General features: G+C 69.8%; 50 protein-coding genes and 7 pseudogenes (2 of these 57 cut by a window edge). 25 read left to right on the forward strand and 32 right to left on the reverse strand.

Annotated elements, in window-relative coordinates; translation table 11 throughout:
- Positions 1 to 1,075: the 3' portion of a putative Ig domain-containing protein gene (locus P2L57_RS05210; RefSeq protein ID WP_275808905.1), read on the forward strand. The gene continues 929 nt to the left of window position 1, outside the view; only the last 1,075 of its 2,004 coding nucleotides appear in the window; the start codon falls outside the window, past its left edge; the stop codon is at positions 1,073 to 1,075.
- A gap of 182 nt (positions 1,076 to 1,257) precedes the next feature.
- Positions 1,258 to 1,428, forward strand: a pseudogene (locus P2L57_RS05215) (4Fe-4S dicluster domain-containing protein); the annotation flags it as partial.
- Here the strand turns inward: P2L57_RS05215 and P2L57_RS05220 are convergent.
- Together P2L57_RS05220 and P2L57_RS05225 are read right to left on the reverse strand one after the other, a co-directional pair.
- Positions 1,415 to 1,615: a hypothetical protein gene (locus tag P2L57_RS05220; RefSeq protein WP_275809238.1), complete on the reverse strand. Its 201-nt coding sequence runs from the start codon at positions 1,613 to 1,615 to the stop codon at positions 1,415 to 1,417. The pseudogene P2L57_RS05215 and the gene P2L57_RS05220 overlap by 14 nt on opposite strands.
- 262 nt (positions 1,616 to 1,877) lie before the next feature.
- A complete protein-coding gene (locus P2L57_RS05225; protein ID WP_275809241.1) occupies positions 1,878 to 2,066 on the reverse strand; it encodes a hypothetical protein in 189 nt (62 codons plus the stop codon).
- A gap of 235 nt (positions 2,067 to 2,301) precedes the next feature.
- Between P2L57_RS05225 and P2L57_RS05230 the strand changes: the two genes are divergently transcribed.
- The 3 genes from P2L57_RS05230 to P2L57_RS05240 all read left to right on the forward strand — a co-directional run bounded on the left by P2L57_RS05230 (position 2,302) and on the right by P2L57_RS05240 (position 4,406).
- Entirely contained in the window at positions 2,302 to 3,438 is a 1,137-nt protein-coding gene (locus P2L57_RS05230; RefSeq protein ID WP_275808908.1) for a glutathione-independent formaldehyde dehydrogenase, read from the forward strand.
- 91 nt (positions 3,439 to 3,529) lie between these two features.
- The gene (locus P2L57_RS05235; RefSeq protein WP_275808911.1) at positions 3,530 to 3,985 is read left to right on the forward strand and encodes a helix-turn-helix transcriptional regulator; all 456 of its coding nucleotides are present in this window, start codon (positions 3,530 to 3,532) and stop codon (positions 3,983 to 3,985) included.
- Between the two features lie 10 nt (positions 3,986 to 3,995).
- Positions 3,996 to 4,406: a VOC family protein gene (locus tag P2L57_RS05240; RefSeq protein WP_275808915.1), complete on the forward strand. Its 411-nt coding sequence runs from the start codon at positions 3,996 to 3,998 to the stop codon at positions 4,404 to 4,406.
- 178 nt (positions 4,407 to 4,584) lie between these two features.
- On the opposite strand, the gene P2L57_RS05245 is transcribed toward P2L57_RS05240, so the two are convergent.
- On the reverse strand, positions 4,585 to 4,986 hold the full coding sequence (locus tag P2L57_RS05245) for a DUF6233 domain-containing protein (protein WP_275808918.1): 402 nt from the start codon (positions 4,984 to 4,986) through the stop codon (positions 4,585 to 4,587).
- A 416-nt stretch (positions 4,987 to 5,402) separates the two neighbouring features.
- Between P2L57_RS05245 and P2L57_RS05250 the strand changes: the two genes are divergently transcribed.
- Positions 5,403 to 6,551: a S53 family peptidase gene (locus P2L57_RS05250; RefSeq protein ID WP_275808921.1), complete on the forward strand. Its 1,149-nt coding sequence runs from the start codon at positions 5,403 to 5,405 to the stop codon at positions 6,549 to 6,551.
- Positions 6,552 to 6,612: 61 nt separating this feature from the next.
- Here the strand turns inward: P2L57_RS05250 and P2L57_RS05255 are convergent, their stop codons facing one another.
- Positions 6,613 to 7,122, reverse strand: coding sequence for a hypothetical protein (locus P2L57_RS05255; protein ID WP_275808924.1), 510 nt, complete (start codon positions 7,120 to 7,122; stop codon positions 6,613 to 6,615).
- A gap of 77 nt (positions 7,123 to 7,199) precedes the next feature.
- Positions 7,200 to 7,388, reverse strand: coding sequence for a PP2C family serine/threonine-protein phosphatase (locus tag P2L57_RS05260; RefSeq protein WP_275809244.1), 189 nt, complete (start codon positions 7,386 to 7,388; stop codon positions 7,200 to 7,202).
- A 264-nt stretch (positions 7,389 to 7,652) separates the two neighbouring features.
- Between P2L57_RS05260 and P2L57_RS05265 the strand changes: the two genes are divergently transcribed.
- Positions 7,653 to 8,870 carry an AI-2E family transporter gene (locus tag P2L57_RS05265; protein WP_275808926.1) on the forward strand — a complete coding sequence of 406 codons (1,218 nt, stop codon included), beginning with the start codon at positions 7,653 to 7,655 and terminating at the stop codon, positions 8,868 to 8,870.
- A 440-nt stretch (positions 8,871 to 9,310) separates the two neighbouring features.
- Here the strand turns inward: P2L57_RS05265 and P2L57_RS05270 are convergent, their stop codons facing one another.
- Positions 9,311 to 10,567, reverse strand: coding sequence for an MDR family MFS transporter (locus tag P2L57_RS05270; RefSeq protein WP_275808929.1), 1,257 nt, complete (start codon positions 10,565 to 10,567; stop codon positions 9,311 to 9,313).
- Positions 10,568 to 10,643: 76 nt separating this feature from the next.
- Here P2L57_RS05270 and P2L57_RS05275 point away from each other — a divergent pair, with 76 nt between their 5' ends.
- Both P2L57_RS05275 and P2L57_RS05280 read left to right on the forward strand, forming a co-directional pair.
- Positions 10,644 to 11,219 carry a CGNR zinc finger domain-containing protein gene (locus tag P2L57_RS05275; protein WP_275808932.1) on the forward strand — a complete coding sequence of 192 codons (576 nt, stop codon included), beginning with the start codon at positions 10,644 to 10,646 and terminating at the stop codon, positions 11,217 to 11,219.
- A 173-nt stretch (positions 11,220 to 11,392) separates the two neighbouring features.
- Positions 11,393 to 11,827, forward strand: coding sequence for a hypothetical protein (locus P2L57_RS05280; protein WP_275808935.1), 435 nt, complete (start codon positions 11,393 to 11,395; stop codon positions 11,825 to 11,827).
- A gap of 7 nt (positions 11,828 to 11,834) precedes the next feature.
- Here P2L57_RS05280 and P2L57_RS05285 read toward each other — a convergent pair whose 3' ends face one another.
- Complete coding sequence (locus P2L57_RS05285) at positions 11,835 to 12,653, reverse strand: alpha/beta fold hydrolase (RefSeq protein WP_275808938.1); 819 nt, start codon at positions 12,651 to 12,653, stop codon at positions 11,835 to 11,837.
- A gap of 280 nt (positions 12,654 to 12,933) precedes the next feature.
- Positions 12,934 to 13,362: pseudogene (locus tag P2L57_RS40555) on the reverse strand (transposase family protein); the annotation flags it as partial.
- A gap of 12 nt (positions 13,363 to 13,374) precedes the next feature.
- On the opposite strand from P2L57_RS40555, the pseudogene P2L57_RS40560 reads away from it, so the two are divergent.
- Positions 13,375 to 13,500 (forward strand): annotated as a pseudogene (locus tag P2L57_RS40560) (IS5/IS1182 family transposase); the annotation flags it as partial.
- Positions 13,501 to 13,535: 35 nt separating this feature from the next.
- Here the strand turns inward: P2L57_RS40560 and P2L57_RS05300 are convergent.
- Complete coding sequence (locus P2L57_RS05300) at positions 13,536 to 14,447, reverse strand: LysR family transcriptional regulator (RefSeq protein ID WP_275808941.1); 912 nt, start codon at positions 14,445 to 14,447, stop codon at positions 13,536 to 13,538.
- Positions 14,448 to 14,529: 82 nt separating this feature from the next.
- Between P2L57_RS05300 and P2L57_RS05305 the strand changes: the two genes are divergently transcribed.
- The 3 genes from P2L57_RS05305 to P2L57_RS05315 all read left to right on the forward strand — a co-directional run bounded on the left by P2L57_RS05305 (position 14,530) and on the right by P2L57_RS05315 (position 15,919).
- A complete protein-coding gene (locus P2L57_RS05305) occupies positions 14,530 to 15,159 on the forward strand; it encodes a carboxymuconolactone decarboxylase family protein (protein ID WP_275808944.1) in 630 nt (209 codons plus the stop codon).
- 72 nt (positions 15,160 to 15,231) lie between these two features.
- Entirely contained in the window at positions 15,232 to 15,663 is a 432-nt protein-coding gene (locus tag P2L57_RS05310) for a tautomerase family protein (RefSeq protein WP_275808947.1), read from the forward strand.
- Positions 15,664 to 15,772: 109 nt separating this feature from the next.
- Complete coding sequence (locus P2L57_RS05315) at positions 15,773 to 15,919, forward strand: N-acetyltransferase (RefSeq protein WP_275808950.1); 147 nt, start codon at positions 15,773 to 15,775, stop codon at positions 15,917 to 15,919.
- A 136-nt stretch (positions 15,920 to 16,055) separates the two neighbouring features.
- On the opposite strand, the gene P2L57_RS05320 is transcribed toward P2L57_RS05315, so the two are convergent.
- A complete protein-coding gene (locus tag P2L57_RS05320; RefSeq protein WP_275808953.1) occupies positions 16,056 to 16,286 on the reverse strand; it encodes a type A2 lantipeptide in 231 nt (76 codons plus the stop codon).
- A gap of 454 nt (positions 16,287 to 16,740) precedes the next feature.
- Positions 16,741 to 17,786 (reverse strand): annotated as a pseudogene (locus P2L57_RS05325) (S66 family peptidase).
- A 171-nt stretch (positions 17,787 to 17,957) separates the two neighbouring features.
- Here P2L57_RS05325 and P2L57_RS05330 point away from each other — a divergent pair.
- Positions 17,958 to 19,676: a hypothetical protein gene (locus tag P2L57_RS05330; protein WP_275808956.1), complete on the forward strand. Its 1,719-nt coding sequence runs from the start codon at positions 17,958 to 17,960 to the stop codon at positions 19,674 to 19,676.
- Between the two features lie 18 nt (positions 19,677 to 19,694).
- Here P2L57_RS05330 and P2L57_RS05335 read toward each other — a convergent pair whose 3' ends face one another.
- Positions 19,695 to 20,921 (reverse strand): DUF418 domain-containing protein, encoded by a 1,227-nt coding sequence (locus P2L57_RS05335; protein ID WP_275808959.1) that lies wholly within the window; start codon positions 20,919 to 20,921, stop codon positions 19,695 to 19,697.
- 263 nt (positions 20,922 to 21,184) lie between these two features.
- Here P2L57_RS05335 and P2L57_RS05340 point away from each other — a divergent pair, with 263 nt between their 5' ends.
- Positions 21,185 to 21,358 carry a hypothetical protein gene (locus tag P2L57_RS05340; protein WP_275809247.1) on the forward strand — a complete coding sequence of 58 codons (174 nt, stop codon included), beginning with the start codon at positions 21,185 to 21,187 and terminating at the stop codon, positions 21,356 to 21,358.
- Positions 21,359 to 21,569: 211 nt separating this feature from the next.
- Here P2L57_RS05340 and P2L57_RS05350 read toward each other — a convergent pair whose 3' ends face one another.
- Positions 21,570 to 22,433, reverse strand: a complete 864-nt coding sequence (locus P2L57_RS05350) for a class I SAM-dependent methyltransferase (protein WP_275808961.1) — start codon at positions 22,431 to 22,433, stop codon at positions 21,570 to 21,572.
- A 301-nt stretch (positions 22,434 to 22,734) separates the two neighbouring features.
- Here P2L57_RS05350 and P2L57_RS05355 point away from each other — a divergent pair, with 301 nt between their 5' ends.
- Positions 22,735 to 24,120, forward strand: coding sequence for an amidohydrolase family protein (locus P2L57_RS05355; protein ID WP_275808964.1), 1,386 nt, complete (start codon positions 22,735 to 22,737; stop codon positions 24,118 to 24,120).
- 358 nt (positions 24,121 to 24,478) lie between these two features.
- Here P2L57_RS05355 and P2L57_RS05360 read toward each other — a convergent pair.
- Positions 24,479 to 26,344, reverse strand: a pseudogene (locus P2L57_RS05360) (glycoside hydrolase family 3 protein); the annotation flags it as partial.
- A gap of 511 nt (positions 26,345 to 26,855) precedes the next feature.
- On the opposite strand from P2L57_RS05360, the gene P2L57_RS05365 reads away from it, so the two are divergent.
- Entirely contained in the window at positions 26,856 to 28,502 is a 1,647-nt protein-coding gene (locus tag P2L57_RS05365; protein WP_275809214.1) for a PucR family transcriptional regulator, read from the forward strand.
- A gap of 58 nt (positions 28,503 to 28,560) precedes the next feature.
- Here the strand turns inward: P2L57_RS05365 and P2L57_RS05370 are convergent, their stop codons facing one another.
- The 4 genes from P2L57_RS05370 to P2L57_RS05385 form a co-directional block, all read right to left on the reverse strand.
- Positions 28,561 to 30,147, reverse strand: a complete 1,587-nt coding sequence (locus P2L57_RS05370; protein ID WP_275808967.1) for an NCS1 family nucleobase:cation symporter-1 — start codon at positions 30,145 to 30,147, stop codon at positions 28,561 to 28,563.
- A 124-nt stretch (positions 30,148 to 30,271) separates the two neighbouring features.
- Positions 30,272 to 31,288, reverse strand: a complete 1,017-nt coding sequence (locus tag P2L57_RS05375; RefSeq protein ID WP_275808971.1) for a TIGR03842 family LLM class F420-dependent oxidoreductase — start codon at positions 31,286 to 31,288, stop codon at positions 30,272 to 30,274.
- A gap of 39 nt (positions 31,289 to 31,327) precedes the next feature.
- Positions 31,328 to 32,728: a dihydropyrimidinase gene (hydA, locus tag P2L57_RS05380; protein WP_275808973.1), complete on the reverse strand. Its 1,401-nt coding sequence runs from the start codon at positions 32,726 to 32,728 to the stop codon at positions 31,328 to 31,330.
- A gap of 31 nt (positions 32,729 to 32,759) precedes the next feature.
- Complete coding sequence (locus P2L57_RS05385) at positions 32,760 to 33,602, reverse strand: nitrilase-related carbon-nitrogen hydrolase (RefSeq protein WP_275808977.1); 843 nt, start codon at positions 33,600 to 33,602, stop codon at positions 32,760 to 32,762.
- Between the two features lie 194 nt (positions 33,603 to 33,796).
- Between P2L57_RS05385 and P2L57_RS05390 the strand changes: the two genes are divergently transcribed.
- Together P2L57_RS05390 and P2L57_RS40565 are read left to right on the forward strand one after the other, a co-directional pair.
- Positions 33,797 to 34,108 carry a sensor histidine kinase gene (locus tag P2L57_RS05390; protein ID WP_275808980.1) on the forward strand — a complete coding sequence of 104 codons (312 nt, stop codon included), beginning with the start codon at positions 33,797 to 33,799 and terminating at the stop codon, positions 34,106 to 34,108.
- A 138-nt stretch (positions 34,109 to 34,246) separates the two neighbouring features.
- Positions 34,247 to 34,612, forward strand: a pseudogene (locus P2L57_RS40565) (hypothetical protein); the annotation flags it as partial.
- Between the two features lie 333 nt (positions 34,613 to 34,945).
- Here the strand turns inward: P2L57_RS40565 and P2L57_RS40120 are convergent.
- The 7 genes and pseudogenes from P2L57_RS40120 to P2L57_RS05425 all read right to left on the reverse strand — a co-directional run bounded on the left by P2L57_RS40120 (position 34,946) and on the right by P2L57_RS05425 (position 44,051).
- Positions 34,946 to 35,476 (reverse strand): nitroreductase family protein, encoded by a 531-nt coding sequence (locus tag P2L57_RS40120; RefSeq protein ID WP_275808983.1) that lies wholly within the window; start codon positions 35,474 to 35,476, stop codon positions 34,946 to 34,948.
- Positions 35,473 to 35,796, reverse strand: coding sequence for a DUF6092 family protein (locus tag P2L57_RS05400; protein ID WP_275808987.1), 324 nt, complete (start codon positions 35,794 to 35,796; stop codon positions 35,473 to 35,475). Before P2L57_RS05400 ends, P2L57_RS40120 begins: the two co-directional genes overlap by 4 nt.
- Before the next feature lie 293 nt (positions 35,797 to 36,089).
- The gene (locus tag P2L57_RS05405) at positions 36,090 to 40,064 is read right to left on the reverse strand and encodes a Pls/PosA family non-ribosomal peptide synthetase (RefSeq protein ID WP_275808990.1); all 3,975 of its coding nucleotides are present in this window, start codon (positions 40,062 to 40,064) and stop codon (positions 36,090 to 36,092) included.
- A 225-nt stretch (positions 40,065 to 40,289) separates the two neighbouring features.
- Positions 40,290 to 40,673, reverse strand: coding sequence for a hypothetical protein (locus P2L57_RS05410; RefSeq protein ID WP_275808993.1), 384 nt, complete (start codon positions 40,671 to 40,673; stop codon positions 40,290 to 40,292).
- A 2-nt stretch (positions 40,674 to 40,675) separates the two neighbouring features.
- Positions 40,676 to 42,157: pseudogene (locus P2L57_RS05415) on the reverse strand (glycoside hydrolase family 30 protein); the annotation flags it as partial.
- A gap of 204 nt (positions 42,158 to 42,361) precedes the next feature.
- Positions 42,362 to 43,549, reverse strand: coding sequence for a VIT1/CCC1 transporter family protein (locus P2L57_RS05420; protein ID WP_275808999.1), 1,188 nt, complete (start codon positions 43,547 to 43,549; stop codon positions 42,362 to 42,364).
- Positions 43,509 to 44,051 (reverse strand): Fur family transcriptional regulator, encoded by a 543-nt coding sequence (locus P2L57_RS05425; protein WP_275809002.1) that lies wholly within the window; start codon positions 44,049 to 44,051, stop codon positions 43,509 to 43,511. The genes P2L57_RS05420 and P2L57_RS05425 overlap by 41 nt, the downstream gene beginning before the upstream one ends.
- A 322-nt stretch (positions 44,052 to 44,373) precedes the next feature.
- Between P2L57_RS05425 and P2L57_RS05430 the strand changes: the two genes are divergently transcribed.
- The 3 genes from P2L57_RS05430 to P2L57_RS05440 all read left to right on the forward strand — a co-directional run bounded on the left by P2L57_RS05430 (position 44,374) and on the right by P2L57_RS05440 (position 46,586).
- A complete protein-coding gene (locus P2L57_RS05430) occupies positions 44,374 to 45,207 on the forward strand; it encodes an SCO2400 family protein (RefSeq protein WP_303655928.1) in 834 nt (277 codons plus the stop codon).
- Between the two features lie 145 nt (positions 45,208 to 45,352).
- A complete protein-coding gene (locus P2L57_RS05435; RefSeq protein WP_275809008.1) occupies positions 45,353 to 45,841 on the forward strand; it encodes a DUF6069 family protein in 489 nt (162 codons plus the stop codon).
- Positions 45,842 to 45,992: 151 nt separating this feature from the next.
- Positions 45,993 to 46,586: a type II toxin-antitoxin system HicB family antitoxin gene (locus P2L57_RS05440; protein WP_275809011.1), complete on the forward strand. Its 594-nt coding sequence runs from the start codon at positions 45,993 to 45,995 to the stop codon at positions 46,584 to 46,586.
- A 134-nt stretch (positions 46,587 to 46,720) separates the two neighbouring features.
- Here the strand turns inward: P2L57_RS05440 and P2L57_RS05445 are convergent, their stop codons facing one another.
- From P2L57_RS05445 to P2L57_RS05470, 6 genes are all read right to left on the reverse strand, one after another.
- Entirely contained in the window at positions 46,721 to 47,305 is a 585-nt protein-coding gene (locus P2L57_RS05445) for a hypothetical protein (RefSeq protein ID WP_275809015.1), read from the reverse strand.
- Positions 47,306 to 47,593: 288 nt separating this feature from the next.
- Positions 47,594 to 48,040, reverse strand: coding sequence for a nitroreductase family deazaflavin-dependent oxidoreductase (locus tag P2L57_RS05450; RefSeq protein WP_275809020.1), 447 nt, complete (start codon positions 48,038 to 48,040; stop codon positions 47,594 to 47,596).
- Between the two features lie 139 nt (positions 48,041 to 48,179).
- A complete protein-coding gene (locus P2L57_RS05455; protein ID WP_275809023.1) occupies positions 48,180 to 49,436 on the reverse strand; it encodes a methyltransferase domain-containing protein in 1,257 nt (418 codons plus the stop codon).
- Positions 49,437 to 49,670: 234 nt separating this feature from the next.
- On the reverse strand, positions 49,671 to 51,326 hold the full coding sequence (locus P2L57_RS05460) for a transporter (protein ID WP_275809026.1): 1,656 nt from the start codon (positions 51,324 to 51,326) through the stop codon (positions 49,671 to 49,673).
- Complete coding sequence (locus P2L57_RS05465) at positions 51,323 to 52,111, reverse strand: ABC transporter ATP-binding protein (protein WP_275809029.1); 789 nt, start codon at positions 52,109 to 52,111, stop codon at positions 51,323 to 51,325. Before P2L57_RS05465 ends, P2L57_RS05460 begins: the two co-directional genes overlap by 4 nt.
- Positions 52,112 to 52,302: 191 nt before the next feature.
- Positions 52,303 to 53,151 carry a MurR/RpiR family transcriptional regulator gene (locus P2L57_RS05470; RefSeq protein ID WP_275809032.1) on the reverse strand — a complete coding sequence of 283 codons (849 nt, stop codon included), beginning with the start codon at positions 53,149 to 53,151 and terminating at the stop codon, positions 52,303 to 52,305.
- A 53-nt stretch (positions 53,152 to 53,204) separates the two neighbouring features.
- Between P2L57_RS05470 and P2L57_RS05475 the strand changes: the two genes are divergently transcribed.
- From P2L57_RS05475 to P2L57_RS05485, 3 genes are all read left to right on the forward strand, one after another.
- Positions 53,205 to 54,080, forward strand: coding sequence for an EamA family transporter (locus tag P2L57_RS05475; protein ID WP_275809035.1), 876 nt, complete (start codon positions 53,205 to 53,207; stop codon positions 54,078 to 54,080).
- Between the two features lie 247 nt (positions 54,081 to 54,327).
- Positions 54,328 to 54,531: a cold-shock protein gene (locus tag P2L57_RS05480; protein ID WP_275809039.1), complete on the forward strand. Its 204-nt coding sequence runs from the start codon at positions 54,328 to 54,330 to the stop codon at positions 54,529 to 54,531.
- Positions 54,532 to 54,621: 90 nt separating this feature from the next.
- Positions 54,622 to 56,220 (forward strand): DEAD/DEAH box helicase, encoded by a 1,599-nt coding sequence (locus tag P2L57_RS05485; RefSeq protein ID WP_275809042.1) that lies wholly within the window; start codon positions 54,622 to 54,624, stop codon positions 56,218 to 56,220.
- A 97-nt stretch (positions 56,221 to 56,317) separates the two neighbouring features.
- Here P2L57_RS05485 and P2L57_RS05490 read toward each other — a convergent pair whose 3' ends face one another.
- Positions 56,318 to 56,424 carry the 3' end of a class I SAM-dependent methyltransferase gene (locus P2L57_RS05490; RefSeq protein ID WP_275809045.1) on the reverse strand. It continues 1,021 nt past the right edge of the window, so only the last 107 of its 1,128 coding nucleotides appear in the window; its start codon lies beyond the right edge, outside the window; the stop codon is at positions 56,318 to 56,320.

The following is a 56,424-nucleotide window of genomic DNA, read 5'->3' on the forward strand; positions in this document are numbered from 1 at the left end:
GCTGAGCGGCATAGAGTCGACGTTCAACTCCGACTTCGGCCAGACCAGCAGTGGCAGCGTGAGCGTGACGAGCCCCGGGAACCAGACCGGTACCGTCGGCGCCGCCGCCAGCCTGCAGATCTCGGCGACCGACACCGCGGGCGGCACGCTCTCCTACGCGGCCACCGGACTGCCCGCCGGTCTGTCGATCGACGCCTCGACCGGCCTGATCTCCGGCACTCCGAGCGCCGCCGGCACGTCCACCGTCACCGTGACCGCCAGCGACTCCACCGGGCCGTCCGGGTCCACCTCCTTCACCTGGACCGTCAACCCGGCCGCAGGCAACACGGTGACGGTGGCGAGCCCGGGGAACCAGACCGGTACCGTCGGCACCGCGGCCAGCCTGCAGATCCACGCCGATGACTCGGCGTCCGGCCAGGCCCTCACCTACAGCGCGAGCGGACTGCCCGCCGGTCTGTCGATCGACGCCTCGACCGGCCTGATCTCCGGTACCCCGACTACCGCCGGCACGTCCACGGTCTCGGTGACGGCGACCGACACCAGCAACGCCAGCGGCAGCACCACCTTCACCTGGACGGTCAACCCGTCCTCCAGTGGGTGCACTCCTGCCCAGTTGCTGGGCAACCCCGGCTTCGAGACCGGCGGTTCGGCACCGTGGTCCGCGTCGTCCGGAGTGATCAACAACAGCAGCAGCGAGCCGCCGCACAGCGGATCCTGGGACGCCTGGCTGGACGGCTACGGCACCACGCACACCGACACCCTCTCCCAGACCGTCAGCATCCCGAGCGGTTGCGCCAGCTACCAGTTGAGCTTCTGGCTGCACATCGACACCGCCGAGACCTCCACGACCATCGCCTACGACACCCTCACCGTGCAGGTCCTGAACAGCTCCGGCACCGTGCTCGGGACACTGGCCGGCTATTCGAACCTCAACCACAACACCGGGTACGCCCAGCACACCTTCGACCTGTCGGCCTACGCGGGACAGAACGTCACGCTGAAGTTCACCGGCAGCGAGGACAAAGAGCTGCAGACCTCCTTCGTCATCGACGACACAGCCGTCAACGTCAGCTGAGCACCCCCACGCGCAGCTGATCCCGCGGCTCCCGTCTCGCAGGCGAGGCGGGAGCCGCACCGTTTCACCTGGCCCCGGCGGTGGTAATCGGGACATTCCCTCCTCGGTCCGGATGCTGCGGAACGGAGACAGTTCCTGTGACCGGCGCCGCCGAGAGATCCGAGACCGCGCACGGCAGTCCTGTGTTCGGGCCACAGCCAGACGTGGCCGGGGCAGCCGGTCACCGCGACCATCCGCCGCGGATGGGGTTCTTCACCAACACTTCCGTGTGCATCGGCTGCAAGGCGTGCGAGGTGGCGTGCAAGGAGTGGAACGCTGTTCCGGAGGACGGCCTGGTGTTCACCGGCATGTCGCGGCGTCGGCGACCGCGGTCGGGGGGATCTCGCCAGCCCGGGCCCGGCACTGGGCGGTGACGACAGCGGCCTTCACCACTCCTCGGCCGAGGCGCTGCGCCGCGTCGGTCAACCGGGGGTCGGCCAGCAGCACTTCCGTACGCGCGACCTGGCGCCGCGGGTCGGCGTTCTCGGGCGGTGTCGTCATGGCGTCGCGGTCCCACCGGTCCTGTCGCAGGCCTGAGGATGCTGTGCGGCGGTCAGAATAGCGGCGGAATCCCGCGCGGAGCGCACGCCACGGCAGTAATCCAAATAACCCGGAACGAAATGATGGTTATTCGTTTCCGCTCAATCGCTTTTCCGGCGAGCCGGCGCTCCGCGCTTTTCCGGCTCACCAGGAGGCGCGCTTGACGCGACCCGGTGCAGAACGCGACAGTGGCCGGCAACGGGGCTCCGCGGAGCGAAAGCGGTCAGCTTTCGGTGGTGTCCTCGGTGTGCCCCTCGGCGAACTCCCACCAGGCAAGCGGAAGCCAGTCACCGTGGACGAACGCGTCGACCGTCGCCCCGCGGCCGCGGATGGCGACCTTGGTTCCGGGCGGGTAAGTGGTGCCGGACAGGCCGGGCACGGGCACCATCAAGGTCCCGAAGCGCTGTGTCACTTTCCCGTCCTCCTTCTTGTCGGCACTACTCAGGACTACTCAGGAACTGGACATTTGCCCCCAGAGTAGCCAGGTTGTCGGACGCTTCACGCGGGTGGAGCATGAGGTGTGGGTCACATGAGGCGAGCGGTCACCGCCATCGCACACTCTCCGGTCGCGTGAGGCGACGTCCCCCTGGTGGTGTCGTTCGCCTCCGGGTGGCAAGTGGCACATCGCTGATCGGAGGTGGTGGGCAATGAAGGCTGTCGTTTACAAGGGACCGTTCGAAGTGGCGGTGGAGGAGGCCCCGAATCCCCGGATCCAGCACCCGAACGACGTGATCGTGAAGGTGACATCCACCGCGATCTGCGGCTCGGACCTTCATATGTACGAAGGGCGCACAGCGGCCGAGCCGGGCATCGTCTTCGGCCACGAGAACCTCGGCATCATCGAGGAAACCGGCCAGGGGGTCACGTCGCTCAAGCGGGGTGACCGGGTGGTCATGCCATTCAACGTCGCCTGCGGCTTCTGCAAGAACTGCGTCTCGGGCTACACGGGATTCTGCCTGACCGTTAACCCCGGCTTCGCCGGTGGCGCGTACGGCTATGTCGCCATGGGGCCATGGCCGGGCGGACAGGCCGAGTACCTGCGGGTCCCCTACGCCGACTTCAACTGCCTGAAGCTCCCCCCGGGAACCGAGAACGAAAGCGACTTCATCCTGCTCGCCGACATCTTCCCGACCGGCTACCACGGCAACGAACTCGCCCAGGTCTCCCCGGGCGAGAGCGTCGTGGTGTACGGCGGCGGCCCGGTCGGCCTCATGGCCGCCTACTCCGCCATGCTGCGCGGCGCCAAGAAGGTCTTCGTCGTGGACCGGGTGCTTGAGCGGCTGCAGAAGGCCGAGGAGATAGGAGCGATCCCGATCAACTTCGCCGAGGGCGATCCGGTGGAGCAGATCAAGGACCAGACCGGCGGCGAAGGCACGGACAAGGGCATCGACGCGGTCGGGTACCAGGCGCACGCGGTCACCGAGGACCGCGAGGAGCCCGCCACCGTCCTGAACTCGCTCGTCGAGTCGGTGCGGGCGACTGGCGCGCTCGGCGTACCGGGCCTGTACGTCCCGGCCGACCCCGGCGGCCCTGACGAGCAGTCGAAGCACGGCATGCTCCTCGTCGCCATCGGCAGGCTCTTCGAGAAGGGGTTGCGCATGGGCACCGGGCAGTGCAACGTCAAGCGCTACAACCGGCTGCTGCGCGACCTCATCATCGAGGGCCGCGCGAAGCCGAGCTTCGTCGTCTCCCACGAGCTGCCCCTTGACCAGGCACCTGCGGCGTACGAGAAGTTCGACAAGCGCGTAGAGGGGTACACCAAGGTCATCCTGCATCCCCGGTAGCAGCCCTTCCAGCTGACCGGAACGCTTCGCCATAGGTGCAATCCTTGCAGGTCAGCAGCGTTCTTCCGAGGGCTGATGGTAGCGTCGTGCCATGAACCCGCAAGAGCTCGCCAACCTCGCGCACCTGCGCCGGGCACGGGATCTGATCGACCGGGAGTTCGCACGTCCGCTCGACGTGCCGACCATGGCTCAGCACGCACTCATGTCGCCGGGCCACTTCTCGCGACAGTTCCGGGCGGCCTACGGCGAGACGCCGTACAGCTACCTCATGACCCGCCGGATCGAGCGCGCGATGGCGCTGCTGCGCGGGGGTATGAGCGTGACCGACGCATGCATGACGGTCGGCTGTACCTCACTCGGCTCGTTCAGCTCGCGCTTCACCGAGCTCGTGGGGGAGACGCCGAGCGCCTACCGCAGCCGGGAGCACCACGCCGTGACGGCGATGCCCGCGTGTGTGGCGAAGGTGCGCACCCGGCCGACCAGAATCCTGCCGACCAGAAACCTGCCGAGCAGGAATGGAGAAGCGGCCCGGGAAGCCGTCGCCTAGCGTTGGCCACATGACCATCGCACTCCAGTACTGCCACATCACCGTCAACGACCCGGACGAGTCGCTCGGCTTCTACCGTGACGCGCTCGGCCTTGAGGTGCGCAACGACGTCGCTTCGGGTGGATTCCGCTGGGTCACCCTCGGCAGCCCGGATCAGCCGGGCCTTGAGATCGTGCTCTCGGAGCCGCACGCCGGCCGATCCCAGGCCGACGGCGACGCCCTACAGGAGCTGCTCACCAAGGGCGTTCTGCAGCACATCGTCTTCCGGGTAGACGATCTCGACGCGGCGTTCGAGAAGGTGCGGGCATCCGGCGCCGAGGTGTTGCAGGAGCCCATGGAACAGCCCTGGGGGCCGCGCGACTGCGCGTTCCGCGATCCGTCGGGCACCATGGTACGGCTCTCGCAGGGACCGACGGCGTAACCGCCATGAGCCGCTCGGCGACCTCGCATCTCCGTGCCTGCGCGCGCACCGTCGAGCGGAGGCCGTGACGTGCTCGGGAGAGTCGGATTCGTCTGACGGCAGAAGAGTTCACACGTCTTTCGGCCCACTTCTGCGCGGAGTTGGGGCGCGGGTTCCTTCGGGCCCGCGCAGCGCGGCGCTACTGCCGCAGGCGGTCCTCGGGGCGGCAGTTCTGGCACGGTCGGGCGCCCTCGGCGAGTATCGCCCGCGCCTCCGCCAAGCTCAGCAGGGCGCCCGCGCCGCTGTGGCAGTCGCCGCGGTGCAGCGTCCCGCCGCCCCGACCGCTCCGGTCGGGGGCGAACCGCCACCACCGAAGGCCGTCGTCCGGGACGGCCGTGGAGGGGGCTTCCTCGCGTTGCCGCGTCGAGCGGCGAGCGTGCTGCTCCTTGGTGCGTCGGACCTGTTCGAGCTGCTCGATGTGAGTGTTCACCGCGTCCAGCTGCAATCGCAGGTAGGTCTGCAGGGTGCGCAGCCGGTACAGATCAGGGGGCAGTGGTTCGCTCACGTGTTCGGTGGAGTCTCGGGTTCCGAGCAGCCTCACGCGCCGCCTGAACCTTCGCGACGGTCGGAAGTGGTTGTTTTCCGTCCCGATGCGGCGGCAGCAGCTCCGTGGCCTGCCATGAATGACGGCCGTGGCTCCGCGGTGTAGCCGTACGGCGCGCATCAACTCCCGGCGCGGTGTAAATGACGAAATCGCGGTGCGCCCTGGGCGGCGCGATGTGGTGCCATAGTGGGCTGCGAGCTCGGACCGTTCGCGATGAGAGGACTGTCATGAACCTGGCTTTACGTCGGCGTGCACTGGTCGGGGGGTGCGCCGCCCTGTCGGCCGTACTGGCCCTCTTCCCCGCCACAGGAACGTCCGCGGCGACTGCGCACTCGTCCACTTCGGCTGCTCCGGGTCGTACCGCGCCTGCGCCGCATGCCGTGCTGGGGGAGCGTGCGCGGAGCGCGAACCCGGTGTTCGCCACTCCTGTCAGCACCAGCGAGTGCCGCAAGCGGATCGGCCGCGGCTGCTACTCGCCGTCGCAGTACCGCACCGCCTACGACCTGGCAGCGCTGCATGCCAACGGAATCACCGGCAAGGGCCGGACGATCGTGATCGTCGACTCGTTCGGCTCGCCGACCATCCAGCACGACCTGGATGTCTTCGACCGGCAGTGGGGCCTGCCCGACACCGCGGTCGACGTGCTCAGATGGGGTGACGTACCACCGTTCAACCCCAAGGACCCGGACCAGAACGGCTGGGCGGGCGAGACCACCTTGGATGTCGAGGCGGCCCACGCGGTGGCGCCCGGCGCGCACATCGTGCTGGTGGAGACCGCGGTCGCCGAGACCGAAGGGCCGGTCGGCGTACCGGAGATGATGAGCGCCATCAACCATCTCGTCAACGAAGGCAAGGCAGACGTGGTCTCGATGAGCTGGGCCACCAGCGAGGCCCGGTTCCCCGGATTCACCCAGGGCGACTACACCAGTTTGACCACCCTGCGGTACGCCTTCGCCAACGCGGCACGGCACGGTGTGACGCTGACCGCTAGTTCGGGCGACGGCGGCGGGCACGCCAACCGGCTGGACGCCGCCTGGCCGGCCGGTGACCCGCTGGTCACAGCCGTCGGCGGCACCGAACTCCACCTCGACGACGCAGGCAACCGCATCGCGCCCGACAGCGCCTGGTCCGGCAGCGGCGGAGACACCTCCAAGGTCTTCGCCCGGCCCTCCTACCAGGACCGCGTCCGTAACGTCGTCGGCGCGCACCGCGGCACCCCGGACATCAGCATGGCCGCCTCCGCGAACGGCGCCCTGTGGCTGTACTCCAGCTTCGACCCGACCCGCGTCGGCTGGACCGCGGGTGGAAACGGCACCAGTGAGGCATCGCCGCTGTTCGCTGGCATCGTCGCGCTCGCCGACCAGGCCGCCGGACACCGCCTCGGCACCATCGACCGGCGTCTCTACCAGCTCTACGGCCACCCCCGCACCGGCATCGTGGACGTGACGACTGGTCGGACCGGTCCCAACGGCTTCTCCGCAGGGCCCGGATACGACCAGGCAACCGGCCTCGGCACGGTTGACGCCAACCTGCTGGTCCACGCCTTGGCTCAGCATCGCTGAGCCAACGCTGGATGTGAGGTGACTCCTGGCATGAGGTGGCAGAGGCCTGGTCATCCGGTGCTCAGTGGAAGGTGCTCCGCAACACCACGATGACGAGTCCGAGAACACCGGCGATCAGCCCTGCCGCCACAAATGCGACACCCTTGAGCTCGTGTCGTCTGGCGGTGACGAATCCCCAGACGACCAACAGCAGCACCGCGGACCACTCTGCGAAGTCCAAGGCCAAGGACGGCGTCGCGCCGAACGCGAAGGCCGCCAGGAGTACGGCCAAGGGAGGAAAGGACGCCTCCACCAACGCGTACTGCCGGCGCAAAGTGGCCTTCAGGCGATGCTTGGAGAAGGCGGGCCCCGTCTCGGGGCCACGACCGATCTCTTCGGCGTACACATGAGTGAGCCAGTAGACCAACACCGCGACGAGGGTGCCGAAAGCGATGGCGCCCACATGGAAGGGTGGTTCGGAGTAGGCGGCCAGGAGGGCAGCGGTGATGACCGTGCCCAGGATCCCCTCGACAGGGTTGTCCAGTGGCAGAACCCATCGCCCAAGTGACTCGAACCGGCTGCGGATCCGCATTGCGACATCATGCCGCGACCGCGCTCACCTGCGGCGCAGGCGGCAGACGTGGCGGGTGCCGAGCGGCAGGCGCCACATCAGAACGTCCCGCCGCCAGCGGCCGACCGGGGATGCCATTCGAAGAGCAGGATGGTTGCGTCGTCGTCAGGCCGTCCGCGCTGATGGTCGAGTACCGCGCGGAGCAGGCGGCGTAGCGCTTCGGGGGCTGGCACGCCGGCAGCGGTGGCGCGGATGACGAAGTCGGTGAACCGCCCCTCCTTGAACACCTCCCCGGTGAATGAGCGGGCGCGGTGACCTGCTCCCCACGTGCTGCGACTTGTTCACAGCTGAGCAGATGTCAGCATCCGCGGTCCCCGCCGACTGCCGCGCCGCCACACCGTGCCCCCCTTGGGGATGACACACACTGCGGTGCTGCCTCTTCCGGGAGAGGCTATGAGTGCTTCGCACCGGCACATCGCGGACGGACGGACTACCCGCGGTTCCTACCGGGGCCGGTGCCGGGCCAGAACGTGGGAGGCGGTGGCATCCAGGTGAGTGACGGGTCATTCCACCCACGGCGGCGGTCCGGTGAACAGGAATCGCGGCCCCGGACCCGCTCCGTGGTGCTGGGCAGCCGTCCCGCGCACTCCGGGAAGGCCGTGCACCGGGCTCGCTCGGCCGCGGCCGAGCAGGCGACGCGGCATGGCGACGACGAGTCGGTCTACCGGGGCCTGCGCGTCGCCGCCGGTTACGCCTGGCGTCTGCTGGTCGTCGGGTTGCTCGTCTACGAGGCGTTCACCATCCTCGGCCGCTTCCAGTTGGTCGCGGTCGCCGTGTTCTTCGCCCTCGTGGTGACGTCCGCGCTGCGGCCGCTGACCGATCTGGTGGGGCGTCATCTGCCTCGGCCGCTCGCGGTGGCGCTCGCCCTGCTGGGCAGCCTGTTGTTGCTGTTCGGTCTCCTGGCCCTGGCGGGCTATCTGGTGGCGGGCGAGTCGGCCAAGTTGGCCACCGAGTTCCGCGGCGGCATCGGGCAGATCGAACGCTGGCTGGAGCGCCCCCCCTTCCGGGTCAGCCCCCGCACGCTGTCCGGGTTGCAGGGAAAGATCGCCTCGTTCCTCTCCTCGCACCGCTCGCTCCTGGTCAGCAGCGCGCTCACCGGCGCCAGCCGTGTCGTCGAGGTGGCCACCGGAGCGGCTCTGGCACTGTTCTGCTCCGTCTTCTTCATCCACTCGGGCGAGCGACTGTGGCGCTGGTTCCGCCGGCAACTGCCCAAGACCTCCCGATCGGCTTGGGACCGCGCGGGCCGGGCAGCCTGGACCGCCTTCGCCGGCTACACCCGCGGCATCGTCATCGTGGCGACCACCAACGCGATCCTGGTCGGTATCGCCCTGTACCTGCTGGGGGTGCCGCTGGCCCTGCCGCTGGCAGTCCTGGAGTTCTTCGCCGCCTTCATCCCACTGATCGGATCGCCCATCGCGCTGGCCGTGGCGAGCGTGGTCGCCCTGGCCGGACGAGGCCCGATCATCGCGGTGATCGTTCTGCTGCTCATCGTCGTCATCGGGCAGATCGAAGGACATGTCCTGCACCCGCTCGTGATGGCTTGGGCCGTCCAACTCCATCCGGTGGTGATCGCGGTCTCGGTGGTGGCGGGTGGCATCGTCGCCGGTGTGGTCGGCGCGGTCGTGGCCGTCCCCGTGGTGTCGGTCGTCTGGGCTGTGGTGTGCGCGCTGCGCGACCGACCGCCCGATCAGCGAAGCGCCCGCCGGTAGGCGTCATGGGCCGGGCGCGCGGGCCCTGCGGCCTGGTCGAAGCCGCAGGGCCGTCTCCGCGAGGAGGTATTCGTCGCACAGGCCTACGGGACGCTGTACAACTACTGGGTCGGGTATGCCATTTCGGCGCAGTTCAGTGCCACCGTGCCGTCAGGGATCGTCGGGCCGGGCGGCCGGTGGTTCGCGTGCTGTGCCGGCGATGGTCGACCCGCGCTGGCCGTCGCGGATCTCGACCCCGATGCGGCGGACCCGGATATCGATATGGCGGTCCGTCGCGCCCGGCCGTGGCGCCGCTCCGCCCGAGCGGGGCTCCACGATGAGCGGATTGTGCGGGGGGACCCGAGAAGCGAGATGCGTACGACGTTCTGATGCCGCAACCGGTCAGCTCCTGAACGCACGTCGCAATCCGAACGGCCGGTTCACGAGGGGGACGGACCTGATCACCGTGGCCTCCCGTCCGACTGGACCCGGCTTCGGCGGGCTGGAGTCACGGGGCTGGAACCTCCGTGGGCGCGAACGTCCCGGGCGGCAAGTAGTGGGGCGACGAAGAGCTGCCCGACGGCGAGTACCAGGCAGAGGGCCGCCATTCCCGTCCACAGGGCCGTCGCTCCGGCGTGTTCGAGGATCTGTGTGCCGAGGACGGGCGCGGCGATTCCGGCGATGCCCCAGCTGATGCCGTAGACGGCCAGGTAGCGGCCGGTGCCCCCGGGTGGGGCGAGATCCGCGACGAGGGCGTAGGCGCGTCCCATCATCAGCAGATCGCCAAGGCTCCAAACGACCGTGGCTACCAGGGAAGTTGGCAGGGAGTGCGCAGTCGCATAGCCGATCAGGCCGATCGACAGCAGGAGATACCCGAGCGCGATCGCCGCGGACGCGGACAGCGCACAGAGCTGCTTGCGCCGCAGTACGGGCTGGGCGGCGACGATGGTCACGGCCGAGACGGTGAACAGCAGCCCCGCGTCCGCGGGTTGCATACCGCGGCGTGCCAGGGACAGCGGAAGCGACATCATGATCTGCAGGTGGACCAGCGCGTACATGGTGCCGGACACGAGCATGATGATCAGCGCGCGATCGCGCCATGGACGGATGTCGGCGCGGCGTTCGGGAGCGCGCCCGGCCGGATCGGGGCGGTCGGCCGGCAGGACGGCGCGCACGATGACCGCGCACGCCAAGCAGCTCAGCGCATCGGCGACGAACAGCCACCGCAGGTCCCACCGGCCCAGACCGGCGGCGATCAGGCCCGCGCCCATGCCCCCGACGGCCAGGGCGGCGTTCAGCAGACTGTAAGCGCGCACGCGCTCGGCGGAGCCGACGGCGTCGGCGATCATCGCCTGGCTCGGTGGCTCGTACAGCTCGAAGACCAGTCCGAGGAGCACCGCGAAAGCCGCGACCGCGGGCAGCGAACGCGCCGCGGCGATCCCCAGTTGCGCGACGGCGCAGCCGGTCAGGCCGAGCACGATCGTTCGGCGGCGCCCGAGACGGTCGGCGAGCCGTCCACCGGCCAGACGCGACGGTATGGTCGCGAGCCCGAAGGCGGCCGAGACGATCCCCGCCGTCGCGACACTCGCCCCGAAGTCGGTGCTGATGAGGACGGTGAGGAACGACAGGGAGAACGCCCCGAGCCGGTTGATCACTCGGGCGGCGAGCAGCAGCCACACCGGACGCGGCAGCCTGCCGCCCTGCCTCGTGCGTCGCACACGTACCCCCGTCACTGGCGAATCGACTAATGTCAGTGATGGGAAGGTAGGTCTGGAAGGGGTAACTGGTCAAGTGATGTTCGACAGTCATGTGACGGTGCTGCTGGACGCGGCGGTCTCGCTCGTCAACGCACTCACCGACGGCGAAGCGCGCGGCAAGCCGTACGCCGCACCGCGCGGTGCGGAACTGGCCGACGCGGTCGACGCCGCGCTGCCCCGCACAAGCGCTGGCCAGCGCGTGATCGGGCAGGAAGCGGCGACCCACCTCGCCCGGACCGCACGGGAGATGCGGCAGGTCTTCGAGGCTGTGAGCGCCGGTCACCTCGACGAGGCCGCCGCGGCGCTGAACGCGCTGCTGCTGTCGAACGGGGCCCGCCCGCAACTCGACCGCGTCGAGGGCGAACCCTGGCAACTCCACTTCCACGGCGCGGACGACACCCTCGCGGTGGGGTGGAGCGCCGGATGCGCGACCGGACTGGCGATCGCGATCGGCAGCGACCTCGCCGGCCGCCTCGGCGTCTGCCAGGCGACCCAGTGCGACCGCGTGTATGTCGACACTTCGCGCAACGCGGCCCGCCAGTTCTGCTCGACGCCATGCCAGAACCGCACCAAGGCCGCGGCCTTCCGCGCCCGCCGGGCCACGAAGCGCTGACCGCCCGCCGCGCCTTCGCAGAGGCGCGGCGGGCGGGGGCGGCCTAGCCTGGGATCACGGGATGTCTGCGGGCGGTCGCGCGCCACCGCGAGGGCCCCGGCGCCCCGGCAGGGGAGGCACCGGGTGCGGCAGCCGGCGCCGTCCCCGTCCACTGGTCGAGGGAGGCGGTTTCCGTGTCACATCAGCCGACGTCGCGTCACTCCGTTCTCGTGCTCGTCCTCGCCGCGGTGCTCCTCTCCGCGACCGGTCCGCTCGCGGGGGCGAGTACCCCGTCGATTCGTCTCGATGATCTCTCGCAGCACCCTTCCGCCAAGCCGACCAGGTTCGAGGTGACCAACGATGTCGCCCTCAGCGGACTGCGCTGGTCGCACTGGGGCGCACCGTCCGCGACCGGTACAGGTGCCCTGAGGATCAACACCTGCAGGCCGATCTGCGCGCAGGGGCGTGTCCGGGTTCTGCAAGGCGCCCAGCTTCAGGTGCGTGGCGTACGGATCGACCAGGGAAGCCGCTACTACCGGCAGTACCGCATCGTCGATCCAGCGCTTTCGCCCGCCGAACGCGCGATGTACTCGCGGTGGACCAACGCCTACGTCCCCAGCAACTTCTGACTGCCCGTCAACTCTTGATGAATTCGAGCAGGTCGGCGTTGAGCTGCTCGGCATGGGTGATGTGCAGGCCGTGACCTGCGGTCGGGTACTCCTTGTAGGTGCTGTTGGGCAGGAGCTTGGCGGTGCGCCGACTTGAGGCGTCGATCGGGACGGACTGGTCGGCGGCCCCGTGGATGATGAGCGTCGGGACGGTGATCCGGGCCACGTCGGCGCGGTGATCGGTGTTGAACAGTTCCCGGCGCATCTCCACGGTGGCGAACGGAGATGCCGACAGGCACTGCCGGACCAGGTTGTCGATCAGCGCGGCGGATGTCTCGTTGCCCAGATGGGTGGCGAAGTAGCCCTGGGCGCGGTCGGCGAACCACTTGGGGCGGTCAGTGCGCAGCTGGGCGATGTCGGCCTCGTTGCCGGCCTCCGGTAGGCCCTCCGGGTTGTCGTCGGTCAGTCTGAGGTACGGCAGCGTCGAGGACAGGAGCACGAGCCGGGCGACCCGGTCGTCGCCGTGTCGGGCCAGGTAGCGTGCCGCCTCGCCGCCACCCGCTGACTGGGCGACCAGCGTGATCCCGTCCAGGCTCAAGTGCTCGATCAACGCCGCGACATCATCGGCGCGGGTGTCCACGTCGTACCCGGTGGCGGGCCGGTCCGAGCGGCCGTGGCCGCGCCGGTCGAGCATCACGCAGCGGTAGCCGTGCTGGAGGAAGTAAGGGACCTGGTACTCCCACATGTCGGTGTTGAGGATCCAACTGGCCAGGAACACGATCGGCGCCCCCGTCCCGTAGTCCTCGTACGCCAGCTGGACTCCGTCATTGGTCTCGAAGTATGGCATCTCGGTCTCCTCCTCTTACGGTCCGTTGTTCTCGCTGATCAGGAGGCTACGGAGAGCGCGGAGACGGGGAATCTGTCATGCATAGGTATGTCGGGTCGCCCTTGCGGTACCACGGGGTGCTCGCCATGGACGTCTTCAAGTGCGTTCCGGCGCCTGCCGGTTGCTGGACGGAGCGTGCGTGTCGGTGCCGTCCGCCATGAGTGGTTCGGAAATGGTGAGGGGCCTGCAGGAGAGAGCGGCCCCGGCTCTTCCGGCGCAGTGGGCTGAGGATGTCGAAGGGCCGGCGCAGGGCCTTGAAGGTGACCTTGAGCAGGGCGTTGGCACGCTCGGCAACGGCGTGGACGCCTCGGATCACTGCGTTGCACGCCTGGTCGGACTCGGCGAGCTCACCGCCCTTGGGTTTCTTGACCGGGTGGCGGAGGCCGTCTGCGGCGTTCTCGTAGCCGAGGTCGGTCAGAACGGTCAGTCCCTCGTGCAGGTAGTGGTAGGCGGTGGGAGTCGAGATGTCGTTGTCCCGGGCGAGTTGGACCAGCCGGGTGCCGTCGACGAACCAGCGCAGCACCAGCACTGCCTGCTTGAAGACGCTCAGCGCACGGGTGCCCTTGCGGGTGCCGAGCCGTTCGCGGTGTTCGCGCAGCAGCTTCGCGAGATGTTCGGCGGTCGCCCTGCGGACGTTGAGCACGGCAGTGCAGGTGATACTGGACGTCACGTGGAGCCTCTGGCTTGTACGGAACAAGCGAGGGCCACCCTGAAGTCCTGGCGGTTGCTGCGCAAGCTCCGCTGCAGCACCACCCGCATCACCGACCTGGTCAAGGCCGTGCTCGGCCTTCACCTCATATCGGGTTCAGGTCGGAAAAGGCTCGATGTCCGGGACGGGGACGGTCAGGCGGCGAGGTCGGCGGCTTGCCGGCGCAGGGCGCGTGCCAGCGCCTGCATGGATGCCCCGAGGGGACCCGGCATGCGCACCAGGCTGACGCGTCGTACCTCCTCCGCGACGCCTTCGACGGACACGAGGCGTACGCCGGGCGGGACGACGGGCAGCAGTGTCGGTGTGGCTGTGGTGACGCCGGCACCGGCGGCGACCAGGTGGAGCTTGGTCAGCCAGTCGCGGGCAGTGTGGCGGACCTTGGGCCGCCCGGGCAGACCGGGCCAGACGCCGAGCAGTGGCTCGTCCGCGGTGCCGGGACTGGCGATCCACGGTGCGCCCGCGATCTCCTCGACGCTGACGCTACCCCGTTCGGCGAACGGACCGCCGGCCGGCACCACCACGGCCAGGTGCACTTCCAGCAGCGGCTCGACACTCAGGGGCGGATCGTCCGTGTCGGGCGAACGGTGCGGGGGCCGGGAGGATAGGAGGGCGAGATCAAGGGTGCCGGCGCGCAGCGCGCGCACCAGCGAGGGAGTGGTCCCCTCACGTGTCGTCACCTGGATGTGCGGGTGCTCCTGGCGCAGCATCGCCAGGGCACGGGGCACGATCACCGCTCCAGCGGTGGGGAAGAAGCCGAGCCGGACGCGGCCCCTCTCGACCTCCTCCGCTCCGCGGAGTTCCCGGTCGGCCGCCTCCAGGGCGTCCAGGGCGACGACGGCGTGCCGCAGCAGGGCACGGCCTGAGCCGGTCAGCCGGACACCGCCGGGGTAGCGGTCGAAGAGCCGGGCGCCGGTCGCCTGTTCCAGCCCGGCCACCTGCCGGGAGACGGCCGACTGCGTGTACCCGAGCGCGTCTGCCGCGGCCGTGAAGGTGCCCCGCTCCGCCACCTCGCGCAGCACCCGCAGCCCGACCAGCGTCATCTCCATAGGCTCTCCATGAGTAATCAGCATATCCATTATGCCGGACATTCGCTGGCGGAATGCCCCCCGCGTTCCTAGCGTGGAGGGCATGAACGAGCATTCCACCAACAAAGCTTCCGGACTGGGCGGCCGGTTGCCCCTCCTTCCTCCCGACGCCCTCGATGAAGCACAGCGCGCACTACATGACCGCCTGCAGGCCACGCGGGCGCGCAACGCGGAAGAGGCGGGCTACACGGCCGCCCTGCCCGACGGGCGGTTCATCGGCCCGTTCAACGCCCTGCTGCGCACTCCGCACATCGCCCGGCCTCTGCTGGAGTGGGCCCAGGCGCTCACCCGGGCCGGCATTCCGGCAGATGTCCGAGAGGTGGTCATCCTCACCGTGGCCGCTCACTGGCGGGCCGACTACGCGCTGTACGCCCACACCGCGGCCGCCGAGAAGGCCGGCCTGCCCGGCCTGGCCATCGCATCTCTGCTCCATGGCGAGGCTCCCCGCGGTCTGCGCCCCGACGCCGATCTCGCCCACCGTCTGGCCACCGCGCTGGTCCGCGACCATCGCGTGCAGGACGACCTCTATGACGAGGCAGCGGCGGCGTTCGGCACGAACACCCTCATCGCCCTGGTCAACCTCGTCGGTCAGTACCTCAACACCTCGGCCCTGCTGGCCTGCTTCCAAGTACCGGCTCCCTCCTCGGACCGCACCGAGGCGCCCGCCGCCTGAAGCGCCCACACGCCAGGTTCACTGGCGGCCAACACAGACAAGAAGAAAGAAAGAAAAGGAAGGCAAGAGATCATGCCTCTGATCAACATCTACCTGCGCCAGGGGACCACCCCCGAATACCGCCGGAATGTGTCCCTGGGCCTCCACAAGGCCATGGTCGACGTGCTGAAGATCCCCCAGGACGACCAGTTCCACGTCTTCCACGAGGTCCCGCCCGACAACTTCCAGATGCAGCCGGTCGTGTTCGGCCTGCAGCGCAGCGAGCGCACGATGCTCATCCAGCTGTCCTTCAACCACCGCACCGCCGAGCAGAAGGCCGAGCTGTTCCAGGCGATCGTCAACAGCCTCCGGCTGTTCGCCGACGTCCCCGAAGAGGACATCCTGATGACGATCATCGAAACAGCCAGGGAGAACTGGTGGGCCGCCGGTCGCGTCGTCAACCCCGCCACCGGCTACGACGAGCGCATGAACGACCTCCCATCGGGCGCCGAGGCCACGAGCTGAGGCCAGCGCCGGCCGCCCCGCCCACGTCCTGCTCGAACCCGAACCCGACCGCACTGCCTGAGCATGAAGATCACGAAGAGTCGCGAGACGTTACCGAGAAAGGTTCGATGTGCTCGCCGCGCTGGCCGAATGGGCCGGTGCGCACAAAGCCGCTATCTATCTCCAGGCGCAGGGCGACAACATCCCGGCGCTCCAGCTGTACGAGCGGACGGGGTTCAGTGAAATCTGCGGTTATCGCTACCGCACCGCAGGATGAGCCTCAGCTGCTGTCTCCGTACGAATAGGGTGAGCCCCGGGGTGATAAGTCCCGGGGCCCGTAGCAGCCCTACTGGAATTGAGAGGTACCGGCAGGGCAAGTGATGAAGCCGTGCGGCATCCTGCCGGAAAAGGCGTCAGATGCCGGCGAAACCGGAAAGACCCGTCTGGACCGGGACGGGGCCGGTGACCTGGAGGCCCGCGCCACCCGAGATCCCCGCACCGGCCAGCATCGACAGACCGGGAAGGGCGGGCAGAGCGGACTCGGCGGACTGGACGACCTCGCCGAGGATACCGCCGGAGACGTTGTCCAGGTCGCTGTCGGCGATCTCGCGCGTCTCGACCTGGGGGGTGAAGTCCTTACGCATGGCTAGCCATTCCCTTCACTGCATTTTCGGGGGGTGTCGAACTGAATTCGGCCGACCGGCTGGCGGGCCGACTCGACCGTGCACGGTCGCCTGGTATCCGGGAGCCAGATGTGCAGCCTTCCGCTTGACGCGAGATCAAAGCACGTCAGCGGGGTGGTCGGCCAGCACGACCTGTCCGTAATTTCTGTAGACGTTCTGGTATCTGGACATGCCGCCAGGTGGCGTTTATCGCTGGATGGTGACGGTTCCTTCACACGCTTTTCGGTGGCCGGCGCTCGTGAATGGTCCCCTGGTGTTGCCGCAGGGGGACATATCAACCCTTAAGGCGTGCGGCTGTTCGGTGAAGTGAGGGCCTGTAAGGAGAGTGTGACCTTTCTGGATGGATAGCGCGCACCGGTGACCAACCCGCCCGCGCTTGGGCCATGGAAGCGAACGTCTCACGAATGGCCGGGTCTCAGTACGTCACGGTGATCCGCCGTGCGGGGCCGTCCATGCGCACCACACCGCCGTACGGAATCACCAGTTGTGGATCGGTGTGGCCGAAGTCGACGTCGAAGACGGCCATGGTGTCCGGGGCGTACGCCGCCAGCGCGCGCAGTACCGACTCTCGCTGCTCATCCGCGTAACGCCGTTTGTCCTCGGCCGCGTTCGGCTGCTGGAAGGACCAGGCCTTGGCACGGCCCATCATGAGAGCGGGGAAGCGGGCCAGCAGACCCCGCTCGCCCAGTTGCGCAGGATGCGGAACACATCCTCTGCGCAGGGCAACTCCTCGGAGGTCTCCACGAAGAGCACATCGCCCTGGTAGGCGTCGGGGTCGTGCTCGATCTCGCGGTCGGCCATCAGCAGCCAGGAGACGATCTCCAGGCTGCCGCCCCAGGAGCGGCCTTCGACGACCAGATCGGGCTGGTGCCAGATCCAGCCCCCGGCCGGTTGCGACTGCGGCTCGGCGTCGAAGGTGGCCGGATCGGCCCAGTCGCGGGCGGTGTCGCGGTAGCTCTCGGCGGGACGAAGCTCGTAGGGACCCGAGGTGAACAGAGCCGCGCGGACCGAGTCGGCGGTCATCGGGTGGAGGGCGTACGGGCGGCCGATCTCGTTCATCACGCAGGCGCCGTGATAGCCGACGATGCCCAGATTCCGCAGAAAGAGCAGCAGGTTGGTGTTGTCGCTGTAACCGAAGAAGGGCTTGGGGTTGGCACGGATCAGCTCCCGGTCCAGCAGCGGTAGCACGGTGATCTGGTCATCACCGCCGATGCTGGCCATGACTGCCTTGACCGTCGGATCGGCGAACGCGGCGTGCAGGTCGTCGGCGCGTTCCCGCGGAGTCGAGTCCATCTTCCGGGTCGCCGGATATTCCACCGGTTCCAGACCGAACTCCGCACGCAGCCGCCGGAGCCCCAGCTCGTACGGGAGTGGGAGAGCCCCCGCCAGCCCGGAGGACGGCGAGACGACCGCTATACGGTCGCCGGGCATGGGCTTGGGCGGATAGGCCGGTGACTTCATGAGGGCGAGAGTAGGGGCATCGCTGCCTGCCGATCACCTCCGTTTTCCGCCGGCGAGCCGACCGGATCAGCATCGCGCCACCGGCATCGGCTGGCCTCAGCAACGTCTCAACAACCCTGAGGAGCAGTACATCCAGCCGTTCGTGGTGGCGACTACGGCAAGATGATCGGCATGAGTCGTACGCCCGCTCTCTCGCGAACCCCCGTGCCGAGTCGGCTCGGCAGGCTGACCGCCACCGAACGCCGGGTCTGGCAGGCCTTCCCCCACGGTGAGTTGGTCGATCTACGGACCGGTGACCCCGAGGTGGATGACCCGCAGAACGCTCACGAGTGGTCCGCCGACCGCGTGGTGCGGGGTGAGGTGATCGCCTCCCTGCTGCTCGGCGCGTGCCCGGCCGCGTCCGGAGCCGTGGCGGCCGTCCGGCTCGTCGGAGCGCGGATCACCGGAGAACTCTTCGTCGACCATGGCGAGGTCAACTCTCTTCTGCTGCTGCGCGGATGCCGGTTCGAGGGACCGATCGATCTCGATGATGCCGTCACCGAATCGATCGACCTGAGTGGATCGCAGCTGACCACTCTCAGCGCGTACGGAACGCATGTGCGCGGCACGTTGGACCTGCGCGGCACCGTGGTCACCGGCGAGGGCCACCGCGCCGTACACGCCGACGGCATCCGTATCGACGGCAGTCTGCTCGCCAACGGAGCGGTGATCACCGGCTCGTTCGACCTGATCAACGCACTGATAGCCGGTCAAGTGGCATTCACCGAAGCGAAGCTGGCCAACACCGCTCCCGGCGGCACATCACTCAACGCAGGCGGCATGCGGGTCGGACGGAGCCTGCTGGCCCAGCGACTTGAGACGCTGGGCGAACTGCGGCTGCCGGGTGCGCACATCGGTAGCGCGCTGCAACTGGACGGCGCCACGCTGAACGGCCTCGGCCGCCCCGCGTTGCACGGTGACTCGCTGACGGTGGCCAGTGACGCCTCCTTCTGCCCGCACCGGGACGTGGAGGATGTGCAGTGCTTCACCGCCTCCGGTACGGTGCGCCTGCCGGGGGCGAGGTTCGGCGGCGGACTCAACATGAGCGGCGCACGGCTCGACCCGGCGGCGGGTCACTCCGCCCTGCGCGGTGGCGGAATGGTCGTCGAGGGGAGCCTGCGCCTCGACGGAGGGTTCCACACCGACGGCGAGATCCGGTTGACGGGGGCCCGTATCAGCGGACACCTGGACCTGCGCGGTATGGACAGCCCCGACGCGCTTCTGACGCTGTACGCAGCCAACGCCCTCGGCGGTATCCGTGACGAACTCGGCGCCTGGCCAGGCCGGTTGAACCTGGACGGCTTCACCTACGGCCCGTTCAGCGACTACTACGCGGCGGCGGAGCGGCTGCGCCTGATCGAGCGCCAGGTGAAGCGCGCCGACCGAAGCCAGGTCGGCGGCTTCCGGGCCCAACCGTACGAGCAACTGGCGGCCTACTACCGCTCGCTCGGCAACGACGGGGAGGCCAGGACGGTCCTGCTGGCGAGGCAGCGGGCACAGCGCGCCAAACTGCCCTGGTGGCAGCGGATACCCGGCCACCTCCTCGATCTGCTGGTCGGCTATGGCTACCGGCCGCTACGGGCGGTCGGCTGGGCGATCGGCCTGCTGGCGGCGAGCAGCGCGTACTTCAGCGTGGTGAAGCCGGATCACGTCAGCATGGAGGACCGTTCGGTGTTCAACCCGGTGCTGTATGCCGCCGACCATCTGATCCCGGTCATCCGGTTCGGCCAGAACGACGTGTGGCAGTACCACGGTGCGGCCGCGGTGGTCACGGTCGTGCTCACGGTGCTCGGTTGGACCTTGGGGATCGCGATCGCGGCGGCGGCGAGCCGTACTCTCACCCGCAACTGAGACCGCGGGGCGCGCGGACTATCTGACGTGGTGGGCAACCATGGTGGCGCTGTTGACCAGGTACTCCAGTGGTCCGCGCCGGAAGAAGCGCGCCCAGACGGCGGCCAGCAGCGTGATGGCCGCGACGAAACCCAGCAGCACGGGCAGGGGCGAGCCGGGTACCTCCTTGATGCCCAGGGCCCAGATTCCGGCGATGTTGAACACGTAGGCGGTCAGGGACATGGTGCCGACGGTGATGACCGGTGTGGCGAGTCGCCGGAAGCGCGGCAGCCGGTCGGTAGCGGCGATGCAGGCCGTGAGGACGGCGATGGCGACGCCGGTGTTGCTCAGGATCGACAGCGTGGTCTCACTGTGCGGGGAGGCCACCAGCAGCCAGGCGGGAGTGTCGCCGGTCGGGTCGCCGACGAGGTCGGACCACCAGGCCGACGCGGCGGACCCGGTGCCGTCGCCGGATGCGCCGATGGCGGCGGAGACACCCGGGAACAGGTGGAGCGCCAGCCAGGAGCCCCCGCTGCCGAGGACGGCCAGCACGCCCCCGGCGACGGCCAGCCGCAGCCGGACGGTGGCCGAGGCGAGGTCGAGCCGGGCCACCGCCATCCCGGCGATCACGTAGGGCATCCAGGTCAGCACCGGATAGGCGCCGGTGAAGAGCAGGTCGACGACCCCGTCCGTGCCGCTGATCCGGGCGAGCGGGTCATGGTCGATCACGGTCTCGGCCCAGGTTCCGGTGTCGATGGACAGCCGCACCACGTACAGCACCTGCGGCAGGACCAGCGCGCTGACCGCGGCCAGGGCGGCCAGGGCGCCGGCGCGCAGTCGGCGCAGGGGGAGGGCGAGGACGAAGTACAGGCTGTAGAACGCGAGAATCACGTCGACCTGCGTGCCGGCCATGGTGAGCGCGGTGCCCAGCACGAGCAGGATGAGGGAGCGGATCAGCACCCTGACGACGGACTGCCGGCCCTCCAACCCGGTCTTGGGGACGCGGCGGCCGGTCAACAGGACGAGCGAGAAGCCGGCCAGAAGAGCGAAGAGCGCGGAGGACCGGCCGTGGCACACCTCCATCAGACGACCGGTGATCCCCCCGACGGACGGGTCGGGTCCGACGTGGGCGGCGTACATGCCGAAGATCGCGAGACCGCGAGCGAGGTCCACACCGACCAGGCGGCCGACCATCGGAGGGCGGGTTCGGGGGGCTGGTGAGGAGGCCGCGGGCGCCTGCTCGACCGTGGAAGCGTCGTGCGTCATACATCCAGTCTTGGCTGTGGGAGGTCTCAACAGGCCGCATTTTTCCATGAGTTCGGGCCATGGTCGGCAAAGGTCCGCCGACTGGCCCTGTTCAGCCCGTTGCGGCGCCATCCGAAGGGGTGACGCCCTTTCGACGCGTCCCGGCGGGCGGTCACAGGGCCCCGATTTCTGGACTTGCAGGTCCATTTTTGCCGACCTGCGGTTCCCCTGTTCGACGGTCCGGGCAGCAGCGCCGCGGCAGCCGAAGCGAAGGAAGGTCCCTGATGCACGCGATCATGATGGGCGAATACGGCGGCCCGAAGGTCATGACCTGGACCGAACTGCCGGACCCCGCACCGGGCACGGGCGAGGCGCTCGTGCGGCTCGGTGTGGCGGGGGTGAACTACATGGACACCGGCCCGGGGTCGTCAGTCGGCGGTGGCGCAGGCCGCCCGTAGCCGCATCATCCAGGGTCGCGACCCCGACCCCCTTCTCCCGAAGGACCTGCGCGGCGCCTTCGGCGACGCGCGCCCGCGTGGCCTGCCCCTTCGGCGTCAGAGCCCCTTGCATGGTTCCGCCCGCAAAATGGACTGCTGGGTTCACTCTAGGTCGGCGGGGTAGGGCAGCAAGGCGCGTCGTGCGTTGCGCATCCGCACCCGGGCGCGGGCGTCAGCCGGGCTTCGTCGCACGGAGTGCGAACAGGAGCGGAATCCTCGGCTCGGGTTCCGGTAGGCGCCACCAGCCGTTCTCCGCGGGGACCATGGTGCCGAAGCGCTTCCAGGGCAGCAGGCCCGTCTCACGCAGCAGATCCAGGCGCAGACCGGCGCCGGTCACGGCGCCGACCGTCTCGCCGATGCCGTGCCGCCACTCGTAGCTGGTCGTGGCTTCCCGCAGCGGCGGGCCGTCGGTGTAGGTGTGGGGAGAGTCGATTCTGATGGGACCCGCGCCACCCAGGTAGTCATGGCGCAACAGCAACTCGCGCTCACCGGGGTGCGGAACCGGGCCGAGGGCGTTGAGCAGCGGATGGAACTCCACCACGTACAGCAGTCCACCCGGCCGTAGCAGCGCCCCGACGACCTCCGCCCATCTGCACAGGTCCGGTAGGTAGCACAGCGCGCCCTTGCCCGTGTAGACCACGTCGAACCGGCGCCCATCGAGCGCCTCGACGGCCTGGTGGACGTCGGCCTGTACGAACTCGATGTGCCGTCCCGCCTCGGCCGCCAGCCGACGAGCCTGCACGATGGACTCGCCGGAGAAGTCCAGGCCGACGGTGTGGGCCGCGCCCCGGTCGGCGAACGCCTGCGACTCGGTGCCCAGATGGCATTGCAGGTGCACCACGTCCCGGCCGTGGAGTTCGCCGAGGTCCTCCCATTCGAAGGGCGCGAACCAGTCGGATGCGGACCGGGAGCCGTCCAAACCGTAGAAGTCACTGGCGACGTGCACAGGAGTGCGGGCGTCCCAGTTCCTGGCGTTGGCCCGCAGCATGCCCTCGGTCGTCAGGTCTCCGTCTTCATGGCCGTCTTCAGAGGTCATACGACTGTTTCTACCGTCAGCGCGATCGTCGTGTGCGAAGAACGCGCTTTCTTCCCGCTGCCAAGCAGGTGATCCGCGCGTACAGCGGCCTGAAGAGCGTTCACCCGCTCGATACGGGGCAGCCGGACCCGGCCCGGTACCCGCCCGACAAGGGCATCGGCCTCGCGGGGTCGGCCATGGGGGGTGTCGTACACCCAGGTGATCGGCGGCCTGGCTGCCAGGCCCGGGTGGCAGGCACGCTGACCCGACAGCGCTCCTCGGCGCTTCCTTCCCGTCCACGACCTGTGAATGGACCGCACACGTGCACCACGACGACACCGCCCGCCAGACAGTCCTCGATCAGTTGCGCCGTACCGCCGGTGACCCGCACCGCCGCATCGTGTTGACCGGCGCCACCGTGGTCACCATGGACGCGGAACTCGGCGTGCTGCAAAACGCCGACCTGCTCATCGAGGGCCGTGCCATCGCCGCCGTCGGCCGCGACCTTATTGCCGCCGACGGCGCGATCGTCATCGACGCGACCGGCACGATCCTCACCCCGGGGTTCGTCGACACCCACCGCCACGCCTGGGAGGCCCAGCTTCGGCGGATCATGCCCGACGTCGACGACCTGGGCTCCTATGTGACCGCCACCCTCCTCGGCTACGCCCCCGCCTACCGGCCAGAGGACATGTACATCGGGACGAAGCTGGCCGCGCTGACCGCGCTCGACAGCGGAATCACCACGATGCTCGACTTCTCCCACAACTCCCGTACGCCCGCGCATTCCGACGCCGCCGTGCAGGCCCTGGTGGACACCGGCATCCGCGGGATCCACGCGGCCATGGGTCCGCACTTCGGCGAGTGGGACCGCCAGTGGCCCGGCGACCTGGCACGTCTGCAGGACCAGTTCGGCAGCGACCTGCTGACCTTCCGGCTGGGCACTCTTGCCACGGACGAGATCGCCGGTCCCGACCTCGCCTACGGGCCCGAAATCGCCCGCCTGGCGAAGGAGCTCGGGGTCGGGGTGAGCGTCGACGCGGTCTTGGGGGCCTCCTCCTCCCAGGCGATCCTGGAGTGGGAACGGCAGGGCCTGCTCGGCCCCGACCTCACCCTCATCCACTCCACCGGCCTGACCGGCGAGGCATGGAAGGCCATCGGCGACAGCGGCACCACGATCGCCCTCGCCCCGACCTCCGACGCCCAGATCGGCCTGGACACCGCGGTCCCAGCCGTCGACGAGGCACTGTCCGTGGGGGTGCGTCCCGGCCTGAGCATCGATGTCGAAGTCGCCCTGGCCAGCGACATGTTCACCCAGATGAGGACGCTGCACGCCATCCAGCGGATGCGCGCGGTCAACGCCGTGCACGGTACCGACCGCGAACCGGTGCGCATCGGCGCGGCGGACGTGCTGGACTTCGCCACACTGCAGGGCGCACGCACCAACGGCCTGCAGGACGTGGTCGGTTCGCTGACCCCCGGCAAGCAGGCCGATCTCCTGGTGATCAATGCCGAAGAGATCAACAACATGCCCTTGAACGACGCGATCGGCACCGTCGTCCTCGGCTCGGACGCCCGGAACATCGACGCCGTCTTCGTCGCCGGACAGGTCCGCAAGTGGAACGGCCGCGTCCTTGACATCGACATCCAGGCACTGCGCCGCGAGACGGCCGCCTCACGCGACCGCATACTCACTGCCACTTCCTGATCCACCTCAAAGTGGTCTGTACCGGTACACGTCCGGCGGATGCGCGGGGCCGACCGCCCGATTGCGGGGTCGGCCCCGCGTGGCCGGATGGGTCAGCAGCGCTGTCGCCGGGGCCATGGCCGATGGTGCAGTCGCCGGGGTTGTTCAGGCCGCCGGAGGCGGCGCCGCTGACGGCTACGTACGTGGCGGCGCGCCTTCGGCTACGGCGGCGGGCTGACCCCGGCCGATCGGCGGGCGAACTGCCCAAGCCGGTGATCCGGTCGCCCCGTTCGTGACGGACCTCAGGTCGCGCGCACCCGGAGGCGGCGTGCGCCTGCCGCCTCCGGGTGTCGCGGGTGGGATCTCGCGGCTACCGGCGAGTGGTGAGGCCGTAACCGTAGCGGAAGAGCGGATCGTAGTTCTTGTCGCCGACGTTGACCGGTTCCTGCGCCTCGCTGCGCGGCCAGCTCACCGGCAGCTTGCCGCTGAAAGCGTGCCTCCCGAACAGCACGTCGGCCACGCCTTCACCTTCGCTGCCGGGCAGCCAGGACATCACGAAGGCGTCGATCTTCGGCAGTTCGTCGGTGACGATCTGCGGGCGGCCCGAGACATCAAGGACGACGCAGGTTTTGATGGCGCCGCAGACCTTGTCGATATTGGCCCGGTCGGTGGCTGAAAGGTTCAGTGTGTGGCCGTTGTTGCCCACGTCGCCCATGCCCTCGGCGTACGGGGTCTCACCGATCACCACGATGCCCACGTCGTAGCCACTGGTCGGCGCGGAGGCGTCCGCGGCGTACGTCACATGGGAGGCGTTCTGCTCGATGCCCCGCAGGATGGTGGTTCCGGGGAAGGAGGTGTTGCCGGACTGGCCCTGCCAGGTCACCGTCCAGCCACCGGCCTGGTTGCCCAGGTCGTTGGCGTTGACGCCCGCGACGTAGATGCGCTGGGAGGACTTGAGCGGCAGCGCGTGGCCGGTGTTCTTCAGCAGCACCTGCGACTCGGCGACGGCGCGGCGCGCCACCGCGCGGTGGGCCGGAGAGCCGATCGTGTGGATGTTGGTGCGGTTGGTGTAGGGGTGCTCGAAGAGCCCCAACTCGAACTTGGCGCGCAGGATCCGCCGTACCGCGTCGTCGATGCGGGACGTGGACACCTGCCCGGCCTGCACCTCGCCGATGAGCGTCTGCTCGAACTTCGCGGCGTCGTAGGGCTCCATGAACATGTCGAGCCCCGCGTTGACCGCGGTGCGCACCTGGGTGGGATAGTCGCCGGGAAGTTGGTGGATGGCCTCCCAGTCGCTGATCAGGAAGCCCTTGAAGCCGATCTTCTCCTTCAGGACGTCGGTCAGCAACTGCTTGTCGGCGCTCATCTTGACCGGAGTGTGATCGCTCCCGTCGGTCCACTGGACGCTGGAGTACGAGGGCATGATGCTGCCCACGTGGTGCTGCCGCACGGCCGGGACGTAGGGGGCGAGGTCGATCTGCGCGAAGTGCTGGTGGTCGGTGATCGTCACGCCCTGGTCGATCTTGTACGTGCCGGTGGTCGACGTGCCGTACGTCGTGTCGCCGTCTCCGGCGTAGTGCTTGGCCGTTGCCAGGACGTGGTCGGGACGGGCGAGGTCCTTGGTGTCGGTGCCCTGGAAGCCGTCGATCGCGGTCTCCATCTGGGAGACCAGGTTGGGATCCTCGCCGAAGCTCTCGTACGTGCGGCCCCAGCGCTCGTCCCGCGTGACGCACAGGCATGAGGCGAAGACCCACTGCGGGCCGGTGGCCCGGGTCTCGGTCGCCGTGACGTGCTCCTCTTCCCGCACCAGCGCGGGGTCGCGGGTCGCGCCCATCGCGATGTTGTGGGGGAAGACGGTGGCGCCGACGAGGTTGTTGTCGCCGTGCACCGAGTCGATGCCGTACAGCAGTGGGATGTGCAGCCGGGTCGCCAGCGCGTGCGACTGGTAGCCGTCGATCATGTCCGCCCACGCGGCAGGCGTGTTCGGGGTCGGCGTCGAACCGCCGCCGGACAGCAGCGAGCCGAGCTGCAGACCGGTGATCTGGCTCTGGTCCGCGTCGACGGCGCCGCGCTCCGCCTGCGTCATCTGGCCGACCTTCTCCTGCAGCGTCATACGGCCGAGCAGGTCGCTGACGCGCTGCTCCACCGGGAGCCTGGGATTGAGGTACGGCGCCGTCGAGCCGTCGGAGGGTGTCGGGGCCGCGGTGTGCGCCGACGCCGCGGGCACCGCCGTGACGGCCAGTGCCGTGGCGGCGAGCAGCGATCCTACGAGGCGTGCGCTGCGGAATCGGCGGGTGCGCAACGGCGGTTGACCGCTGTGCGTCGAGGGGTGGGGTCTCAAGCTGTCCTCCCGGGAGGGGGTCGGCCTGCTGCGAAGGGGCTCCGTCGAAGTGACCTGTCAGGGGCGGCGGCTGCCCGCTCCACGCGCGGTTCGAGCGGTGAGCAGGGTGGGTTGACGCGCTCCGGACAAGCCTGCCAAGTGCTGGTACAGACCTTCTCGCCGTGTCAATCCGCGGTCAAGGTGTGTAACCGCGGCAATGTGAAGTGTCGTCACAGCTACACAGGTTGAACGGACCCACACTGCCGTCCGCCGGTGATCGACGATCACTGGTCCGCCCGGGGTTGGGGCGACGGCGGCAGGGGCATACACTCCGGCAACCAACGGCACTAGGGGCAGGCGGACCAGCGGCAGACGGCGTTCCCCGCCCGGTTTCGGCCCGAGAACACCTGCGAGGTCGACCGCATTGAGCGACGAGATGGCGACCACCCGGCCGCAGAGCACCGGAGTGCGGCTCACCGTGAGGGATGTCCTCGAACTGGAGCTGGTGGCGTCCTGGGGAGCGGAGGTGGTGGCCGGGGCCCGGCATCTGGACCGCCCGGTGCGCTGGTTGCACGTCGCCGAGGCGACCGACGTGGGAGTGATGCTGACCGGCGGCGAGATGGTACTGACCACCGGTCTGCTGCTCGCCGGCGACGACCGCACCCAGGTCGAGTACATCGAGTCCATGCGCCGTGTGGAGGCGGCGGCGGTCGTGCTGGGACTGGGCCGGGCCTTCCGGACCACCCCGGAGGCGATGCGCCGGGCCGCGGAACGGTGCGGGGTGCCGCTGATCGTGCTGCACCATCCGGCGCCCTTCGCGCGGCTCACCGAGGAAGTGCACGCCCGCTTGGTGCACGGACGGTTCGCCGCGCTCAACCTCTCGGAGCGGATCACCTCCTCGCTCACCACGCTGAACCTCTCGGGAGCCTCGCTGCAGCAGCTGCTGGACGAGATCGCCTCCTACAGCGGATGCCCCGCGGTGATGGTCAACCTGGCGCACCGGGTGCTCGCCACGGCCGGTGACCGAGGGGCGCTCAGCGAGCTGTTGCGCGACTGGGACCGGGTGTCCCGGCAGGTCGTCGCTCTGGTCGGCAGCGGACCGGTCACGGTGGGCCCCGACGGCTGGATCGTCGCGGCGCTGGAAGCACGCGGTCGGCAGTGGGGGCGACTGCTGCTCTTCGGATACCAGGGCTCCGCCGAGTTCGGTCAGGTGCTCGGCCACCGTGCGGCCGAGGCCCTGGCGATGCACCGGCTCCTCGGCGACCGCGACCGGGGCTGGGAGGACCAGGCGGCGGAGTCGCTGCTCACCGATCTGGCCTCGGGCATGGTCCGGCCGGAGCAGTTGCTGCCCCGCGTGCGGGCCGCAGGACTGCCGGTCAACCGGCGCACCTTCGTGCCCATGGTGGTCCGATGGCTCGGCAACGCCCCGGCCGCCGCTGGTGACGAGGCGGGCCGGGACGAACTGCCGGAGACGATCGACCGGATCCTCGCCGAAGAGGCGACGGCCGGGCTGGTCGCGCGTGTCGGCGCCGACGGGACCGCCGTCCTGTTGAGCATCCCGGGCGACCATGACGCCGACGCGGCGGTGCGCCGGGTCGCGGTGCAGCTGCATGAGAGGGTCGCGGCGCGCGGCAGGACGGTCGTGGTCGGTGCGGGCTTCGGCTGCCCGGCACTCGACGAGGTGCGCAGGTCCTTCGTCGAGGCGGTGCACGTCGCGGACGCCGCGGTGGCCAGCCCTCCGGCGGGCCCGGTGGCCCGGCTACGGGACGTACGGCTGCGCGGACTGGTACGACTGCTGCGCAACGAGCCGGAGTTGCAGGCCTTCATCGAACGCGAACTCGGCCCGCTGCTCGACAACCAGCAACTGCTCGACGTGCTGCGGACCTATCTGCGGACCGGCCGGAACAAGACGCTGGCGGCCCAGGTGCAGCACGTCAGCCGTCCCGCGCTCTACCGGCGGCTGCAGAGCATCGAGTCCCTCCTCGGGACCGACCTGGACGACTGGGAGCAGCTGACGTCGCTCTACGTCGCCCTGCTCGCCCATGAGGCACAGCGTGCCGCGGGCCTGGAATCCGCCCGCTGATCCGGGGGGCCGGTGACCGCGGCGGTCGCGCTGCCGCGGTCACCGGCCCCGGGCGCGGTCAGGCCACCGTGTCCCCGGTGAGCGGGGCCGCCACCGGCTCCGCCGCGTCGACGCTCCGGACGGCGGGGGCCGCCCGGGTCAGGATGACGTAGAGCACGAGGGCGGAGGCGACGCCGACCGCCCAGCCGTAGTCGGCCAGCGGCTTGAGGAAGGGGATGAGCCCGTCGGTCGGGAACGGACCCTGTTTGACGCCCTTGGCGTCGACCGTCGAGTACGAGCCGCCGACCGCCAGCACACCACCGACGACGAAGGCGGCGACGGCACGCCAGTTCCAGCCACCGCTGTACCAGTACCGGCCTTCGGGGCGGTAGAGCTCGGCCAGTTGGAGGTGGGTGCGCCTCAGGATCCAGTAGTCGGCGATGAGGACACCGGCCACGGTGCCCAGCAGGCCCCCGACCACTCCCAGCCAGGTGAAGATGTAGATGTGCGGGTTGGAGACCAGCTTCCACGGGAAGATGGCGACGCCGACGACGCAGGTGATGAGCGCTCCGGTACGGAAGTTGATGAGTTTCGGCCAGAGGTTGGCGAGGTCGTAGGCGGGACTGACGACGTTGGCGGCGATGTTCACCGAGAGGGTGGCGATCAGCACCGTCAGCAGTGCGAGCAGAACGCCCGCGACGCTGTCCATCTTGGCGGCCAGCGCGATCGGGTCCCAGATCGGTGTGCCGTAGACGGCCTGCGAGCCGGAGGTGACCAGCACCGAGAGCAGCGCGAACAGCGTCATGGTGGTGGGCAACCCGAGCGCCTGGCCGCGGATCTGCGCACGTTGACTGCCGCCGAAGCGAGTGAAGTCGGGAATGTTGAGGGAGAGGGTCGACCAGAAGCCGATCATTCCCATCAAGGAGGGGAAGAAGACCTTCCAGAAGCCGCTGCCCCAACCGAGCTTGGTGGGCTGGGAGAGCAGCGGACCGAAGCCGCCGGCCTTGACCGAGATCCACACCAGCAGCGCGAGGGCACCCGCGATCACGAACGGCGCTGCCCAGTTCTCGATGCGCCGCAGGGTCTCCATACCGCGGGCTATGACGGCGAGTTCGATCGCCCAGAAGAGGAAGAAGGACAGCCACTGGGTCCACGGATAGCCGCCGATCGGCGATGCGTTCTGCCAACCGTGGCCGAGCAGCTTGCCGGAGAGCAGGAAGATGCCCTCGCCGCCGATCCAGGACTGGATGCCGAACCAGGCACACGCGACAAGGGCTCGTACCAGGGCGGGAAGGTTCGCGCCGCGCAGCCCGAAGGAGGCGCGGGCGAAGACCGGGAACGGTATTCCGTAGCGGGTGCCCGCGTGGCCGGTGAGCAGCATCGGCGCCAGCACGATCACATTGGCCAGGGCGATGGTGAGGACGGCCTGCTTCCAGTCCATGCCCAGCGCGACCAGGCCGGAGGCGAGGGTCCAGGACGGAATGTTGTGGGCCATACCGACCCACAGGGCGAGGAAGTTGTAGGTGGTCCAGCGCCGGTTCGCCACCGGGACCGGTTTGAGGTCCTCGTTGGCGAACCGGGGGTCGGTCAGGGTGAGCCCGGCGGGCAGTTCGATCCGTCCGTCGGGGTGGGCTGTCTGGGACGTTGGCTGTGCGGCTGCGGACATGTACGGCCACCTCGGTTCGCGGTCGTCGCGGGGGAGAGGGGACAGGAGGACCGGCGGCCGCGGCGTCGGGGCCGGACGGACGTACGAAGCATTGTCGCGTAGTGCGGGTAGAGCTGGCGAGGCGTCAGGCCAGCGCCGGTATGACGCTCTTTCCGTAGGCGTCGACGGTGGATTCGATGGCGTCGTGCATGGCGTAGACCGCGAACTGGTCAACTCCCAGGGAGCGAAGGTGCTCCAGCTTCTCGATGTGCGCCTCGACCGGGCCGATGAGGCAGAAGCGGTCCACGATCGCGTCGGGGACGAACGCCGTGTCGGGATTGCCGCTGCGGCCGTGGTGGCGGTAGTCGTACCCTTGGCGGTCCTTGATGTAGTCGGTCAGCGCCTCCGGCACCATCTCCGAGTGCTCGCCGTAGTGGGAGACCAGGTCGGCGACGTGGTTGCCCACCATGCCACCGAACCAGCGGCACTGCTCCCGCGCATGGGCGAGCGCCTCGGGCGAGTCGTCGGCCGTGACGTACGCGGGGGCGGCGACGCAGATGGTGACCTCGGCGGGATCGCGGCCCGCTTCGACGGCGGCCTGGCGGACCGCCTTGACCATCCACTCCGTCAGATAGGGGTCGGCGAGTTGGAGGATGAAGCCATCCGCCTGGCGACCCGTGAGGGCCAGCGCCCTGGGGCCGTAGGCGCCCATCCAGATCGGCAGTGCGGCGCCTTCCGAGACCCAGGGGAAGCGCATGGCGGTGCCGTCGACCTCGGCCTCGCGGCCCTCGGCGAGCTCTTTGATGGCGTGCATCGCCCGGCTGAGCCGGTCGAGCGTGGCGGGCTTGCGCCCGGCGACCCGCATGGCCGAGTCACCGCGGCCGATACCGCAGACCGTACGGTTGCCGAACATGTCGTTGAGGGTGGCGAACAGGGAGGCGGTCACCTCCCAGGTGCGGGTGGCCGGGTTGGTGACCATCGGACCGACGATCAGACGCTCGGTCTGAGCGAGGATCTGGCTGTAGACGACGAAGGGTTCCTGCCACAGCACAACCGAGTCGAAGGTCCAGCCGTAGCTGAAGCCCGCGCCCTCGGCGCGCGTCATGCGCTCCACGAGCAACCGCGCGGGCGGGTCGGTCTGGAGCACGAGGCCGAAGTCCACGGCGTTCACCTTTCGTTGGTGCTGGCTGGTGGTGGCGGGTCAGATGAGGTACTGACAGGTGGTGCGGGACTGGTAGCGGCCGTGGCCCGGGCGGCCGAGGTACCGCTCGCCGTCCACCACGACGGTGCCGCGGGACAGTACGGTGCGGGCCTTGCCGGTGACGCGCTCGCCCTCGTACGCCGAGTAGTCGACGTTCATGTGGTGGGTATCGGCGGAGATGACCTGCTCGGCGTGCGGATCGTAGATGACGATGTCCGCGTCGGCGCCGGGGGCGATGGTGCCCTTGCGCGGGTAGAGGCCGAACATCCTGGCCGGGGTGGCACAGGCGAGCTCTATCCAGCGGCGGCGTGAGATGTGTCCGTCGACGACGGCCTGGTGCAGCAGGTCCATCCGGTTCTCCACGCCCGGCAGACCGTTGGGGATCCTGGAGAAGTCACCGCGGCCCAGTTCCTTCTGGCCGGTGAAACAGAACGGGCAGTGGTCGGTGGAGACCACCGACAGGTCGTTGGTGCGCAGCCCCCGCCACAGGGCGGCCTGGTGCTCGCGCGGGCGCAGCGGTGTGGAGCAGACGTACTTGGCGCCCTCGAAGTCCGGCTCGGCGAGCTCGTCGGTGGACAGGAAGAGGTACTGCGGGCAGGTCTCGCCGAAGACGTTCAGTCCCTTGTCACGGGCCTGCGCGAGCTCGGCGACGGCCTCCTCGGCGGAGACGTGCACCACGTACAGCGGCGATCCGGCCACCCGGGAGAGCTGGATGGCACGGTGTGTGGCCTCGGCCTCCAGCAGGGCCTTGCGTACCTCACCGTGGTAGCGCGGATCGGTGTGACCGGCGGCGAGTGCCTGTTCCACCAGCACATCGATGGCGATGCCGTTCTCCGCGTGCATCATGGTGAGCCCGCCGTTGTCCGCGCACCGCTGCATGGCCCGCAGGATCTTCCCGTCATCGCTGTAGAACACGCCTGGATACGCCATGAACAGCTTGAAGGAGGTGACTCCCTCCTCGACGAGCAGGTCCATCTCCTTGAGCGAGTCCTCGGTGACATCGGCGAGGATCATGTGGAAGCCGTAGTCGATGGCGCACCGGCCGTCGGCCTTGGCGTGCCAGGCGTCGAGGCCTTCGCGCAGCGACCGGCCGACGCTTTGCACCGCGAAGTCGACGATGGTGGTGGTGCCGCCCCAGGCCGCCGCGCGCGTACCGGTCTCGAAGGTGTCGGAGGCGGACGTGCCGCCGAACGGCATCTCCATGTGGGTGTGCGCGTCCACCCCGCCCGGGATGACGTACTGCCCTGCGGCGTCGATGACGGTGTCCGCCGTCCAACTCTGCGTCAGGGCACTGCCCGTGGCGGCCAGCGCGACGACCCGCTCACCCTCGATCAGGACATCCGCCCAGACCTCTTCGGCGGCGGTGATGACAAGCCCACCACGTATGACGGTACGGGTCACGGTCTCTCCTCGTTCCTCTGCTGCTTCCGGCTCAGGCCTCGGTCAGCGGGCCGTACGCCTCGGGGCGGCGGTCGCGGTAGAAGGCCCACTGCTGCCGGACCTCGTCGATCAGACCCATGTCCAGGTCGCGGACGACCAACTCCTCCTCCTTGTCCGACGCGACGTCGCCGACGAACTGACCGCGCGGGTCGACGAAGTACGAGGTGCCGTAGAAGTCGTTGTCGCCGTACTCCTCCGCACCGACCCGGTTGATCGCCGCGACGAAGTACTCGTTCGCCACCGCGGCGGCGGGCTGCTCCAACTGCCAGAGGTAGGCGGACAGTCCGCGGCTGGTGGCGGAGGGGTTGTAGACGATCTCCGCGCCGGACAGGCCCAGGGCCCGCCAGCCCTCCGGGAAGTGCCGGTCGTAGCAGATGTACACCCCCACCTTCCCCACCGCCGTGTCGAACACCGGCCAGCCGAGGTTTCCGGGCTTGAAGTAGTACTTCTCCCAGAAGCCCTTCACCTGCGGGATGTGATGCTTGCGGTACTTGCCCAGGTAGGAGCCGTCCGCGTCGATCACGGCGGCGGTGTTGTAGCAGAAGCCCGGCCGCTCCACCTCGTACACCGGCACCACGATCACCATGCCAAGTTCCCTGGCCAGGGCCTGCATCCGTACGACCGTGGGGCCCTCCGGCACCGACTCGGCCCACCGGTAGTGCTCCGCTTCCTGTACCTGGCAGAAGTACGGCGCGTTGAACACCTCCTGGAAGCCGATGATCTGCGCACCCTGAGTGGCCGCTTCACGGGCCGCCCTCTCATGGGCATCGATCATCGTGTCGGTGCTGCCGGTCCAGGCGGTCTGGAACAGCGCTGCTCGAACCACTCGGCTCATCGATCGTCTCCTCGGGGAGCTCGGCGATTTCCAGGCGGCTGCGCCACCTGTAGACCGAGACATTAGGAGTCCGTCGACAAAGGGTGCAGTGCCACGCTGTAACGCAATGGGGCTCCATCCGTTCCGCTGCGAAACGCTGGGAAGCAAAGATCCCGCGCACGTCAAAACCCGGACCCACCAGGCACGACCTGTTGGTGTACTGCGCGGCCCAGGAGCTACTGGACAACGTGGTACGCCACTCCGGTGCCACGCATGCCCATGTCACCCTTGTCTGCGACACCGGGACACTTCGTCTGACAGTCACCGATGACGGTGTGGGCACGGACCGGGCACATCTGCGCCAACGGCTGAGCGCAGGCCACATAGGGTCGGCCTCCCAGCGCGTACGGGTCGAAGCCGCAGGCGGCCGTATGGAACACCTGCCGACCGACGACGGGACCCGGATCCGCATCACTGTGCCCCTGCCGCACTCCTCGGTACCCGCCGCCAGGAACTCGACCCGCTGATCCAGGAATCACCCCCGCCGCTTGTTGTCGCGCTCCGGACTGGCGAATCTGGCTGACAACCTTTCGTGTCGACGCACCAGACGTCCCAACGCGGTCGTTCAAATCGTGAACCACACTGGGCCCTTGACGCCTCCACTGATGCCATTGGAGCCTGTGCTTCGCGTCTCAAGTGAGCAGGGGGGACGGTTGGACGGTGATCAACGTTTCGCCGCGGAAGACGCGCACTGCGGGAGCGCACTGCTCGCCGACGGCGGGTTCGCGGAGTCGGCGGTGGGCTATCTCGGCGTCAACGACGGATGGACGCAGCTCTCCCACAACCACGGCCGAATGGCGCGTCGTCACGCCACGGCGGGTCCCGGAAACGTCGTGCAGTTGGGGCGGCTCCGTATGGACGGCCGCTCGCGCACCAAGGGGACCGTCGCGGTGGGATTCGGGCCTGACGCGGCGGCCGCGGTGGTGACCGCCCGTCGCTCCCCGCGGACCGGATTCCACGCCGCCGCCCGGCGATACGCGCGGCCGCCCGCTACACGCGACGCTGACGCGGCTCCCGGCCGCGGGTGGGGGGCAGTCCTTCCCCCGGGTCAGTCCTGCCCCCCACCTGCCACCAAGATTTGCGCACGCCCTACCCGTGGCGCTTCCCCCGGGCAGGCCCATCACCGGTCGACATGCCCTTCCACCGATCAGCCTCGGCCGATCGTCGCGGGAACGTCATCGGCCGGTCGCCCTGTCGGCCTTCCATCGCCGGCGGCGGCAGCACGCGCACCGCGACCGGTGCGGCCGGCGGGCGAGTTGATGACGGCCGTCGTCGAGGCGGGGTGCCGGTCAAGTGGACCGGACTCAGCCCCGGTCCCATTGGATGAGGTCCTCCCACGCGGGACCGTTCTGACGGCGTACGGCGGGTGGCTGCTCGGCGGCAGGGTGGCCCAGGCAGACGATCAACTCTGGACGCAGGCCCTCCGGGAGGTTGAGAATCGTGGCCGCCGCGGTCCGGCTGAAGGACGTGACCGGTCCGGCGGCCAGTCCGATGCCGTGCGCCGCGAGCAGCATCGTCGCCGCGGCGGTGCCCACGTCGATGTAGGGGCCGGGGCTGGCCGGGTGGAAGCCGTAGCTCTCGACCCGAGCCCAGTCGACGCAGACGACGACCGCGGCCGCGGGGCGTTGGAGCATCCCCGGCGAGACCATCCGCAGAGCGCGCAGGATCCGGGGACGGGTGACGGCGACGTACCGGTGTAGCCGCCGGTTTCCGGCGTGGGGTGCGTAGCGTGCGCTGTCGAGCACGGTCTTGAGCTGATCCTGCTGGACGGGGTCCCGCGTCATGGCCCGTACGACGCGGCGGGAGCGGATCGCCTGGAGCACGGGGTCGTTCACGAGGCAGATCCGTCCAGGTCGAGTGAGGTGACCAGATGCGCGGCCACGGACCGGCACAGTGCGTCGAGTCGCTCGACGTATCCGCCGGGGTCACCGGCTTTGACGGCCGTCTCGGAGAACCCCTTGCGAACGTCGAGCAAGAGCGGCCGCAGTCCGGTGCCTGCCCTGGGCGCGATCATCTCGGCCAGCCGGCCTGCCGCCGTGAGCAGGCGCATCGGCGCGTACTCGGCCGCCTCGTCCATCTGGGTGCGGGCGGCGGTCACCAGGTAGGCGAGGAGTTCGACGGCATCGTCTTCGTCGAGCACGAGAGGTGGAGACACCACAGCCCCTTTCGCCGGCCCTGGCAGCCGTCCTCGTGGACCGCCGCCCGCACAGCGGCGGTGACCCATGTCAGCAGTCTCCCGCTGAAGTCCACGCGCGGCTTGTCGAGGGCGCGCACCCGACCGGACGCCGAGCTGGTCGCCGGCACCGCGGGCGCCTACGCGACCACGGCTGCGGCACCGGCACGCACGACACCGCGTTCTCGCACCGTTGGGTGAAGCCATGGCCGGCAACGATGGACGATCAGTCGACGCGGAGGGCAACCGCGACCCATGAGCCGGATCCACAGTCGTCAGCGGGACGCCGATCCCGCTCCTGAGCGCAGCCGCCTGGTGCCGCGCCGACACTGCCTTGAGCCCTGACGGCCGCCGTCCGCCGAGGGGAGGCGCATCGCACAGCGGGCGACGGCGCCGGGCGTCCAGCGGGCCACCGGGTTGCCGAGCCAGCGGGTGCCCGCCGGGACATGTTCGCCGCCCATCACCAGGGACGAGGGGCCGACTGCGGCGCCGTCGCCGATCACCGCGCCGGGGAGGGCGATGGAGTGCGGCCCGAGGGTTGCTCCCGGCCGCAGCTGGACCGCGTCGACCCGCATCAGGCGGTCGTGGAACAGGTGCGTTTGCAGCACGCAGCCGCGGTTGACGCTCGCCCCGTCCCCGAGCCGGACCAGATCGGGCTCCGGCAACCAGTGGCTGTCGCACCACACACCTCGTCCGATGTGTGCGCCCAGCGTGCGCAGCCAGACGTTCAGCAACGGCGTGCCGACCAGATGGTGGCCGAACCAGGGGCTGGCCAGCGTCTCGACGAAGGTGTCGTACAACTCGTTGCGCCACACGAACGAGCTCCACAGCGGGTGTTGGCACGGTGTGAAGCGCCCGACCAGCACCCACTTCGCCGCGGTGGTGACCAACGACGCGATCACACCACCGGCCAGCAGCAGCGGGCCGACCAGGGCGATGGCCGCCGTCCAACCGAAGGCGCTGACCAGTTCCTCCAGGGCCAGGAACACCGCGTCGGCGAGGACGGCGCCGCACAACAGGGGGACTGCACGGCACAGTTCGATCGCGGCGCGGGCGACCACCAGGTGCATGGGCGGCTGGAAGGTGCGGCGTGGGTCGACGTGGTCGGGGCGGCGCGGCACGCTGAAGCCGGGGCGCCCCAGCCAGGACGTGCCGGGATCAAGGTGTGCGGGTGCGTCGGACAGGACGCCGATCAGGGCGTGGTCGGGCAGCGCACGGCCTGGCCCGACGATGCCGGAGTTGCCGACGAACGCCCGCCGTCCGACCGCGGATCGCCCCAAGCGCAGCCACGGGCCGTGCAGTTCGTACGGGGCGAGCAGCGTGTCGTCCGCGAGGAACGCGCCGCGCTCGACGCTGGTGAGCCGGGGCAGCGTCAAGGCGGTGGACACCTCCGCTCGGTGGCCCACCTTCGCGCCGCAGAGCCTGAGCCACAGGGGGGTGAGGAGACTGGCGTAAAGGGGGAAGAGCAGCCTACGGGCCTGGTCCATCAACCGTGACGTCACCCACGCACACCAGGCCACCCGGCCGGACACCGGATGAGATCCGGGTGTGAGCGCCGCACCGGCCAGGCGGACGATGACCGCCACCAGTGCCGCGTAGCTCAGCACGGTCAGCAGCGTCCCGACCGGCACCGCCCACGGCAGCTCTTGGACGAGGACGCCCGGAGTCAGGCCGGTGCCGCTGGCGCTGTCGAACAGGATGAAGGCGGGCAGCAGGGCGAGCAGGGGCAGGATGTCGAAGCCGAGCGCGGCGGTGGCGTAAGCCGTGGGCCACCATCCGCGGCCCGTCGGGCGTTCACGGTGTTGACGGAACACCGCCCCGTCGACCTCGCCCGTGGGCCGGGCTGGCGTACCGCTCCACACCTGGCCGGGCACCACCGTGCCGGTGACACAGGCACCCGGCGCGATGTGCGCGCGCTGTTCGACGAGCGCCCCGGGCAGCAGCATCGCGCGGGTGCCGACGCGGGCGTCCGCGCCGATGCGCACAGCGCCGAGGTGGAGCACATCGCCGTCCAGCCACCACCCGGTGATGTCGGCCTCCGGCTCCACGGCGCAGCCGTCACCGAACGCGGCCAGCCCGGTGACCGGCGGTAGCGCGTGCAGGGCCACATCGCGGCCGACCGTACAGCCCACGGCCCGTGCGAACAGCGTCGCCCAGGGGGTGCCGAGCAGGTTCGGCATGCCGAGCGTCATCACCGTCCGCTCGGCCGCCCACAGCCGCAGATGCACCGAGCAACCCCGCGGGTACGCGCCGGGCCGCACACCCCGGGTGAGCAGGCGGGCCACCCCCGCGCAGATGCCCAGCCGCGACGGAGCGCTGCAGAGCGCCAGCCATCCGCCGAGGACCACCCACCACGACAGCCGCGGGATGCCCGGCGGCGGGCCCGTCACGTTGTCGAGGGTGGCGAGGGCGAGCAGCCAACGCAGTCCGACGACGGTGAACAAGGCGACCAGGACAAGGGCTTGGACCACACCGGCACGGCGCGGGGTCGGCCGTACGACACGGTCTGCCCGGTGCCGCTGGCCGAGCGTGTCAAGCCGTTCGGCCAGGGCGCACAGGGTCGGGCAGCGGTAGACGTCGGTGACGGAGACGTCCGGGAACCGCTCACGCAGCGCCGAGACCAGCCGCGCCGCGGCGAGGCTGCTACCGCCGAGCGCGAAGAAGTCGGATCCCGCGGTCACCGGCACGGCCAGCAGCCGTCGCCAGTGGCCCGCGAGCCACCCCGTCGTGCCGCCCAAGTCGGCGTCCTTCACCCCGGCTTCGGCCGGTGGCGGCAGCGGCCAGGGCAGTGCCCGGCGGTCGATCTTGCCCGAGGTGCTCGTGGGCAGTTCTTGGATGACGGCGATCCGGGGGACCAGCGGTGGCGGGAGCCTGCCGCGCAGATGATGGCGGGCGGCCGCCACGTCGAAGCGGGAGCGGCCATCGGCCACCGACTCGTCGGGCACGACGTATCCGACCAGCACCTGGCCCGCTGCCGCGGTGCTGTGTACGGCCGCGGCGGCGGCCCTCACCCCCGGCAGTGCCCGCAGCGCGGTGTCGATCTCGCCCAGCTCAACCCGCCGCCCAGCGATCTTGACCTGGTCGTCGGCGCGGCCGACGAAGGCCAGGCCCTGCGGATCGGCACGCACCAGGTCACCACTGCGGTAGACGCGCTGACCAGGCAGCGCCGGGTGGGTACGGAACGCCTCCGCGTCCCGGACGCCGTCGAGGTACCGCGCGGTCCCCACCCCGGCGATCACCAGTTCGCCGGTCGCGCCCCACGGCACCGGCCGCCCCTCGGCGTCCACGACCGCGACCTCCCAACCGTCCAGCGGCCTGCCGATGCGCACCGGCTCGCCGGGCACCAGCCGGGCGGCGCAGGCGACCACCGCGGTCTCGGTCGGCCCGTAGGTGTTCCACATCTCCCGCCCCGCGCCCAGGCGGTCGACGAGTTCCTCCGGGCATGCCTCACCGCCGACGATGAGCAGCCGTACCCGGTCAAGCGAGGCGACCGGCCACAGCGCCAGGAGACCGGGAACCGTGGAGATCGCGGTGATCCCGTGGTCCACCAGCCAGGGCCCGAGGTCAGTGCCCGCGCGGACCAGCGAACGGGGAGCCGGGACCAGACACGCGCCATGCCGCCACGCCAGCCACATCTCCTCGCAGGACGCGTCGAAGCCCACCGACAGCCCCGCCAGCACCCGGTCACCCGGTCCCAGCGGCTCAGCGCGCAGGAACAGCCGGGCCTCGGCGTCCACGAGGGCCGCGGCGGAGCGGTGGGTGACCGCGACGCCCTTGGGCTGCCCGGTCGTGCCGGACGTGAAGATGATCCACGCGTCGTCCCCCGGAGACGGCCGCCCCGGCCGACGCCCAGCAGCCGTCACACCGGGACAGCGGACGGACATCCCGGCACCGACGACAGCGCGGACACCGGCCTCGGACCAGATCATCTCGGCCCGCTCGTCGGGGTCGTCGGCGTCTACCGGCACGTAGGCCGCACCAGCCCACAGCACGGCGAGGATCGCCACGTACAACTCGGCCGTGCCCGACGCGACACGGACGCCGACCCGGTCCCCAGGGCCGATGCCCATGTCACGCAGCCTGCCGGCGAACGCGGTCACCTCGGCGAACAGGGTGCGGTAGTCCAGCGGGGAATCACCGGCGGCCAGGGCCGGGGCGGTGGGGTGCGCCCGCACCGTCGACTCCAGGATGTCCACCAGCGTGCGCGGCGCCGCCGCGGGTACCGTCGGCCACCGCGCCCCGCCCGGCACGGGAGCGGCCGGTTCACCCTGCGAGCCAGGATTGCGGCCCGTCGGAAGGACACACTTCGATGGCACGTCCGGCAGCCCTTCGCAGCGGTATCGTGCATCCGTCTCTTCCAGTCTGGCCCCGGCCGGGCACGACATCCACCCACGCCGACCGGTCACCCGCAGCCGAGCGATGCCGGGCCCGGCGAGGTGACGATCCCGGCCTTCGCATCCACCCGACCGCGGTCATCAGCCTCCGGACGAATGGCAGCCGGAGGGCAGGGATGTGTCGCCGTCGGGGCCCGGCAGGAAGAAGACGCCGATCCGGACGCTGCCGGACTGGCCGCCCTGCCAGTAGCCGCGCTTGGGGGCGCGCGAGAAGAGCTTCAGGCGTTGCGTGATCGCGCCGTTCACACGGTCGGCAGCCGCCTGGCCTTCGTCCGGTTGGGGCGCGCTGCCGAAGGACAGTACGAAACCCGCGGTCCGGTTCTGTACACCCGCACCGGGTTGCCGTGAGCGTGGGGCGAGCTGGACAGTGTCCAGCCCAGGGCGAGCAGGACGGCCGCGGACGGGGTGGCGCCGGTACGGGGCGGGGATATCCGACGTCGCGAGGCTGTGTGGGGCACTGTTCACCTCCAGGTGAAGGTCGCCGAGGTCTGCGCGGGCAGGGTGTACGTGAACGTCTGGCCACCCCAGTTGACGGTGACCGGCTGGTCGGACCCGCTGCTGTTGTAGGCGATCAGTGCCTTGGAGCCGTCGGGGTTGAGCCAGGCCACGTTGGGCACGGCGCTGTTGGCCGTGGAGTCGATGCGGTACGCGCCCGGGTGCACGAACTTCGTCAGCTGGCCCATGTCGTAGTACTCGATGTTGTAGTCGACCTGCCCGCTGCGGCCGTCGCCGTTGTGCACGGTGATCAGACCCGTGCAGGTGCCGCAACCGCCGTTGTGCGGGCCCATGTTCTGGTCCACCGCCAGTGACCACTTCACCACCGACTTACCCCAGTTGCGGGTGTAGTCGATGATGTTGTTCATGTCCTCCTGCTGCTGGTTGGCGATCCAGGTACCGCCGGAGTGCTCGGTGTCGTACGCGTCGGTGCCCGGGTACTGGTTGTGCACCGTGCTCTGCTCGGAGACATCACCGCCGTAGCCGTGCCAGGCGAGGCCGCCGAACAACGGGTCGTCGCGTATCGCCGAGTCGTCGACCGTGGGCGCGCCGTAGGAGCCGTAGCTGTCCCAGTTCCAGTCCAGCGCGAGGACCTTGGTGTTCAGTCCCGCCGCGTGCAGGGCGGGCAGCAGGTCGGTGCCGGTGAAGTAGTGCAGTCCTGATCCGTTCCACTGCATCGAGGGGTAACCGGAGCAGCAGGTGGGCTCGTTCTGCGGTGTCACGTAGTCGATGTGCACGCCCTGTGCCTGGTAGGCCTGGATGTACTTGACGAAGTACTGCGCGTAGGCGGCGTAGTACTTCGCCTGCAACCAGCCCTGGTCGATGGCGTCGTTGTCCTTCATCCAGGCCGGTGCGGTCCAGGGGGTCGCCAGGACCTTCACATCGGGGTTGAGCGCTTGCGCCTGCTTGGTCAGCGGAAGCACGTCGGCCAGGTCGTGTCCGATGGAGAAGTGGTTCAGGTTCGGGTCGGTCTGGCCGGACGGCATGTCGTCGAAGGTGTAGTTGTACCGGGCGAGATCGGAGGCGCCCATCGGATTGCGCAGGAAGTCCAGCCCGATGCCGGAGCCGGGGTCGAACAGCTTGTGCATCACGTCGTCGCGGGTGCTCGCGCTGAGTGCCCCGCTGCTGTTCATCAGCCAGGCCGCGGTGTCCGTGAACGATGCTCCGGCACCGGTGAACTGCTGGTACTTGGCGCCGTCGTCGATGGAGACCGTCTGGCCGTTGCCGCCGGTTCCGGGAGCGAAGGCCACGGGAGCCTGCTGCTGCAGTCCACGGGTGACGCTGCGGCCGCCCGAGTCGCTGGTGGTGGTCAGCCAGATGTTGACCTGTTCACCGGTGGCGTGGGCGGTCGTCGGGCCGGCGAACAGGAATCCGGCGGCCAGCGCGGCTGCCGAGGCGAGCGCTGCGAGGAGTCTGCGCGGGTGGCGAGGGCGGTTGTGGGGGGAAGTCGCCATGGTTGGCCTCTCGGCTGGGGGGAGTAAATGTCATGCACCTGTCGGCCATAGATGTATGACTTACTTCATGGCTTAGTTCGGGTCGTGATTTAACTCGTGAAGCAATAAGGCGTCAACCCTCCTTGCAGACATCAGGAGTTGACGGCGCCCACCCCCCCCGAATGCGGTGGGGTGGGCGCTGGTGGAGTGCGGTGGGTCGGCCGGTCAGACCTGGCCCGTGCCGACCGCGTGTCCGATGAAGTAGACGGCCAGAGCGGCGCCTGAACCGACGAGGAGCTGGCGTGCACCGGAACGCAGGACTGCCCTGCCGTTGAGCATTCCGAGGGCGGAGCCGACGGTGAACAGCGCGGTGGCGGCCAGCACGACCGTGGCGACGAGCGCGGCGGTGCCGGAACCGAACAGGTAGGGGAGGACGACCACGACGGCGCCGAGGGCGAAGGCGATGAGGCTGGAGAACGCCGCCGACCACGGTGAGCCGAGCTCGTCGGGGTCGAGCCCGAGTTCCTCTCGGGCCATGGTGTCCAGGGCGGTGTCGTGGTCCTTCATGATGGTGGTGGCGACGCGCTGGGCCTCGTCGACGCCCAGGCCCTTGGCCCGGTAGATCAACGCGAGCTCTTCGGCCTCGGCCTCGGGGTCGTCGCGCAACTCCTCGGCTTCCAGGGCGATCTCGCGCTCGTAGGCCTCCCGCTGGCTGCGCATGGAGATGTACTCACCGGCGGCCATCGAGAAGGCACCGGCGAGCAGCCCGGCGATTCCGGCGAACAGGATGGTCGTGCCCGCCGCACCGGATCCGGCGAATCCCATGACCAAGGAGGTGTTGGAGACCAGGCCGTCGTTGACACCGAACACGGCGGCGCGCAGCGCGCCGGAGCGGTCGCCGCGGTGCCAGCGCTCACGCCGGGCGATGCCGCGTCCGCCCTCGTCGGTATCACCCTGCGCCTGGTCGCGTAGTCGGGTCAGTACCCGGGCGTGGGAACGCTCGTCGACCGCCATCCCCGGCGCGGCGTCGGGGTCGCCTTCGTAGAGTCCGGCGTCGGCGTGCTCGGCGCGCTCCACGAACGGCAGCACCGCGTCGACGGAGAACCGGCGGGCCAGGAAGGACAGCAACCTCGTACGCGGTCCGGGCCGGCGGGGTTCGGGGACGTGCTCGCCGAGGGCGGTGAGCTTGTCCGCCCAGTGGGCGGCGTGCCGTTCCTCCACCGAGGCCAGTTCCAGGAAGATCTGTTGCCGTTCTCCGGTGGCACCGGCGGCGAGTCCCCGGTACAGGGCCGCGCTCTGCCGTTCCGAGCCGAGCAGATCCCGGAACCGTGCGGCCGCCTGCCGGATCGTACGGGCGTTCCGCTGGTGCGTCTCAGTGTCGTGGGTATCCGTTTGACGGGTCTCGGTGTTCATCGTGTGGATCTCCTGACCGGTCACCGCGCGGGGGGACGCTCGGTGCCGATGGTGGTTCGCCCGGGGCGTTCGAGGCGTGCTCGTGGAGGCAGTGCCGACAGGTCCCGCGGAAGATGACCTGTGCCTCGTCGACCCGACCCACGTCGTCGCCCGCGGTGAGGCATGGCTTCGCGCCGACGAGACAGGACACATCGCTGACCCGACCGCACCTCGTGCAGACGAAGTGGTGGTGCCAGGTGTCGGCGAACTCGTAGACGGCCGCGCCGGGGCCGACGTCCGCGCGCAGTACGACACCGAGGTCGGCCAGTACCACCAACGAGTTGTAGACGCTGGTACGGGGAAGTGTGACGCCGTGCTCCCCGAGGTGGGCGTGCACCTCGTCGGCCGTGCGGTGCCCGCCCATCGACCGCAGCGCATCCGTCACCGCGAGGCGCGGGCGAGTGACTCGCAGCCCGGCCTCCCGCAGCCGCGCCACGGTCTCCTGGGCGGGATCGCCTGTCATTCGCCCTCTTCAGGTCGCTACCTATTTGGACAATGTCCAAATATACCACTGTCCCGCTCCTACTGAAAGGTCCCATCTGTGCAGTTCGGGAGGCGTGTGGAGGTGTGTGGGCGGATCCCGGCGCAGCGGCGTCTCGACCCCCACTCGCGACGGCGCCTGTGAAGTGCGCCGCATCACAGGCGAGCAATCTTTCCAAAAGCATCACAGGGGCTACGCACCGCCTTCGGCAGTGGCCGTTAGCGTTGCTGGCCGCTCGATCCCGCGTGCGATTCAACCGGTCGCCGGCGTCCCTGGCAGCGCAGTCAACACAGAAAGATCGCAGATGGACTACTGCTCCTCGTGTCGTCGGGTCCTCAATGGAGCCCTGGTGTGTCCAGGGTGCGGCGCCTACGCCCCGGACATCGCGCCACCCGCCCATCGCCCGCACAGCACGGCGCCGACCGCGATGACCTGGGACGAGTTCCCCGCACCGGCGTCCCACCCGGGCACCCATCGGCCCGATCCCGCACCGTTCGGTACCGGGGTGTCCGAGGCGGCCGTCGCCGACGAGCCGGTCGCCGCGTCGTCCAGCGGCTTCGAGGGCACCGCCACGGGCCAGGGGAGGGCGGCCCGGCGTCGCCAGATGGCCCGTTGGAAGAAGAGCCGGCGTCGGGCCGCGGTCGCGTCGGCCGTCGCGCTCGTCGGCGGCGGCCTGACCATCGCCGCGCTGCCGTCCGGACCTTCGACCGGCCATGCCCAGGCGGCCACGATGCCGAAGCCGGCAACGCCGGAGTCGGTCCGGCCGGACACCACCGTCTCATCAACGGCCCGGCCGGACACCCAGGTTCCGCAGCACCGCGGAACGGATACGTCCTCGCCCGTCACCACCAGTCCACCGCAGCTCACCACCGTCCAGGCGACGCCCGCCCCGACGATGAGCCCGCAGCCGGACACCACCGTCACTACGCATCCCCCCACGGCGACGAGCCCGTTGCCACGCACCACACCCGCGCCGACCAACGCAACGCCCGTCTACCACACTGCCGCGCCGGCTCCGCAGACGAACGCGCCCACGTCCACCGACGGCTCCGGCGCGGGTGCGCCGTCGGCGAGCCCCGCACCGCCAACCGCATCGTCGCCGACGCCCGTGTGCCTGCTCGTCGTGTGCCTCTACTGATGGTGCACCGAGCCAACGCACGCCCGTTTCGGCCGCGTTGGCGGTGGATACCCGGACGGCCCATGAGGTGTCACGACGTCGCCGGGTGGCTTCGGGCGCCCGGCGACGGATTCGGCGAGCAACGACCGTGAAAGAGGAGGACCAAGTGACAAACGGCTACCCCGAGCGGGACAGGCCACAGATCGATGCCGGACGGCTGTGGGGCGGCGGGTTCGCGACAGCCGTGGTGGCCGGACTGCTCACCGAGGTGGGGATCCTGATCGCGCGTGGGCTACTGCACCTGGCGATCTTCGCCCCTGAAGGCGACGGGCTGTGGGGCGATGCCAACACCACCACCTACGCGGTGGGGGCCGGTGTCATCGCGCTCGCCGCGACCGGCCTGCTGCACTTCCTGCTCGCGACCACACCGAGCGCCACCGTGTTCTTCGGTTGGATCATGGCGTTGCTGACCGTCGTCGCCGTGGTGATCCCCCTGAACGTCATCGGCACCCGTACCGAGTTGATCGCCACCATCGTGCTCAACCTCCTTGTGGGGCTGGTCGTCACCTCCCTGTTGATCAGTACGGCTGCCGGAGCGCGGGCACGGATGAGGCACCAGTACCGTCAACCCTCCTACGACACCCGCCAGTGGTAGACGCGATCACCATTGCGTCCACCCCCGCACCCGACAACACATCCCGTCCGAACGGCGGCTGCGCGACCGAGTTGTGCCAGTAGGTGCCGCGAGCCGCCGAGATCGCCGAAATCCGCCGCCGGGACACCATCAAGGAGGAGGTCGAACCCCTATGAGCACTCGCTACGAAGTCCGGCTCCACAGAATCGGCCGATGGTGGGCCGTCGATATTCCCGCACTCACCATCTACACCCAGTGCCGCACCCTGGACGAGGCCGAGGGCATGGCGCGCGACGCCATCGCCGAGGCGCTGCGTATGCCACCGGAGACGGTCGCCGTGGACCTGGTGGTACCGCAGATCGCAGCACTGATGCAGAGCGTGCGGGAGGCACGAAGGCGCCGTGCCGCGGCGGCGAGTGCTGAGGAGCAGGCCGTGGCGGACGCCGTGCGCGCGCTCCTTGAGGACCTGGGGATGAGCCAGGGCGACGCCTGCAGACTGCTCGGGATATCCCACCAGGAGGCGTCTCAGCTCTCCCCGGCCCGCGGCTCCGGCGAATTCCGTGCCTGGCCCGTGGACCCACTGCCCGCGCCGAGCGCACCAGTGCGGTCCATCCGCGGCGGCGCCGGGACCACCCGGCCCCTGACCGGCCGTCAGCGCCCGGGACCTGCCAACGGCTCACCCGACGGCAACGCTCTGGTGAGCCCGAAGCGGCACCGCGCCCCGGTCACCCGCCCGAGCTGGGCCATCGCCGAGGACGACGCCTGACGGAGCGGCGCTGGCTGCCGCGGGGCGAACAAGGGGCGTCACTGCGCCGCTTGGGCACACCAACGCGATGGCTTACGCGCTATCCCACGGTCCCGGGGGGGCCGGAGCCCAACCCCGGCGGCGCGGACGAGACGTCACGAGTGGCGAATGATCTGCACGATCAGCCCGATCCACCACGCCAGGGGGAGGAGTACCACCAGGACGGCCGGACGGCTCGTCATCGGCTTACCCGGGTTCAACTGCGCACCAGGCTGGCCCGGCACCGGCTGGGGAAGCTTGTTGATCCTGGAGCGGGCGATGAGGTTGATGATGATCGTGATCGGGTTGATCGCCACCAGAGAGAACGGGCTCCACCAGCCCTGCCACAGCGTCTTGGTGGTCATGTCGCGGAAGACCGCGGTACCGCAGGTGCGGCAGAACGGACCCTTCAGGTGGACGAAGCGCATCATCAGGAGCATTCCCTGGTGGCGGCGGACGGTCGCGTCGACCGCCGGGAAGGCGCCGCAGATCCGGCAGACGTGCTGCCCCGCGGTGCCATGCGCGGGAGCGGGCGCCGGGGCCGCCTGCCGGCCGTAGCCACCTGACGCGTACGGGTTGGGCTGCGCCGGCTGATGCCCGTACGGGGCTGGGTGCGGAACTGGCGCATAGGGCTGCGCGTAGGCCGAACCCGTCGGCGACGGGGGAACGTTGTCGGCGAACGGCGGAGTGGGTGTGGTCACGTAGATCCTCGTTGTGCTGAACGCGGTGGGTACACGCGTGCGATGAATGTACCGGGTGGCGGCCGGCCGCTGTACGGGAGTTCGACTTCCCAGTCCGCGTTACGGCAGTGCGAGGAGGGGTTTTGGTATCAACTCCTGATGTGCGATGGGAGTTGTCCCGCTGATGTGTTGTGGCGGGCGTGCGGGGGTGGGACGGAGTGCTCTGCGCCGACTGGCTGCCGCGGCGCCCACACCTGTGCCCCACGGATCCGGGTGTCAGCCGCATCCATGGGGCACAGTGGCCCCTGGTCAGTGACCGGTGGTAGCCGTCTCCAGGACGAAGACGGGGATCTCGCGGTCCGTCTTCTTCTGGTAGTCGGCGTAGTTGGGGAACGCCGCGACGGCGCGGTCCCACCACAAGGCCTTCTCTTCCCCGGTGACCTCGCGGGCCGTCATGTCCTGGCGGACGGGGCCGTCCTGCAGTTCCACATGGGGGTCGGCGACGACGTTGTGGTACCAGACCGGGTGCTTGGGCGCACCGCCCACAGAGGCGACCACGGCGTACTCACCCTCGTGTTCCACCCGCATCAGCGGGCTCTTGCGGATCTTGCCGCTCTTCGCGCCCCGGGTCGTGAGAATGACGACGGGTAGGCCGCGCATCGTCGTTCCCTCCGTGCCGCCCGAGCTCTCGTACAGCGCGACCTGATCGCGTACCCACTGCTCGGGGCTCGGCTCGTACTCACCCTCAAGAGGCATGCTGACGTCCCATCGTCGAAGTCCTGCCGGCATCGATCGCGGCCGGGGCAGATCCACCGCCCACGACCACGATGTACCTTCGGTCAACAACCGGAACCAGCGCAAATATGCCCGCGCTCCACGAGTTCGATGAGACGGCTTACGCGCCGCTGGTCTTCCCGGGGGAATCCGGAAGCGCGGCCGAGACCGCGTGACGCGCCTGTACGGAGGCCGGTCCCGCTCTCCTGGAGTCCGGTGGCCGCACCGCACCCGAAGCGCGCACCGCACCCGAAGCGCGCACCGACCAGCGCGGACCGGCGACCGGGTCCCGGCACCACACGAACTGCCGGTCCCACTCCACCGTCATTCCGAAGTCGTACAGCTCCGGACAGCCCTCGTCCCGCCACCAGTCCCACGCCCGCCCCACCTCATCGGCCAAGCGGCGCGGCCCACCCTGGTAGGCGACCGTGCGGCCGCCGCGGACAGCCGACAGCGCCGCCCAGGACGACGTGCCGTCGTGGATCCACGCGTTCACGCCGTCGCCGTCCACCGCGGTCATGATCCGTACGTCGGGCAGCTGGACCCGCAGTGCGAACCGCAGATGTACATCGTCGCGCAGCGGGCACAGGTCCCGCGTCACCGCCTGCTCGTCCTCGACCGGACCGTTGCCGCGCACCTGGCGGAATCCGCGGCCGGAATCCGTTGCCCGGGCGGCGATGAACTGCGCCAGGCCCTGCACCCAACCCGTTGCGGACCGGCCGTCGTCGGCGACGGTGAGCGCGACATGTCCCAACCGGCCCCACGGTGTGACGATCCGCCCGCCAGGACGCGTCTGCTCGATCCATGCCCACGGGATCCGATCGACGGCGAAGGTGGCGATCACCCGGTCGTACGGCGCCCCCTCGGCCCAGCCCGCCATACCGTCGGCGACCTGAACGGACACCTTGGCGCCCGCGGCGTCCAGGCGCTGCCGCGCCGCCGCGGCCAAACCGGGGTCGACCTCCACGGAGGTCACCCTCCCCGGGCCCGCCCGACAAGCCAGGAGCGCGGCGTTCCAGCCCGAACCCGCGCCCAACTCCAGTACCCGATGGTCGGGTTCCAGCAGCAGTGAGTCGAGCATGTCCACCACCACGCCCTGGCACGACAGGCTGGAAGAGGGCAGACCCTCGGTGACCTGGGTGACGGCGGCATCATCGGGTCCCGCGTACACCAGGCCGGTCCACCGGGCGAGGTCGGCTTCGCGGTCCACGGGGACATAAGCGTGGCCGTCCCAGTCCCACAGCCTGCTGGGGGCGAACTCGTGCCGGGGCAGCGCCTCGACGGCCTGGCGGATCCACGGGGAACGACCGGGCCAGTCGCCCCGCTTGTCCATCGTGTCCGCCAGCCGCCGACGTTGACTCGCGAACTCCGCGGCCACCTGCGTCACTTCTTGTGTTTGCCGTCAGACGGCGCGGGAGGCGGCACCTGCCCGTCCGAGTTCCCCGGCGGTGGAGTGCCCTTACCCGGATCCGGCGGCGGCTTCTCATGAGCACCCATGACAACCTCCCTCTGGAAGGAGCCGATTCGCGGTACCGGCACAGTCAACCCCGCCCGGACCGCGCCGGGAAGGGCGCACTGCGCCGATGCGCCCGAACGGGTGCTCAGAGAGGACTCAGCCCTTGCTCACCGCGAGCAGGATCTCCGGAAGCCGCGCCGCGACCCGGGGCGCGGCCACCCGCAGCCCGAGGTAGGCGATCCCGGCCCCGTACACCGCGCCCAGTGGCGTCAGCAGCCACAGCAGCGCATGCGTGCCCGACAGGTGCAGCCAGACCGCCAGCGCGATGAGCGGCGAGCACAGCATCCCGCCCACGATCAGCCCGCCGAAGAGCGACAGCCAGGCGATCCCGACCTGCCCCGGCGCGACGTTCTTGAAGCCGTTCTCCTGCGGGATCGTGTACGGGAACGTCACGGACGTGACCGCGCCCGTGCCGAACATCGCGCCGAGCAGGGCGTAGGACAGCCCGAGCACCTCCGGCAGGGCCTGCCAGTCGCCGGTGAACGCGGCGGTGAAGACGACCGCCGCCGTGACGTACGGCACCGCGATCACGGACAGCGCGAGCGTTCGGCCGCGCAGTTCGGCGAAGGCGTCGCGTGGCGAGGCGATCGTCTGGAGCACCATCCAGAACGCGGAGGTGTCCTGCCCGAACTGGTTGTACATCTGAATGCCCAGCAGGCCTGCCGCGAAGAACGCGTAGTAGATCGAGCCACGCCCCTGCACGGCGTTGATGACCGGCATCAGCAGGCCGATCGCCAGCGAGGAGATCAACGCGGCCTTCGTCTTCGGGTCCCGTCGGATGTAGCGCCACGACCGCAGCATGACCGCACCGGTGCGCCCGCCCGGCACCAGGCGGGCCTGGCCCGTGGCGTCGCCGCGCGTCGAGCCGCTGTCGGTGGCGGCCTGGAGGGTGGAGGAGTCCGGCGAGGTCATCAGCCTGGTGAGGGACCGCTGCCACCACCACAGCAGCACCGCCAACAGGGCCGCGGTAAGCGCGAGTTCCCCGGCGGCCGCACCGTACGAGCCGTCGCTCGCGGCCCGTACCGCGTCCATCGCCGAGCCCGGTGGCACCCAGCGCAGCACCTGCGCGACCGGCTCCAGCGAGCTCAGACCGCCCGCACCGCTCAGCTTCTGCATGCCGACGTTCACGAACTGCATGCCCACGCCGATGATCAGGCCACTGAGCACCGCCAGATCGCGGCCCTTGCGGCTGGTCAGCAGGCGGACATTGGCGGTCGCCACGGCCCGTGCCAGCGCCACGCACACGAGCAGGATCAGTACGGTCGCCAGTACCGCGACGGCCGCGGCCGCAGCTCCGTGTGCGGTCGCCACCACGGAACCGACGATCATCGCGAGCGTGAACACCGGCCCGATGCCGATCAGCGAGGCCACGAGCAACGCGGCCACCAGCGAAGTGGGCCGCAGCGGCAGCATCACCAGCCGGGTCGGGTCCAGCGTCTCGTCACCGCCGGAGAAGAACAGCGGCATGACCGCCCAGCCGAGCGCGAACAGCGTTGCCAGCAGCGTGGTGACGGCGGCCGCGTGCGCGTTGCCGCGCAGCGCGATCAGGCCCAGCAACTGGAGCGTGGCGAAGAGGGCCACGAGGATCATGGAGATGACGTAGACACTCTTGCGGCCGGGCGACTGACGCAGTCCGTTGAGCAGCAGCGACAGCTTGAGCCGGACGAAGACGGCGGTGACGGCGGGGACCGGCGCGGTGGTGACGGAGCCCGCGGCCACCGGAGTGTCAGGAAGTGGTGCGGTGGTGTTCATCGGGCGCCGCCACCCAGCCAGTTGAGGTCGTCGCCGGTCGCCCGGCCCTGGGCGCCGACCAGTTGGAGGAAGGCGTCCTGCAGGCTCGCCGCGTCGCCCCTCACCTCCGCGAGGGTGCCCTGCGCGCGGATGCGACCCGCGGCCATCACCGCGACCCAGGAGCACAGTGACTCGACCAGCTCCATCACATGGCTGGAGAAGACGACGGTCGCGCCCGAGGCGGTGTAGCGCTCCAGCACCCCGCGGATCGTCTGCGCCGACACCGGGTCCACGCCTTCGAACGGCTCGTCCAGGAACAGGATTTCGGGGTTGTGCAACAGTGCGGCGGCGAGCCCGATCTTCTTTCGCATACCCGTCGAGTAGTCGACGACCAGCTTGTTCTGCGCCACCGCCAGATCGAGCACGTCCAGCAACTGGGCGGCCCGCTTGTCGACCTCGTCGCCGGGCAGTCCGCGCAGCCGCCCGGTGTAGGCGAGCAGTTCTCGTCCCGACAGGCGCTCGAACAGCCGAAGTCCCTCGGGCAGCACACCGATTCTGGATTTGACCGCCACCGGATCGCGCCATACGTCGTTGCCGCCGATCTCGACGCGCCCCGAGTCCGGGCGCAGCAGCCCGGTGACCATGGACAGCGTGGTCGTCTTACCGGCCCCGTTCGGCCCGACGAGCCCGATGAACTGGCCGGCCGGCAGCTCCAGATCGATCCCCGCGACCGCGACCTGCTGTCCGAACTGCTTCCACAAGCCCTCGATGCGCACGGCGGCGGCCCGCGCTATTTCCTGCTCCACTGGTCTTTCCTCGTCGTCCGCTGGTCCCCGTTGGTGGTCGAGGGGCGGGGACACGCACCCCCGTTCCAGCCACCCTAGCGTCGCGCCTTCATGCGGTCGGGCAGCCGGTACCTGATCGCGCGTTGACGGTGCTCGGCCGACAAGTGGGTGCGCTACGCACCGCGCCGCCGGCCCAGCTCGTTGCCGTGGCGTCAGTAGGCGTGGTCGGCCGTGACATCCGCCGACAGACGCAGCGACTCCTCGGCAGCGGCTCCACGGATTGCCAGCAGCGTCAGGGCCAGCGCGTCGATGACGGCCAGGTGGGCCAGGCGGCTGGCGACGGTCTCGAGTCCGAAGACGAGGTCCTGGCCGCCGGCGACCAGGGTGCAGGTGCTGGTGTCGCTCAGGGGGGAGCGGGCGTAGCTGGTGAGGGTGATGACGTCCGCGCCTGCCCGGCGGGCTCGGCGGGCGATGTCGACCGTGCTGCGGGTGGCGCCGGTGTGGCTGACGGCCAGGCAGACGGCGGACGGGGGGAGTTGGGCGGCGGCCAGTTGGGCGGTGATGGGGTCGGCCGGCGCGTCGACGACGGAACCCAGCGCGCGGAGCCGATAGGCGGCGTCCACGGCCACGGCACCGGACAGCCCCGCCCCCACGACCAGGATGTGGCTTGCCGAGTGAAGCATTCGCGCCGCTTCACGCAGTCGCTCCACCGGGAGAGTGCCGGCCAGTCCGTCGAGGGCTTCCCGTGCGGCCTGCACCGTGTCGGCGAGGGCGCGGGCGGCGGGGTCCTGGTCGTGGGAGGGCCGGGGAGCGGGGGCCTGGCGTGCCGCGGCGATCTTCAGTTCCTGATAGCCGCGAAAGCCCAGGCGCTGGCAGGCGCGGACGACGGATGACGGTGCGGTGCGGGCGAGCGCGGCGACATCGCTGACGCTCAGATGCACCAGGTCCGCGCCCTTTTCGAGGATGACCTGCGCCACACGCGCCTCGGCGCCGCGCAGGTCGGACAGGTGCGCACGGACGTGGGCCGCGAGCTGCCGCACCTCTACGGAATCTTCTTCCATGCGGCTAGGGTAGCGTGGAATTCCATTCCGTATCGTCAGTGGGGGAGCGTTCCATGCCCGGGGTCTTGGCGTCATCGGCGGGCACGGCCGCCGTGCCCGCCGTGGTGCTGGCCGCGGCGGTGCTGCACGCCGTGTGGAACGGGGTGGCACATGGGATCAAGGACAAGTTCGTCGGGTTCACCCTGATCAGCCTCGCCTACACCGGGTGCGCCGCCGTCATGGTCTGCCTGACGCCGGTACCGGACGCGGCGGCGTGGCCGTTCATCGCCGCGTCGGCCTCGTTGCAGGTCGTGTACCAGGTCCTGCTGCTGCGGGCTTACCAGCTCGGCGACTTCGGGCAGATGTACCCGATGGCCCGCGGCGCCTCACCGCTGCTGGTGGCCGTGGTGTCCATGGCCGTGCTCGGCCAGTCACTACCGGCCCAGGACATCGTCGGGGTGGTGGTGATCTCGTGCGGCCTGGCCGGGTTGGCGCTGGCGGACGGCATGCCCGGCCGGGACCAACTCCCCGCCCTGGCGGCCGCCTTGGGCACCGGAGTGGTGATCGCCTCCTACACGGTCGTCGACGGCAGCGGGGTGCGGCACTCGGGAACCGTCACCGGCTACATCGCCTGGCTCTTCCTGTGCCAGGGACCTGTTCTGCCGCTGATCGCCTGGGCGCGGCGGGGCCGCGCCCTCCTCGACCAGCTGCGGCCGCTGTACGGGCGCGGCCTGACCGGCGGGATGCTGTCCCTGCTGGCCTATGGGCTGGTGGTGTGGGCGCAGGCCCGCGGCAACCTGGCCACCATCGCGGCCCTGCGCGAGACGAGCATCGTCATCGCCGCCCTGATCGGCACACTGGTCTTCCGGGAACGCCTCGGCTACCGGCGCATAACAGCCAGTGCCACCGTCCTCGCCGGAATCGCCGTCCTGGAACTCGCCCACCCCTGAGTCGGCCGTGCCGGCCACGGGCCATGCCGCCCCCGGCCCCACGATGCCGAACCCGCGGCGTGTCGGGGACTGTCCTGGCAAGACGACCGCCCAGCCGTTGGAGGGCACGGTTTACTCAACGCCTGCTACCCTGGCGTTGATATTTTTCTGGTACCCATGAACTTTGCGCGCCCGGCCGGAGTCCGCCGCAGGCGCATTACTGTTTTCCGGCATCTCCGGATGGGGCCCACCTATCCAGGAGAGCGACATGGCTACCGGCACCGTGAAGTGGTTCAACGCGGAAAAGGGCTTCGGCTTCATCGAGCAGGACGGCGGCGGCGCCGACGTCTTCGCGCACTACTCCAACATCGCCACCTCGGGCTTCCGTGAGCTCCACGAGGGCCAGAAGGTCTCCTTCGACGTCACGCAGGGCCAGAAGGGCCCGCAGGCGGAGAACATCGTCCCCGCCTGATTCAGGCACGTGCCCCGTGGAGCCGGGGGCCGCACCTTCACGGTGCGTCCCGGCTCTTGCTGTCCGTGAGGCCCAGGAAGGTTTTTCTCGATGACCCGATCCGAACGCCATGCCCGCAAGCGACCGGCCAATCCGCGTGGCAGGGCCCGTGCGAAGGGCTCCACGACGGGTACCGGCAGTGTCCCCGCCCGCAAGGTCACGCCCCCGCAGGAATTCGCGCTGCCGGAAACCGTCACCCCCGCACTGCCTGCCGTCGAGACCTTCGACGCCCTGGACATGCCCGCCGCCCTGGCCAAGACCCTTGCGGCCCAGGGCGTGACCTCACCGTTCCCGATCCAGGGCGCGACACTGCCGAACTCCCTCGCCGGACGTGACATCCTCGGCCGGGGACGCACCGGCTCGGGCAAGACACTCGCCTTCGGCCTCGCAGTGCTCGCCCGCACGGCGGGCCGCCGCGCCGAGCCCAAGGCACCGCTCGCGCTGGTGCTGGTGCCGACGCGTGAGCTCGCGCAGCAGGTCACCGACGCCCTCACGCCATACGCTACGGCGGTGAACCTGCGGATGGCCACGGTCGTCGGGGGGCTCTCCATCACCAAGCAGGCCGGCACCCTGCGTCGCGGCGCCGAGGTGCTCGTGGCCACGCCCGGACGGCTGAAGGACCTGCTGGAGCGCGGCGACTGCGCGCTCGCACAGGTGTCGATCACCGTCCTCGACGAGGCCGACCAGATGGCCGACATGGGCTTCATGCCACAGGTCACGGCGCTGCTCAGGCAGGTAGAGCCGGAGGGGCAGCGGATGCTCTTCTCGGCGACCCTGGACAAGAACATCGACCGGCTCGTTCAGATGTTCCTGACCGACCCCGTGGTGCACTCCGTCGACCCGTCGGCGGGCGCGGTGACCACCATGGAGCACCACGTGCTGCATGTCGCCGACGAAACAGACAAGAAGGCGGTGGCCGTGCGCATCGCGGCCCGCGACGGCCGGGTGATCCTTTTCGTGGACACCAAGCGTGCGGCGGACCGCTTCGCCAAGCGGCTGCTCACCAACGGTGTACGGGCAGCCGCGCTGCACGGCGGCCGTTCGCAGCCGCAGCGCAACCGCACCCTCGACCAGTTCAAGAACGGCCAGGTCACCGCGCTGGTGGCGACCAATGTGGCGGCCCGCGGCATTCATGTCGACGAGTTGGACCTGGTCGTGAACGTCGATCCGCCGACCGACCACAAGGACTATCTGCACCGTGGCGGGCGCACCGCCAGGGCGGGGGAGTCCGGCAGCGTGGTGACGCTGGTGCTGCCCGAGCAGAAGCGGGAGATGTCGCGGCTGATGGCAGACGCGGGGATCAGCCCGCGCACGACGCGGATCAAGTCCAGCGACGAGGAACTCGCCCGGCTCACCGGAGCGCGGGAGCCTTCCGGAGTGGCCGTGACGATCGAGGTGCCCCAACTCGCTGCCCAGCCACGGCAGAAGGCGAACCCCAAGGCCAAGGCGAAGACGGCTGCGCAGTCGAAGGGGCGGCAGGCGCAACGCGGCGCGCAGCGGAGCACCCCCGGCGGCGCTACCGACGCGGGGCGGTCGAGGAGCACCCCCGGCGGCGCTACCGACGTGGGGCGGTCGAGCGGCCGTAGTCGTGGTCAGCGCCGTCGCCCGGCGCGCGGTGAGCAGGGAAGCCGCAGCCCCAAGTCTGCCTGATGTCAAGGCCGTTGACGGTGGGGATGCCGGTTGGTCATCTGGCTGACCGGCTCCTGGGCCGTTCGTGTGATGTGCGGGCCAGGGGGGTTGGCGCCTGTTACGGGCTCCCGTCGCCCCTGCTCGCGGCCGGTGCCTCGCGGCGGGCCAGCAGGCGGTAGGCGTTCGACAAGCCCGCGCGGTGTGCGAACGGAGCGATCAGGTGGT

The organism is Streptantibioticus ferralitis, assembly GCF_029223525.1.
GTDB classification, from domain to species: domain Bacteria; phylum Actinomycetota; class Actinomycetes; order Streptomycetales; family Streptomycetaceae; genus Streptantibioticus_A; species Streptantibioticus_A ferralitis.

Excerpts from the sequence above, each read along its gene's own strand:
- P2L57_RS05460 (WP_275809026.1), bottom strand. The coding sequence starts at position 51,326 with ATGAACACCACCGCACCACTTCCTGACACTCCGGTGGCCGCGGGCTCC.
- P2L57_RS05430 (WP_303655928.1), top strand. The coding sequence starts at position 44,374 with ATGGACTACTGCTCCTCGTGTCGTCGGGTCCTCAATGGAGCCCTGGTG.
- P2L57_RS05255 (WP_275808924.1), bottom strand. The coding sequence starts at position 7,122 with ATGCGGATCCGCAGCCGGTTCGAGTCACTTGGGCGATGGGTTCTGCCA.
- P2L57_RS05310 (WP_275808947.1), top strand. The coding sequence starts at position 15,232 with ATGCCTCTGATCAACATCTACCTGCGCCAGGGGACCACCCCCGAATAC.
- P2L57_RS05385 (WP_275808977.1), bottom strand. The coding sequence starts at position 33,602 with ATGAGCCGAGTGGTTCGAGCAGCGCTGTTCCAGACCGCCTGGACCGGC.
- P2L57_RS05240 (WP_275808915.1), top strand. The coding sequence starts at position 3,996 with ATGACCATCGCACTCCAGTACTGCCACATCACCGTCAACGACCCGGAC.
- P2L57_RS05440 (WP_275809011.1), top strand. The coding sequence starts at position 45,993 with ATGAGCACTCGCTACGAAGTCCGGCTCCACAGAATCGGCCGATGGTGG.
- P2L57_RS05300 (WP_275808941.1), bottom strand. The coding sequence starts at position 14,447 with ATGGAGATGACGCTGGTCGGGCTGCGGGTGCTGCGCGAGGTGGCGGAG.
- P2L57_RS05220 (WP_275809238.1), bottom strand. The coding sequence starts at position 1,615 with ATGACGACACCGCCCGAGAACGCCGACCCGCGGCGCCAGGTCGCGCGT.
- P2L57_RS05335 (WP_275808959.1), bottom strand. The coding sequence starts at position 20,921 with ATGACGCACGACGCTTCCACGGTCGAGCAGGCGCCCGCGGCCTCCTCA.
- P2L57_RS05485 (WP_275809042.1), top strand. The coding sequence starts at position 54,622 with ATGACCCGATCCGAACGCCATGCCCGCAAGCGACCGGCCAATCCGCGT.
- P2L57_RS05285 (WP_275808938.1), bottom strand. The coding sequence starts at position 12,653 with ATGCCATACTTCGAGACCAATGACGGAGTCCAGCTGGCGTACGAGGAC.
- P2L57_RS05365 (WP_275809214.1), top strand. The coding sequence starts at position 26,856 with ATGGCGACCACCCGGCCGCAGAGCACCGGAGTGCGGCTCACCGTGAGG.
- P2L57_RS05425 (WP_275809002.1), bottom strand. The coding sequence starts at position 44,051 with ATGACAGGCGATCCCGCCCAGGAGACCGTGGCGCGGCTGCGGGAGGCC.
- P2L57_RS05330 (WP_275808956.1), top strand. The coding sequence starts at position 17,958 with ATGAGTCGTACGCCCGCTCTCTCGCGAACCCCCGTGCCGAGTCGGCTC.
- P2L57_RS05475 (WP_275809035.1), top strand. The coding sequence starts at position 53,205 with ATGCCCGGGGTCTTGGCGTCATCGGCGGGCACGGCCGCCGTGCCCGCC.
- P2L57_RS05275 (WP_275808932.1), top strand. The coding sequence starts at position 10,644 with ATGTTCGACAGTCATGTGACGGTGCTGCTGGACGCGGCGGTCTCGCTC.
- P2L57_RS05370 (WP_275808967.1), bottom strand. The coding sequence starts at position 30,147 with ATGTCCGCAGCCGCACAGCCAACGTCCCAGACAGCCCACCCCGACGGA.
- P2L57_RS05230 (WP_275808908.1), top strand. The coding sequence starts at position 2,302 with ATGAAGGCTGTCGTTTACAAGGGACCGTTCGAAGTGGCGGTGGAGGAG.
- P2L57_RS05420 (WP_275808999.1), bottom strand. The coding sequence starts at position 43,549 with ATGAACACCGAGACCCGTCAAACGGATACCCACGACACTGAGACGCAC.
- P2L57_RS05235 (WP_275808911.1), top strand. The coding sequence starts at position 3,530 with ATGAACCCGCAAGAGCTCGCCAACCTCGCGCACCTGCGCCGGGCACGG.
- P2L57_RS05340 (WP_275809247.1), top strand. The coding sequence starts at position 21,185 with ATGCACGCGATCATGATGGGCGAATACGGCGGCCCGAAGGTCATGACC.
- P2L57_RS05320 (WP_275808953.1), bottom strand. The coding sequence starts at position 16,286 with ATGCGTAAGGACTTCACCCCCCAGGTCGAGACGCGCGAGATCGCCGAC.
- P2L57_RS05450 (WP_275809020.1), bottom strand. The coding sequence starts at position 48,040 with ATGCCTCTTGAGGGTGAGTACGAGCCGAGCCCCGAGCAGTGGGTACGC.
- P2L57_RS05305 (WP_275808944.1), top strand. The coding sequence starts at position 14,530 with ATGAACGAGCATTCCACCAACAAAGCTTCCGGACTGGGCGGCCGGTTG.
- P2L57_RS05350 (WP_275808961.1), bottom strand. The coding sequence starts at position 22,433 with ATGACCTCTGAAGACGGCCATGAAGACGGAGACCTGACGACCGAGGGC.
- P2L57_RS05480 (WP_275809039.1), top strand. The coding sequence starts at position 54,328 with ATGGCTACCGGCACCGTGAAGTGGTTCAACGCGGAAAAGGGCTTCGGC.
- P2L57_RS05470 (WP_275809032.1), bottom strand. The coding sequence starts at position 53,151 with ATGGAAGAAGATTCCGTAGAGGTGCGGCAGCTCGCGGCCCACGTCCGT.